Source organism: Candidatus Marimicrobium litorale (assembly GCF_026262645.1).
Classification (GTDB): domain Bacteria; phylum Pseudomonadota; class Gammaproteobacteria; order Pseudomonadales; family Halieaceae; genus Marimicrobium; species Marimicrobium litorale.
The window spans coordinates 3,511,621-3,569,291 of sequence record NZ_SHNO01000001.1; the positions used below are offsets into that span (position 1 = coordinate 3,511,621).

The window sequence follows — 57,671 nt, forward strand, 5'->3', positions numbered from 1 at the left end:
CGTTGACAATGTCGAAAAAGTTCGACCACGTGAGCACGCCAATATAAGCTCATTGGTTTGCAAAGTATAGCCGGAAGGCTCTGCGGCAGACCGCAGACCTTTATTTCCCGTCACCTTGACGTGGATAGGGTATTTTCTGCTACACAGCGCGCAAGGTAGCTGATTCGCTGCTATGGTGTCACATGGCTGGCTTGTGCGAGTGCGACAATTGACTGCTGTGTTTATAGGGTTGGTGAATCGGGTCAAGAAACGCTTCCTCATTCCTGATACCAGATAAACGATGGAACATCAGGCCAAAAAGTCGCTGGGCGGTTCTATTTCCCCGGATTTCTTTCGGCTTTCTTAGAGTACTTGGAGATATCAGTGAAAATCGCACACCCATCGCTACTCAAAAAATTTGGTCCATTTCTTTTTGCCATGCTCAGCGGAGTATTGGCAAGCTGCACAATCGTTGGGCCCGCTACTGTGCAGAGTGGCAGGCTCGCTTACAACGAGTCGATTGTCGAGACAAATAACCAACAGATGTTGCTTTTGGTTTTACGAGACCGCTATGGAGAACGCGGTAACCTGTTAGCGCTAAACAGTGTCACGGCAAACGTCAGTGTCACTACCCAGGTCAGTACCCAGCTCGGGTTCGGTGGTTCGAGCGATTATGCGGGCAACCTGGTGCCCTTTGGCGCGGGGGCGATTTATGAGGAAAATCCAACGATTTCCTACGCGCCGGTGGGTGGTGAAAAATATGCGAATCGATTGATGTCGCCGTTGCCGTTACGGGAGCTAATGTTGTTTGCGTCAAATCTGACTGACCCTGCGAGCATTTATATCACCTTCATCTCGAGAATTAATGATATTCAAAACCCAGGTTTTCTTCATAATTCCAATTCAGCCGATCCGCGCTTCAGTAAGTTAGTTGAGAATTTTGCTAATCTTCATAAAGCTCAGCGATTGCACTGGACAAAAAATTCGCAGAGCGGTAGCGACTATTCAATTGTGATTGATCACTATTGGCCGGATTATACGAACGACGTTAGTGACATATTAAAATTGCTTAATCTAACAGCACCCCAAAATTTTCCATCGCGCATCGAAGTACCTATTGCACTCGGTCCAGACAACTCTCTTGAAGGAGGTGTAAGTATTTCCACCCGATCTATTTACAACCTGCTCGAAATTTTGTCGGCAGCTATAGATGTTCCGAAACAGGATCAAGTAAGTGGTGCAGCTTTGAGCTATCCGCCAGCAGGATTGGTCGGCGAAAAACTTCGTGTGCGGCGAGCCAGTGTTGTTCCTGAGAATGTAGCTACAGCAGTTGAGTATCGAGATGCCTGGTATTACATTGACGATACCAATCAAGCCACCAAGCTATTTTTCCGGTTAGTGACAACATTGATGTCAGTTAGTATCGCTGACAGCACATCCAGTGGAGCAACTCCTCTTCTCACGGTGCCGGTAAGTAATTAGGAAATATTGAAAAGTAACTTGTCAGTATCGTTTTACAGCAAGTAGGAGAAATCTAAGAAGTTCTCCTGGCCCACGCCAGCAACGTCGCGCTCAAAAATGCACGTTTCCGGTGAGCCCCTGGATTTTTGTGTCGATCAAAACAGCGACGAACTGATCGATGGCCTCATTCATGGCGACGAACTTGACCGTGCTGATGTCGCTATTCCGCACAAAGTGGTTGAGGATTTAAAAGCAAAAACAGACAATATGCTGCTGATCGGCGGTGCAGGTCGCTGTTATAAGAGTCGTCGCCATGGCGGCTTCGTTTATGGCGAAACGCGGAGTCACAAGGCTCTTTGATAAATTGGAGGATTGCAGTGATCATCAAAAAGGTTTTTGTCTTGCTCGGTATCGCGGCGTTGTTGTCGTTTCCATCTTTATTAGCCAATGCACAGGAGCTGAAATCACCCGAAGCGATTGCCGCTCTGATGGAGACCGTAGAAACCCGCATCGTAGAGCTTGATCTAATTAACAGACAGATCGAAACTGCACCTGCAGTGGACCAAGATGCGCTGCTTTACCGTAGAAGCGAGCGTAGTTTCGAATTACTGTCTTTAATTGATCAGCTTGCTCAGTCGGTTATACAAATGCCGGAAGATGATGCGCTCAGGCAGAAAATCAGCGAGCGATTGCGAACAGAATTTCTAAGCGCAGGCGACAAACTTTTTGTACGACTGAATGAACTCGATGACCGCATCAAAAACGAGTCGGCGGTGTTGGATTCCTATAGTGGCAGCAAGCGCATTTCCGCTGAGTCCTTCGTTAATATGCTCCAGAGTATGCGACTGAAGTATTTTAGCGCAGCGGTAAATCTTGTGTTGAGTCGTGAGGCGCTGGGAATTCCTGCGGCGACTGTGCGCTCAGGACTCTTCAACGAAATGGCCTCTTACGGAGAGGCTTTGATAGGCCGGGTTGAGTTCACTGGTGCTGCAATAAAAGAAATAGCCAAGCGGCTTAAGCTGGACCCTTCGAACGCTGACCTGCAGTCCGGATTGACAGAAATGCAGCTTCAGCATGACCTGCAGGCTGAGCGATTGCGTGAGCTGGTGGTGTCTATGGAAAGGCTGGGAGCAGACACACGAAACTATCGATCTGTTTTGCTCAAGAACAGCAGCGGCGTTTCCGTAGGGATATTTGATAGTGAGGTTGTGGTGCAGATATTACGGGACGGCTGGCGTAAAACCCGAGAAGCAGTTGTGCAAAACTCGCCGGACATCGCTTTGAAGTTGCTGGTTTTTCTCATCGTGCTGCTTGTTTTCAGAGCGCTGAGTCGACTTATCCGTAAAGCTGTGAGCGCCGCACTTGAGCGTTCTTCGGCAGATCTTTCGAATTTGCTCAAGGATATTCTGATTTCCGCCTCAGGTGGCACGGTAATGATAGTCGGTGTTCTTATGGCATTGTCCCAGATCGGTATTTCGTTGGCACCCATGTTGGCTGGTCTGGGCGTAGCTGGATTCATAGTGGGTTTCGCCTTGCAGGATACCTTGGGTAACTTTGCGGCAGGGGCGATGATTTTGGTTTACCGGCCCTATGACGTTGATGATTTTGTCGAAGTGACCGGGGCGTCCGGATTAGTCAAAAAAATGACACTGGTTTCCACAACGATCACCACCTTCGATAATCAGACATTAGTGGTGCCCAACAGTAAAATTTGGGGTGACGTAATAAAAAATGTCACCGCACAAAAGCTGCGACGAGTAGACTTGGAGTTTGGTATTAGTTATAGCGACGATATCCTTAACGCCGAGCGGGTTTTGAGCGACATTGTCACCGAGCACGAGATGGTTCTCTCCACGCCGGAGCCTAACATCAGGCTTCATACCCTGGGCGATTCATCAGTCAATTTCATCGTTCGCCCCTGGGTTAAAACAGAGGATTATTGGTCGGTTTACTGGGATTTAACCCGAGAAGTCAAGGTGCGCTTTGATCGCGAGGGCATCTCGATTCCGTTCCCACAAAGAGATGTTCACCTGTATAACGAGGCTAGTGCTACCAGCGAATCTCAGTCTTAATCTCATGGTCAAACTGGTCCCTTGACTCTGTATCGTGTTGGTAAGCGGTGGACCGCCGGAAAAGCTTTGCTACGATTTCCCGGCGCACGCGCAGCTCAGTATCGCCTTGGACATAACTGTTGTTGCCGATACTGCGATGCAAACTGGCATCACATTGAACGTGTAATCGCGATGTATTGAAGCGTATAGTCAACAAGTGAACAACACTATTCAATGAGAGGAGGCACGAGCAATTGCTATAAGGAGCCTGTCCTGAGTCACTCCTTGACCTCCAGATAATCGAATTCAATAATACGGACCCCGCGTCGCACGGTTGCAATCCCCACAGCCTTTCTTTTAAAGCCGGAAAAATACCAATGCCAAAAAGCGGGTGACTGTGCGAGCGCTAATTTTTGGCTCGGTCAATGGTGCAGCTCGGAATAGCTTGGCTGATGACAACCTGAGTCAGTATCAGGCGCTTTCAAAGCCATCGAGCGAAGCCCACTGGTCCACCGGCAACAGCTCAATGTATGCGAATTTTCATTAATGAATTCGTCAGGTTTAATCTGGCGACGCTAATTCGTCAATAACACTGACAGACTCAACGTGGTGGCGTAACATGACAGGCGTTGCCCGGCAGGCCGCGAATACCATGCATACCCAAATCGATGCTGAATATCGCTCCTGCATCCGGCTCCTGTGTTAATCGTTCCTCATCGAGAAGCCTGCTGGTCGTTACAAAAAGTTGATCCAGATTTTCACCACCAAAAGCGCAGCTGGTGATGAAGCTGACAGGCAGATTAATGGTATGTAAGCGCTCAGCGCGTGGTGACAGGCAAATTATGCTGCCGCCTTGAGCGCATGCAACCCACAAATTGTTGTCGCAATCGACCGTCATTCCATCCGGCGCTCCCGTGCCGACACTGAATTTATAGAAAATTCTTTTATTCGTTATCGTTGCGTTAGCCAGATCATAATCGAAGGCGTATATGACACCTTCTGCAGTATCATTATGGTAAAGGGTTTTATCGTCAGTCGACCAAGCTGGACCATTTGTGATGCTGTAGTTTTCATCTTTACACGAAACGATGCGATCGTTATTCATTAGATATAGTGATCCTTTGCCTTTCGCAGAGTCACAATCCATTGTTCCAGCCCATAAACGACCATGAGCGTCACACTTGCCATCGTTAAATCGATTGTTCGATAAATCGCGTTCCGGGTTAGTGAGCACAGCAAGCGCCCGTGTAGCGGTGTCATAAAGTGCAAGCCCTGACTGCAAACCAACAACTAAATTGGGGCAATCATCGCTAGAAGTGTCGTGAACAGGAATAGCGAAGCCAATGGGTTCAGAAAATGGATACTGTTTCAGTTTTTTACTGTCCGCGCTATAGCAGTATAAAGTTGGGGTGAGTATGTCGACCCAGTACAGTCGTCGCTGCGGGTGATGCCAGAAAGGACCCTCCCCATGCAAGCATCTAGTATCGAGGACACGGTTAATGTCAAACGCCATATAATCACCTAAATTAACTGAAATCTTTTTGCTGAGCAGGAGTCGCCTGGTGTGTTCGCGTGCGCCCTTGTTCTATGCCATGCAGCATTGATGATAATCCATATTGGAATCAATAACTAAGACGAGTTTTATCCATTCCGGGGCGCGAGATTTTCGTTACAGGATGTAACCTGCACGCCAACAAAACCTGTGATCCCGGATGACTCGCAAAGCTGTTGACAAGTTAAGTTGGGAAAATATATAGACTCAGGCGACAAACGCTTGGAAAAAATTCAATATCTGACCAGATAGTATTTCGGGCTTGCGAAATTGGCTCCTCGTCGGAGGTAACAGCAGACCTGACCATCAAGGGACGTATGTTCTTCGCTTCAAGCACTGAATTTTTCAAAGCCCAGGCGGCGTCTCTTTCTTCGGCATTTGGTACCTCGGCAAGCACACCGCTATCCGGGGGACTTTAAAAAGTGTATCGTTCAACTACGTGCCATCTCTGCGCACACTCTTCAGCGACGTCAGTGAAGGTTTTTTGTCCGCAGCGAGTGTCATCTTTCTTTTTAGTTTTGTTCCAATCGCAACAACCGGTGTAACGATCAATCCGTAAAGTGTGCTGTAGCGTGCATCGGTATCAGGGTTTCCCGTTCCAAAGCGGACGCGTTCGGGATTGCTGGTGGTAACGTATAACGTGCCGAACATCCAGTCCCAGAGTGAAAGATTGGTGCCGTAGTTCATGTTGTGATGTTCAGGCAAATCACTGTGGTGAATTTGATGTTGGGCCGGGCTGTTGATGATGTGTTCGATGCGCGGGCCAAAAGATAACCAGACATGGCTATGGCGAAGGTTTGCCGCGAGGCTGTTAAAGATGATCGTTGTGTAAGTTATGCCGAACAGTGTGTATCGGCTGATTTCTCCTCCAGCGGCATACCAGAATACTCCTGCATACAGCCCTACGACGACTAAGGTCGCTGTTAGTTCGACGATCTTTTCAACGAAATGTATACGCTGCGCGGTGGCAGGAACCAGCACCGGCGCTGAGTGATGAACCTTATGGAACTCCCAGAGCCATTCATTGGTATGGAAAAATCGATGTATCCAGTAGTGTTTAAAACCCCGCACGAGAAACAGCCCCAGTCCGTAGAGTAGAGAAAGAAAAACGTTTTCCCCGAGATGAGGCCGCTCACCCCACAGATTGGTAAAGAAATCGATGTAGTCTCCTGACCCAAACACATAGGGGTCGATCAACGCCACTATCGGTAAAACCACCGCCACATTGAGAATAGCGAATAGGAAATAATAGGAATAGTCGAGCAGAGCGGAACGATGGAAATTGACTCGGTAGCCGCCGAGAAACTCCCAGAAAGAACTTGTCGACGTAAGGTCTCGGCCTCGACGGAAACGGTACAGCGCGTAGGCAACCAGAACGGAAATGAGCAGGAAAGGGATGCCAAAACGCCCATCATGATCAAAGACCCCAATAAACCTCCTAGTGAAGGGGGCGATCGCAAACTCGTTCAGGTGGCCGAGGAGAACATCCATTAGTTTCATTCTTTCATCAGGCGTATGAACTCATAAATCCACTGCCTTGCAGTCTTGCGATCTCAAACACCCCGCACTATTCGATGAGGCACGCATTTTCCTTAACACCGGGCGCTGATCAAGTATAAGCAATATCGGTGAGGGTTTGGAGAAAATGCTCTTGCGCTATGCAGAGCTTCCACCCGAAGACAGCGCGCAATCATCATAAATCAATACGCTTTGTGTAGTCTCGTGGCGACCTCTTCAGAGGTGGCGTAAAGAACCGCGAGAACGCGGCCGCATCAGTAAACTCCCACCACTCAATGGTGGCCAGTACAATCGGACCGGAATTCGGGGTACTGCGAGACAGGATCAATGCGGGCGAGATCAAGCAGGCGCTGGTAGCTGATACCGCTCTGTTTCAATCTGTTTTGCCGCTGACGCGTATACCGAACCTACACAGGGTTGGTTGCATGGGCGGGTGGTGCCAGTGAAAGACATTCAGGTGGTGTCCCACGCCGAACTTCTGAACGAGGCTCGAGCGACCGCACGAGAGCCCTGTGTGATGGAGCGAGGAATGCGGACGTTCAAGTCGAGAAGGCAGGCTCCGAGATTCGTCGCTGTTGATGCTGTCGCCAAGCCGCGATTTAACCGTGGCCGGTATCCGGACAGTGCTCAACATGATTGTGACGTGAGGGTGTGCGCGTTTGGCGAGTGGAACAGGGTAGTGCTTGATGCCCGGGAACCGAATTTGATTGGTCGCGTTAATTAACTTGCCAGGACGTCCAGAATGAATGCGTCCGCTGAAGTGAGGATAGGTAGTGCTGGAGGTGCAAGCGCTCGATTAATTCAAGCTCAGGGCTCTGTAACCTGTCAAAACGCAAGTTTCTGTCAATTTTCTTTACAGAACCGGGTCAGGAGTAGCGTCATTATCGGCGATTGCTTGGAGTCACTGGTTTGGCGTGAATCTTGCAGGTAATTACTGTGGGCATTCTTATCCTGGTGGCGAGCGCGATCTCGCACGTGCCAGAGACGACCTTACCCTGTGCAGTGTAGCGCCAAGACTCGACGGCGAGTCTCGGTGTTTGTGGTGAGATGTGTGGCCGGGCTCATTAGCGGGAAAAAGCCGTGTTTCCCGAGGCCAGACATAAGAGTTGATGCCAGCAATTCTCCGGGAATTGGCGACAGCGGCTCAATCGCCCATCAGCCTGCGATAAACAACGCTGGCACTGGGAGATAGTGGTTTTCGATGATTACTTTGGTGGCGCACAGAACCACGGCGATGGTGTGGGGTGAAACAGCAAGAGTGATGCTTTTGGATAACGAAACTAGAGGGCTCCAAGGTTAGTTATAATGGGAAAAAATAAAGACGTTGCTGTGCTATATATGATTCGGTTAGACAAAAATTCGACGCATCGCGCAGTAGCATTCCTCATGCTACTGATTACAGCATTTGTACTTTGTGCGCCGGTGAATGCGTCCACTATTGTGAACGATACGATCTGGAACGATACGAACGGGAGCTATATCAAAGCCAGCTATGGAGGGCACATTACTTTCATAGATGGCCTGTATTACTGGGTAGGGAATGATCCTGATCAAGCAGCAAATGGTGCGGATATTCATATCTACTCGTCAGAGACGCTGGGCAGTAGCGACTGGACGCACGTCGTAAAAGCCGTCGACGTGCCTGCAGGAACAGAGACAGCCGGTAAGAACTGCACTTTGCTTCGCAACCCAGCTACCGGTAAATACGTTATTGTTGCCAAGAACGGCTTGAAATTCTACGAGAGCTCGAATATCGCAGGCCCTTATTCACTCGCTCGGCATCTTTCTTCCGCCGAAGTTGGAGGTCGGGCCGATTTCAAGATAGGCGGCATGTCGACCTTTCAAGAGGGCGACGATGCCTACGTTATTACATCACGCAGAGATTTGGTCAGTACCGCAACGCCACCGCCTCGCTATATCGGTATTTATAAATTGACGCCGGATTTTCTGGATGTAGAAAGCGAAATACTATGGCTGGGGCCCATCGAAAAACGTGAGGCAATGTGGTTGTTTAAAAAAGAGGGGGTTTACTATATGACGGCCAGTCATGCCGCAGGCTGGAAGCCCTCGCATAGTTACTATCGAACGGCGTCCAGCTTGAGTGGCCCATGGTCCGCCGAAACTCAAATTGAAATGGATCCCGAGGCGATTTTGAATTCGCAGCGCTCGCATGGATCGCAGGCTCGCTGGATAATATCGGTGGGAGACGGCTGGCTATTTGGTGGTGATCGCTACCCTTACAGGCCCTCCGTAGGCACATCAGAATATGAGATGGAAAAAGGCAATATGATCTTTCTCCCGGTGACTTTTGACAGTAGTGGGCACCCCACCGTGGTATGGCAGGGCTCATTCGAAATTGACAACTGTCCGTCAGTACCCAATCCAGACCAATTGAATACCGATAATGCTACTGACGGTGGTGACGCTTGCGATGACGACGACGATAATGATGGTTGGGCCGACGTAGATGACAATTGCCCAGTAGTTGCCAATGCTCAGCAGGAGGATGTTGACGGCGATGGTGTCGGAGACGCGTGCGACAACTGCGTGATCATTGCCAATCCTAATCAGGAGGACGCGGACAATGACGGTGTTGGTGATCTTTGTCCTGTCACTGGTTGCTAGGGTGCCACACTTGATTGACCCTTAATTTAGGTAAAGGTGCAACATCCCATTTGTGATGCGGGCCCGGCAATATGAAACACGCATCTACTGAATCTAAGCTGAACCTGGTTGCGCATTCTGACTAGCTGTGCGCTTACTGAGTGCGAACTAGTGCGGGCTTACTCCCGGCTAATCCCGGTAGGGCATCTAATGCGTAAACAGCACGCGAGCCGCTGCCAGCTTTTGTTAAGCGGAGGCCCGACTACCAAAAATTGCGATGAGATCTTTGCCGCGAATACGCCGTTGGCGACCAGTCGCAGCTCGCCACTTACACGTGAGTCACAGCATGACTGCCAATAAGATTTATGGGCGATTTTGACCGGGAAGATTTTGGTTGCCAGACCACTCATGAAAAACGCGCCCAAATAAGAGATAGAGAAATCCGGGAATCAAGTAAAGCAATGATCTATTAAAGGTCACAAGATTCATGAGTTGAGCGGAGTAACCTGTGAATGTATAGATGAGTGCTAAAAAGACGCTCGCAAGCGCAAGTACTAGGGCCACATTTTTTTGTTGATACGTCTCTCGTAAGCCCCACCCCAGAAAAGCGATCAATATCAGCGGTGTGAGATAAAACAATAGATTCCAATTGAGCATGCCAAGTAACGTAGCTAGAAGCCTTTCTGTAATGTTAGTCAAGACAAATGCTTGATAGCCAAAAGTAGGTATTTTGATACCGTCACTGTCTAATTTAAACTGCCCTACTTGAGGAATATCAAAAGCGACTCCGACGGTAAAGGCCAGCACGAAAAACGTAATAACGAGCCCAACTACTGCTCGCTCTAACCAGCGAGGCGGCCGCAGGATCGACCTTGCCAATCCAAAAAGTACAAAAGCCGAAAAAAAAACCCCCGGCCGTTTAATCGTCACGGCAAAAATACACCAGAAAACGCAGAGCAAAGTCCAGCGTAACTCACCACTACTCTCTCGAGCTGACAGCGCAAAAAGAGACAAGCTAAATGCCGCTGCCATCCAGATATCGGCGTAACCTGCCAGCGCGGTATGAACATTAACATAAGGCATATTCACAAGCGCGTAAAACGCTATGCCTGCCATCAGTGGATCTACGCCATCTGATCTGAGGTGCCCGTAAAGCGCAAACCCCAATGCCAGTGGAGCCAGCAACCATGGCAGCAACACGAGACTGCTCTCCGACGACCCTGTTGCCAGCATCATCCACCAGTAAAGTAATGGCACAGTGTCTGGATAGGTGGAGGCCTGATAATTGCCCAGAGTGTAAACAACATCATCTGTAGTTTGCAGCCACTCGGGCGGGGGAACGTAGGAAGCCATCTCCCCGAGGCGGAACCAAACAACTGCTTTCGGCGCCCAGTTCATCCATGCGTCCCATGCATACATTGGCCGGGTGGTAAGCTCCATAAGTAAGGTAGAATACCGCACCGCTACCAAGGCAATCAGCAGCGATAGCACTATGAGCGCCAGTCTGCCCGGCCTTACACGGGAAGCGACGGTAGGCGCGATAGCAGGCCCGCGACTGAAGTAGAACAGTATCGCCGCCCCGCAAAGAGTAATAGCGATACTAATTGAGATAAAGCTGATGGGCATGTGTAGCGAATCGAAAAGACGTAACAATATTGTTACAAAGAAAATTCCAGCGAAAAAACCATGACCTACTGCGATGGCCCAGTGACAGGTCTTACTACTGTTCAACAGCCTCTTTAGCAACAATGCTCCCAGAAGCCATGGTACGGTGAGTGCTAGCAGCACACTTATGACCGTTATGGCGCCTGCCATTATTGGGTTTTCCTCACGATTGGCGACTGTCGAAGGCAAGCAGAACGGAGTACCAAAAAATAGCCCGCTGCATCGCGCTCGATCGAAAAACAATAACTGTGTTCACCATAGGATGCTCAGAAAAACCACACAATGATTGTAATATATGGTGGTATCTTTTGATATACACTTCGTAGGGATGTGTCCGCCCGAAACCTTGAGATTTTTGTTTGGGGCTCTCAACCATCCATCTGCTATTACCATGGCTATGAAGCGGTAGAATATTACAGTGACCAAACGTTTAAGACTCAAGTCAAACTCACGGTGGTCGCCTATTGCAGTCGTGCTGGGCGTAGTCGTCCTGGCTTTTTTTGCGAGTGCATTAATCTTTCCTTTCGTCTACATGGCTTCTCAAAATCCACGCATAAACATGGTATTTGCTGACAATGAGATAGAATTGAAGGGTAATCAGTTCAGTATACTTGCAGGCAAGGGTGTCTCGGGCGATAACGTTATAGAGTTAGCCGAGTTGGAAGATGGCATGGCGTTGTTGATGAGTCGTACCGACTTCGATGCAAACCGCTATTTATTAATCCATTACCGAATTCAAGATGGCAATACAGCGCCGAGAGCCGAAGTGGTCTGGCATCTGGAGGGAGGAGGGGATAAGCTTCAGCGAGTTCCAATTGACTTGAGTACGTCCGCTTCACACCACATCGATATGTCAGGTCACGAAGGGTGGACTGGGAAAATCGACGGAGTAGGTCTAGCGATTTATGGCACGCTGGGACAGCCCTTGATTCTTGAGCAGGTCACTATTGGCGAAATAACCTACGCGAAGGTTGTGCACAGGGTTCTTACTGACTGGCTGACGTTTAAACCGTGGCAAGGTGCTTCCATCAACAGTCTGCTGTGGCTTTATAAAGATCCGATAATTTCCCCTATTGTACTGGCGGCGTTATGGTCGTCGATCGCAATGCTTTGCTTACTCGTACTCCGAGCTGGTGGCGTACGAAGCGTACCTGCCGCTTACCTGACGTGCGTGCTGATTCCGTGGGTCGCCGTGGATATAGTTTGGCAGGCGCAGCTCACGAGGCAGGTCACGGAAACCTCCAGCAGCTTCGCCGGCCTGACAAACACCGCGAAGCACAAGATTGCTGCGCCTCTCGTATATGATTATGCTCAGCATCTGAAAGAGAAGGTATTACCATCGACGCCAAAGGAAAGAATCTTTCTGGTGCATAATTCAAAAGGACACAACTATTATCGGCTGCGTTTGCAGTATTTCCTCTTGCCGGCCAACATATACAACTTTGGTAGAAATATCCCGGATCCGAATGACGTGAATCCCGGAGACTATATAATACTGCTGCAGGATGTGAGTAATGCTCGCTATATTCCAAGCGAAAGAAAACTGCAACAGGGTACCCGCGTGCTCGGTGCCGTTGAAGTGGATAGGCATCATCTGGGCAAGACCTATCGTATATCTACCTCTCCAAAAGGAGGGGACGCCGACGCAAAAGCGCAATGAGCAGATGGGTGCCGTCCTTGAAAAAAGTTCGTATTCGGAATCAGAAAGACGCGGGTAATAATGGCGTTGATGACCTCTGTCCTGTTATTGGTTGCCGGGGGGGCACACGAGATTAATCCATAATTTAGGCAAACGCGAAGCATCATATTTGACGTGCCGCCCTGGCAACCTGAAATCTTTGGGTCAGCTGATCCAGTTACATCTGCCGAGGTGAAAAAACGCGTTTCATATACCGAGTGACCTGAGCTTATGTAGGTCGAAGTCGCTGATAAATTGCAAAGCTATGGATTTGCTTATCGCGAAACGCTGTCCGGGGTGACCTACATGACCAAGCAGTATGAGAATAATCGGGTCGAGCCATGATATTAGACGGCGCTAACAAGTTAATTTAATGTCATGCACTGGCGACAGACACCACGCTTAAGTTATCGGAATGCGTTATCAGGACTTACTGTTTGTCTTATCTCGCCGATTTGGTCATCCTCGCTCTCCACCTTTTTTGAGCAAAAGTAAGTTAACTTGTCAGTGTCCCGGCACGGGCTGCGTATTTTATCGTGATTTCGGGATAGTGCTGTTTGAAGAGTAGAGCAGGGTACCCTATGATATAAGTCAGGCTCATAGGGTTAACTTGCCAAGATCCTTCATAGAGAGAGCAATTGGCAGAGATTCTAGCAGTCTATGGAAATTTCGGAATGATCGATTGGTCATATTCAGAAATCTCTCCGCTGCGTCACGGGGTCCTTCTTCATGTCTCATACGCGCTAATGCAGGGTGTCGTTCTTATGCGCATAGCTGTGCAGTGGGTGTCGGGCCATGTTCTGGATACGTCGAGTAGCTAGTGGCGGCGGCTATTGAAATTCGACACTCTCGAGGATGTGTCGAAGTGTCCGCCTAATGACTTCGAAAATCGTTCCGCAACACCGATAAGCGACCAATTATTTTTCAAGAAAAACTCGCTTCAAAAATACGATCTTAACGGGAGTGACCGACATAAATCATATCTGCTTGTTCTCTCTTACCTCATCATAAGCAAATTTTCTAACTCTGCCCGCACTGTATCCACATCGCGGTTTTCGACATACCATTCAATCGTCTGCCGTACACCTTCTTCTAGCGAGACCTTTGGCGTCCATCCGCAGCGTTTTTGAGCGAAGCTTCCGTCGAGGGCTCTGTGTCTCACACCGACTGGTCTGTCGTTGAGATGTTTTAACCCTTCTTTTGGTCGCCAGCCAAAACATTTGAAGACCTCTTCGGTAATCTGATTGATAGTCACATAATCAGATGTCCCTACATTGACTGCTGATCCATCGGTAATGTTCTCTGCGGCGAGGATGATTCCGCTCACTATGTCGTCCACATAGGTAAATCCGCGCGACTGCTCACCATTCCCCCACACCTCAAAGGGTGACTGCTGAATAAACGCCTTCGCTATCAAGGCAATGATCGCATGGCTCTCGCTTTCTCTTGGTCCATACGCAGTTGATAACCGACAAGAGACCGCTCCAACCCCATATTGCTTGTTGTATGCCTTGAGCGATAACTCTCCCATAAGTTTCGCCCAGCCGTACTCCTCATCGGCAAACGCGCCTCCTCGAGTATTAAAATCGACCATCTCCTCGACTAATAATTGCCTCTCCTCTTGAATATCCGTTGGATAAACACAGGCGGAGCTGGTGAAAATAATTTGTTTTACGCCATTCTGAACGGCGGCATCGAACACGGTGTTATCTAACGCCATATTGCTAGCACAGCTAGCTGGGTGTGTCGAAATATACCCCCGGCCACCGTGGTCAGCTGCCAGGTGAAATAGAACTTCACCATCAGTACAAGACCGCAACGCAAAATCTCTCGATTTCAAGTCACCCTCAGAAAAATCAATTAGACTTCGCACCGTTGAGAGGTTTTCCATCTTGCCATTCGATAAGTCATCAATCACGGTGACTTTCGCACGTCGGCGAACCAATTCCTCGACCAGGTGACTCCCGATGAAACTAGCTCCACCGGTCACAATACATTTTACGCCTGTCCATTCTCTGTTCATGGTTATCAAACTTTAGCTGGTACACATGGGTCGACTATACCTAAAAAACGTCGCGTGAAATTGTGTACGACTTCGATCCTAGAAACCGCTTGGAGAAAATTCTATTAATCTATTTCACGCTTTCGTCTGCCTCGCCAGACGCGTCTTTCGTAAAGACCCTCGAAGCCGGCTGACCGTCTTTTCCTTGCTCCCCGTGTCACTGGAAACCAGCGCAACGTGGTGTGCGACAGTGCAACGCACGGGGTTTAATTTCTCCAAAGATATCCACGCCCCGCGTAAACACTAGGCATTTTTTGCAGTGTGTTGGACCGGGCCCGGCAAAGCGCTAGCTTAATCAATTCAAACCTATCAAGCCATACAGGGACACGAATTCTGGAGCATAAATTGCCTCGTCTATAGGGCGATGGCAGTGTGATATCTTCGATATAAAACTTAAAGAGATCGATGGAATCATAGGCCAAGGGCTCATTTGTTTGACTCGCTCCTTGTCCAGGAGCGATGTCGGGGCCAGATTTCCCCTGTTGCTTCGCTCTTGCCGGCAGTAGCAGCGCAAGCGATTCCTCTGCACTCCGTCAGACGGATGACTTCTGACTCATGATCAGCGCGTAAATTCCTGCGATTTTTTGTGCCAATGACCCTTGACTGCCCAATATAGCAACCAAATAACCGATGCGAATACGTATTCGGCGCCGACGGCGTAAGACATATTGCCTGCTTTCAAATTCCTCTCGTAACTCTTCGATGCGCGGAGGGTGTTCTATATTGAAATGATCGGTTATCGTCTTAAAAAACAATTTTTTGCTATTCTGGCGCAGGTACAGTTGGGCCAGTTTTGACAAGGAGGCAAACTTGTTCGCGCCGTGTATCCGATAAACGAAGCCCGGTACCGTCTCATAGAATTTATTGGCACCAAGAATCGAGGCGGCGCGCACTATAACGCCGTCTGCGGTAAAGCCTGTTTTTCTCGCTTCAACCTCTGGGATATGCAGGACTTTCGTAAGCCTGCTCGAAATATTGCTGGTGGCATCCATACTGTCCGGCATGGATATAATTCTTTTTGCCAGGTCCGCGTGTAGTGATATACCTGAGGTGGGTGTCCCGACAAACTCGTAAAACATCAGAGAAGCCCATTTAGTTTTCCCGATCGCACCTCGCGGAAACGTCATGCGGGCGAGGTAGTTTGCATTGCGCTGCGTGGTTTGCGGGTTACTGCCTCGCACGTCTGCTGCGGCCATCACAAACGAAATGTCACTATTTTCATTATAGATATCTCGTAAGCGCTGCAGGTAGCCCGGTAACAGCGCGTCATCGCTGTCCAGTAGTACCACAACATCAGCCTTTGCCGCATTTATGCCAACGCGCACCGCTTTCATTTGGCCCTGATTTTCTTGACGTATGATACGTACACCGGGCCTTGTCTCGTATAGCGCGAGAATATCGACGGAAGAATCCGTTGAGCCATCGTCTACTATCACCATTTCGTCGCCGTCGCCTAATTGGTGAAGTGCGCTATCGAGTGCGGCGGCAAGAAATTTGTCGTAATTGTAGTTATTTACGACAACTGAGAACGAGGGATATTTGCCAGTGGAGTCCATAATTTTAGTTGGGCCAACTCCAGTCTTCGCCTAAAAAATCATACAGGCGCCGATTGTAGGGTCGGAATAGTTCTGTCAGATAGTCGCGACAGCGCTCGTCCATAGGTTCAGTGTAGTTCCCCTTGTTTTTATGCACTGTTTGACCGAAGTCATGCCCGGGTAATCCTACGAAGAGACTGATTTTATTCAATATATCAGACGGATTTTCGGAAAAGTCCTGATGGTTAATAATCTTGATTTGGTCGCGCGGAAAGTATCGCAACCAATGCTCGATTTGATCGATGTACATGCCGCGCCGAGCGTAAGAGTAGCGTCGAAAATGTCGGTTAACTTTATTCGGGTCGCTCATGTTTAGCGCCGTGCCTTTTGCCAATCGCTTTTCTTCCGCCTGCAATGCTTCCCAAAAAGACAAGTTATCGCCGAAGAACGTGTTTCGCTGGTGGTGATAATGGGAGTAGGCTCGGTCAATCGGGTTGCGCAGAATCATCACAATGCGGGCCTTGGGAACCAACTTTGATGCATTTATTGCGTATGAGTTGCAGACCATTGCAGGAGTCGCCTCGCCGGTCACTGCTTGGTAACCCAGTGATTCACTGGCCTGGCGTAACTCGCTGTACGTCGGTAAGTGACTGCGGTACCAATTTTCCCCATGGCTCAGATTAACGCGGTTGGTGAAATAGTGAATTTCCTTGCGCTGCGGAGGTACAAACCCTGGGTGGTTGAGTAAGTGATGAAACAGCGAAGTGGTGCCACATTTCATGGCGCCTGCAATAATAAAATCCGGCAGCGCATGATGTGAGGCGTTACCTGAGGTAAAGCGCCGTAGAAAATTCGATGAGTTGCGCCAAGCCGAGCGCTTTAGATTTTTTAATTGACGGGATCGTAAGCCCTCATCCTGGCTCTTAGTCATGCCTGCTGTTACTCCTGAAACTTCCCAATATTGTTGTACTAATACCCGTGTAGTGTCCCGCCAGGTAGACAAGCCAGATTTGACTAAACAGCGTGCTGATTACTGATGCTGTTGCTGCTCCAACAGCTCCATATGACGGAACCAGTAAGGCCAGAGCGGTTATGTGGGTGATTGCAGCTGCTACCATTACGCCGGGCACACGATTTTGATGTCCAGTCATGATTAGAATGTCAGACACGGGCCCAGCGCTGACGCCGATAATACCACTCGCAACCAGTATTATCAGTACAAGGCTGCCCTCAGAAAAGCCGCGACCAAACATCTCTATCAGGGGGCCGGCAAATACAACTAAAAAGACACTTAAGCCCAGTGTAATCCAAAGGCTGCCATGGGCACTTTGCGTGGCTAGCAGTTGGAGTTGCCGCTCCTTGCCCGCTGCATGTGCCGCGGCGATTGACTGGGAGTTGACCATGCTCACAACCGTTTTTGGAATTGCAGCAAGGCTGGCCAGTCGTTCCGCAGCGAAATACGCGCCCGCAGCAGCTGGGCCGGCTAAAAACCCGACCAGTAGCACGTTTGAGTACCGCATAACCTGGCCGGAAATAGCCCCGATGAAAACTGGAATCGCGGTACCAAATATCTTACTCGAGTGGTATTCGTCGGAAATGGTCTTGTCGATTGTGCCTAATGGTTCAGTTTCCCTGGTGGCACCCGCGCGGTGCCATCGTGAGTAAATCGCTGCGTGTCCAAGCATGGTCAAGGTAAGACTGAGGGATACCATAAGCAATATATCCTGCCCCGTCACCGGGTCGGTGAAAAGCCACCACCCGCCGAGTACGAAAAGGCCGGTCAAACAAGGCCTAAGCACCTGAAGTGGCAGGAGCGCCAACACCAGCCACTGGCGGGCCCGCGATATGTCGCGCAGAAAAAAACTGAACGTCACCACTGGCGCGCAAAGCAGCGCAGTTGTGGCGACACTGCGGTAGATGTCGTTGTCGACGAGCTGGTCCCAGAACAGCCAGACAGGAATCGCGATGAGCACCGGCAGTGCGGCTGTACGCACCAACAATGACAAGCTCTTACGAATGATTTCACCTATAGCAGCTTGGTTGTGCTGGGCAGCTAGTGAAGCGACAAATCGACTCGCCACCATTGGGATGCCTACGCATGCCATGATGCCGACCATGAAAAGCAGCGACTGCCCCCATGCGTAAACGCCATATTCCGCAGGATCACCCAGGACGCGCGCAATGCACACTTGCAAAGCGAAAATGGATAGCAGACCAGTAATGCGAATAACGCCCGCAGTTGCGCCGCGTCGCAAAAAGCGCTTTGTTGAGTAGCGATATTTGCGCGGCAGCTTCTCTTCCTCACTCACGCGCTAGTGCTCTTTTAGTCGTGCGTTCTGCGCTTGACAAGGTCAGCAAAGTTGCGACCATTAGCGCCCAGGTGAAGCTGTTTGTTTTCAGGAGAAAGCTCTCGCCTAGGTTGCCCAGCAGTAAGCTGCCCAGAATGGCGCCGAACACAATCGTCTCCATTTGCGCGCCCTTGGTGAGCCCGCTACGTATGGCAAATAGAGCGGGGGAAAATACGCTGGCGCCAAAAATTACCGCGCCGATTAAACCCAGCTGTGCGGCAAGATCGACGAATCCATTGTGAGCATGAGTAGGGTGCCAGGGTTCTCGTTCCCATATGTAGTTAGAGGGCTCCTTGTTTCCCCTCCAGAAGCCGCCCACGCCATAGCCTAGAAGCGGACGCTCCTTCACTTTGTGCAAGACGTGCCCCCACAATTCTACTCGGCCGCGGCCTGTTTTGAATTTCAGGCTTTGTGGGCCGCGCAGGCTCGCGGCTTCGATAATGTTACATGCGCCGGAGCTGCCGCTGAGCTTTTTCTGTAAGCAGTTTGCCGGCTCGCTTATGAGGAAGGACGGTACAATCTTGTACACTGTTTGCGTTACCAAGCAGGCTCCGCTGATTAGGGCGAACAGGGTCACGCCGACCGCGAAGCCCCTGCGACCGTCGCGAAACAGGTAAAAAGCCAGGCACGAAAACACGATTAATCCGCAAATTAGAGATGTCTTGGAACCAGACATCACCACTAGAAGCAAGGCAAACCCGCAGCCGGCTATTAGAAGCGCCCGCTGATTAGGTTGCCAAATAGCCAGCGTCACAAATACAACACCCGCCAGTACACTGTAACGGCCTAGACGATTTTTATGCTGGAATACACCTCGCCATAAATCTTCGTGAGCACCTGTCATCAGGCCTGTCTCCGGATAGGCTAACGCGACAAAAAAACTGGCCATCAAAATAATTGCAAGTGCTGCTGCGAGAATCTGTAGTAGATTCAGTGCTGGAAAACGCAGATACAAATAAAGTCCCAATGAAGTACAGCCGAAGAGTCCTACGACCTTCTCCAAAGATGTCATTGGATCAAATGACCACAGTGGAGAAAACAGCGCAAGTACCAGCAGCGAAACCAGTATCTTCTGTCGCGATACCAATTGCAAAAATGCGTTCCAGTCGCGCATTAAAAGCACTGCGGTGATTCCGTAGAAGGCTAGATAAATGACAAGTTTCGCGGTTATGCCGCCTGGGGCGATCGCTTCCCCCTCCATAGGAACGACGGAAAAAATATTGTTAAGTGCTCGGCTGCACAAAAGTATACCAAACACGGCGAAGACGGATTCCCATAGCGGCACATGGGTTTCACCTGAAGCGGCAGTTCTATTATTCATGTGCGAGGTGTTCCGTTTTCCTGCCGTTGAAGTCGCCAGTGTCGGTAAATAGGTGCTATTAGCCACCATGGTTCAAATAGATAGCGGCGAGCCAGGCGGCGGGGGTCGTGCGCCAGCCGATAAAGCCAGCCCAGTCCCGCTGCGCTTAGCCATCGCGGGGGCTTTGCTTGCTCTCCTGTAAAGTAGTCCAGCGTCGCACCAGCCTGTACCACCCAACCAAATTCTAGTTGCTCGAAATTTTCGAGCAACCAGCGCTCTTGCAGGGGCATGCCCATACCGAGTAGTAGGATATCGGGAGAGTGCTTGTTGATGTTGTCGACCACAGCCGCATTATCTTTGATGTAGCCATGATGTAGATGCATGTCCAGATTCGGATACTCTCTCCTGATCCGTTCCAGCGATTTTTGCGCGACATGTTCGGTAGATCCGAGGTAGTAAATCCGCCACTTTTCTCTCTGCGCGGCCATCAAAAACTGTGGTAGATTATCCATGAGGGTAAATCGATGATTGAAACCAGCGTTCGATGAAAACAGCTCAAACAATCGGCGCACAGGCATACCGTCAATGAAGCAGTCATCGGCCCTGGCGTAGAACTCTGCCATATCGGGATTGTTGTGCCGAAGATAGATGGAGTGGAGATTGTGGCTGGCTGTAATACGCTTCCGTTGGGTTTTTTTCAGCTCTAGCCGCAAAAACGCTATCCACTGTTCAAAGGAACGCGGCGTTACGTTGGTGCCAAAAAACCTCTCTCCCGCTGCGGACAGCTTCACTTGCGCCACGCCGCCAGATTCCTGCCGGTTTGTAACTCCAGTGCACCAATATCGGCTCGGTAATAGTCCAGTAGGTACTGACGTGTTTTTTCATCCAGAGGTGGAAACTGCTTCAGATTTGCCCTATCTACGTGCCCGCGAATTTTCAAAGCGAAGCGGTAGGGCAAGATTGAGCGGGCAAAATTTTTCAAGCGATGCGATCGCATTAGCCCCTGCAGTAGCTGAGAACGAGGGTTGCCGGAGCGATTGTAACGGTGTTCGAAGGGGGGTTCGTGCTGGGCATCGATATTTAAGAAGACACAGACAGATTGCCAGAACGAGTGTGGGTCCTCGCGCATATCGTCGTAGAAAAGTACGTGAACTCTATCGCTTGTAAATTCGGCCTGATAGTTTTGCAGCGCCTCAGCGTACATTCCCATGCGATGGTAGCGCAGCAGAAACTCGACTTCACCGCGTGCGGATTCGATTTTCAAGGCCTCGGCTAATGTCTCGCAGGGTTCGATGTCAGCCGCTCTGGCATGGCACCAAGCTGAATAAGCGCGTTCAACGGGATTGCGAAAAATCACGATAATACGTGCATCGGGCGAGTAAGCGTGCAGCCTTTCGGCCATTCCAGGCGTGGGAAGATACCAGGTGCTGGCATCGGCACGGATGTGCTGTTTGTCTGTCGCGTCTGCGAACAGATCGAGATAGGCCTGGTGACTGCGTACCACGTAGTCATTTGCTGGGGCTGTTCGGCCATACCCGTCCGGAAACCAGTATCCCTTCTCACCAAAGGCGAGAAAGCCCGGCTCCTTGGGGAATGCCATGCAGACTTCCGGGTGCTGGCTTAGCCACCCGGCCAGCGCGCTGGTGCCGGCTTTCTGTGCGCCGACGAGAAACAGGTTGGGGCGTTTCTCAGTACGCATTCTTCCCACCCCATCCTCCAATCACCGTGCGGGCAATGATTTTAATATCCAGCCAGATAGACCAGTGTTCTATGTAGTACAGGTCGTATTTCACGCGCTGCTGCATTTTTTCCAATGTCTCGGTCTCGCCACGCAGTCCGTGTATTTGCGCCCAGCCGGTGATGCCGGGTTTAACCCTATGACGTTGCATGTAAGCGTCAATACGACGGATAAAGGCTTTGTTCAGCGCAACGGGGTGTGGACGCGGTCCGACCACCGACATGTCACCTTTCAATACGTTAACAAACTGCGGCAGTTCGTCGAGGCTGGTTCGCCTCAGGAATGCTCCGATGCGTGTAATTCGGGGGTCGTCTCGCTGAGCTTGGTTTGCATGATCAGGCGCAGGGACATCATCGTGCATGGTGCGGAATTTTAACACCCGTATAATTTTTCCGTCTCCGCCGTGACGCGGTTGACGAAAGAGTACGGGCCCTCGAGAATCCCGCTTGATTAAAAGCGCAATTAACGCCAGTACTGGCGCCAGTATCGCAAGCGCTGTGAGCGCGAATAGCTTGTCCAGCACAGCCTTGATAAGGGCGTTAGGCCCTGTTAAAGGTGAGGCATTTAGATCAATCACCACCATCCCGGCAACTTCTGATGGCACATGATTTATTAGTGCCAGCATCGACAGGTCGGGGATGTATCGCACTGTGAGACAGCTACTCTGCAACAGGTCTATCACCTCCCGCTGTTGCTTTGAGGTCTGATTGTCCATAGCTATCCATACTTCATCCGCTGCAGGTTGCGGTTGTGAGACCAGCACTTCCATCTCCTCCGGTGACATGGCCGGCACACCATAATCGATATTATCTCCGGGGGCTGTCAGCGAGTTGTATGACACCTGGCCGATGAACTCCCATTGCTGTATATCCTGGGCGGCCCTCGCTTTGTCGATGATGGAGCCTACAAAATCGCCCTCGCCAACGAGCAGGACCCTCACGTTGACGAGGTTACCGCGTGAAAAAAAGGAGCTAAGATTAGCGGCGCACCAGCGCAATGAAAACAGGATGATGATTGAGTAGATCAACCAGTAGCCCATCCACAAGCGCGAAAACTCTGAGGTTGACTTGGTCAAGGTTCCAATGAACATAAGGATTACGGCGACAGCCATCAGGCCGGGAATGAGGTTGCCTGTATGGCGCCAGTGCAGTCTGCCTCTCCAAGAGCGATATGCGCCGGTTACGGGTAATAATATCAGTACTAATCCGGCACCTAGAATCACAACAGACAGGTAGTCTAGAGGCATGTCCCATTTGGACCAGCGCGTAAAATAGGCCAGCCAGCCAGCCAACGCTATCAGAAGTCCATCAGCTAAAGCCGCGAAAGAGCTGGTCGAGGATGATGTGTTGTTGGTACTAAACGTCATGGCATAGCGAGGAACGGCGGCGGGGTATTACATAGTATAAACACAGGGTGCGCGCCTGGCTCGTCGAATGCGCTGTTGGCAATTTCCTCGCAAATTTCTGCATTATTCGCTGCCAAGGTTAGCCTTGCCTCCTTGTTGACATTGACATAGTGAAATTTGGAATCTGGCGGCCTGTTATTTTAGCAAGGCAGCGGCAGAACAGAATTGTATCACCTATCAATTCAAGCGGTGTTGATTTAACTGTTCAAGATCGAAAATCCGATCTACGCATTCAGGTGTGGGCACTGACAGATGCGGACAATTTAGCGTCGCCAGCTGCTGAAATCGGCTGATGAAACCCTATAAACACTACCGATTGGCGCGAAATATCATCGCTTGCGTTATCTGGCGCAATTATAGAGCCAATCCAAATCACCGTGATAAAGAGGAAGTTTGGGCTGAGCGCGGCGTTATGATCAGTCGATAAGCCATTAGCCTATTCAGCGTTCAGTGTGGTGGCCTCTGCTCACCAAGGCTGAGGCTATGGCGGTATCGAGGGATGCGGAGGTTCAGGTTCGTGCCGTCCGGGGGTATGTTCCGCTGCGCACAGCAAATAGAGGATGTAATCTTCCCGCCCCTAGCAAGTATGCTCTGCATAGGGGCGGCGATAGTGCTCGATTGCCTTGCTTTAGCGTTGTCAGTTACCACAGATTTATTGCATGTTCATGCAGATTGCTGTTTTCGTATTCGACGAACAAGCGCTTTTTCCAGCCGCGGAAGCAATCGTCTCTTGGCAGTTGGTGGTAGATACAAAGCTGAAAAACCGCTTGAATCTGCCCACTTTACATTTAAGAGGGCTTGATTAAACTGCTCGAATTCATTTTTCAAATCTGAGGCCAATTCTGGCCAATCGGCGCGTTCGGCGAGAGTGAGGATTTTCGCCTGCATACCCAGTTTGGCTATCTGATCTGCCTTCGTATTACGCTCGGCGATCATGCCGTTATCAAGGAAATCTTCCCGCTCGTTTGCCAATCTAATGCGAATGGTTGTTTTTTGTTCGACTGGCAGTCGGTGCCAATCCTCCACATAGGTATGTATGTGGTGCGCCTTCCAGTCTAGTCGCGCATAGAGATAGACCAGCTTTTCCGCCTGCTCACCGATGTGATCGGTTAAGAATTGGCGTTGCCTGCGCGAGCCTTTTTGCCCTGAATGAAAACCGAAGTCTCCCTGTGTGTAAGCGGCGTGCATCAGTCCAGCCAAAATCATATCCACGGGACAGTGGTGCGAAGCAAGTATGCTTGCTGTACCTATAAGATGGCAAATAAAGGGCTTTCCGGAGCCACGGTGCAGGCCCGAGAACATTGGAATTGCAGTTTGATAAGCGCGCTCAACGCGAGCGATATCCGACTCGAGATAGCTCAGAGCCCGCATTTGACGAACTAATTGTAAATTTGTCTGCGCGTAGTCAAATGTCATACATTAACGCGGGACTTGAGCGCGGAGAAGGCCACGCTCACGTAGCATTGTGCTAACCCATCGCCTACCGACCACTGGCAGGTTTTTTCTTAGCCACGATTTCTGAGATTGGCTGAATAGTTGGCGATGTTTTGCTGTCCATCGCGCCATTCGTTGAAGCGATTCGTCGTCTGGTCTCAGTACCCATTTTTTGCGCATTTCTTCAAGTGAGCGGTTGGACCACTCCTCACTCCATCGCAGTTCGAAAAATTTTCGATCCATGTCATCAAAGGCCGTCGCGGTGTCATAACGTACGATTGAACGCGGCTCAAAGTAAACATCGCCACCAGCTAAACGGATGTCGCGAGCTAAATCGAGATGCTCACCAAGCGATAAGAGGTTGTTGTTCAGAAATTCACGTTGCTCAAAGGCGCTTGTGCGCAATAAAACGCAGTGAAACTCGAAGGCGCCAACTGGCTCACGCTTTAGCTTCTTTCGAATGCTACGCAGTGGTGACATCATGTAGCGGTGACGTTGCGCCACTTTGACACTCCCGTCTTCCAGTTCTATTTCTGTAAAGTCGCCTCCGGCCATATGAATGACGCGAAGCGCCGCGATGCCTTCAAGAATAATGGGTCCCACTGCCCATGCGCCCGTTGCTTCGGCACAGTCGATCAGTGGTGGAAGCCACCCTTTATCTACATATAAATCGTTGTCGGCAAACACAACGTAAGGCGTATTGGCAATAGAAAGCGCGCGATTTCGAGCGCGATTTGGAGGCAGATATTCATCAATTCTTATGTAGTCGAAACCGTACTCTGCACACGTAGCGGCGATAGATTGCCCAATATGGGCGGGAGAATTGGCATCGATGTAGACGAGATGATAAGGAAATTCGGTGTTGGCTATGATATTGCGCAGCGAGGAGAGGGCAGTGCTGAATCGCTCGCGTGGAGTGATACAGATTGTTACCTTGATGTCGTCTGCCTGCTTCATAGCTGTCCAGTTTTTGCGGAGGCGGCGGCCAAACATCAAGGTATCAAATTCTGTATAAGCGTGCACTCAAATTGGACATGAGGGCTTCTAGTTTAATGGGTGTGCTAGGGTGCTTGTAAGAAGAAAATGAGAATACAGGAGTGGGCACGTTCATGGTGCACTTGCAGATGAATGGCTTTATAGCCGACAACCTTTACCAATACGTAATCGCCAGGCTTATCGCCGAAGAGCTGGGGTTCCAGCTGGAAGTCAGTCATTCCAAGGGAAAAGGGGGCGTTAATGCGCAGGAGCTGGATGAGTTGCTTTCCCATTGTACAGACGCACCGCTCAGTATCGTCGGTGACCGCTATGCAGAGCCAGTGGACTATGCCGCCCACGAATCCAACACTGCATTTGATGGCTTTCACCTTGATTTAGCCGCTATTTTCGCTGACAAATCGCCCCGACGACTGGAAATTCGTGGCTATTTTCAAAACTATACGCTGCTGCGCCCGTACAAAGCGAGGATACGCCGCTGGTTCGATATGCCGGTATTCAGCGGCCATTACGAGATTCAGCCAGGTGATCTTTTGGCCCACATACGCTGGGGCGATATGGTGGTTTTTGATCTGGCTATGAGCCTCAGTTTTTACTCAGATCTGCTGCAGCGATTGGAATTTGAGCGTTTGTTTGTTTGCGGATGCGGTATTAGTGAGGAAGTGCGGGAGGCGCTGGAGCCATTTTCTCCTATCTATGTTCAGGGCACGCCGGCGGAAGATTTTCGTTTCATGCTTGGCTTCAATCGCATCATACAGTCGAACAGTGGCTTCGCCTGGTGGGCTGGCTTTCTGTCCTCGGCGAGCGAAATTTACTGTCCGCTCATGGGTCAAAACGAACGCACGGACCATTCCGCAGCGACCCTGCGTGATCTGCGGGTGGACGACGAAGACCGCTACCACTACGTCGAGGATGTTCCATATCTGGAAAGAGACTACACACTCAGGGATGTTCTGGCCTCGCGGGACCAACTGCGCAAGAAACGCATAGCGAGCTCGATTCGACAATTGGCGGCACAAGCACTTAGGAAACTGCTTTTTCTACGATGATCCCCGTACCCGACGGGACTGCCAAGTGCCGCCATTTTTGCGCAAAACACGAATACTCAAAGGGTATAACGTAGGCTACTAACGCTCAGTGGGCTTCGTGGCTCCAGCCTATGACCTTGAGTTATTTTGTCAGTCCCCACCAGGGTAATCACTTCGCTCACTGTATGTATTGATATGCTTCAGCAGCAACCGACTTACCGCTTCCGGAGCGATATCTGTAACCCAGTGATTCACGCCTTCCAGGATTTCGAACTCATAGGGGCCGTCAACAAAATTTGCCGTTAACATAGCACCGTCAGGGCCCAGTGCCGCATCTTCGTCACTCCAGATAAACATGGTGGGCAAGTCTATCTGGCTAACAACCAACGACGATCCAAAAGTCAGGGCACGATACCAATTCAGAGCTGCCGACAACGCGTCAGGCGTGCCCAAAGCTGCCAGATAGACCGCTATATCCTCCTCATCAACCCCGCTGTAAATTGCACGCAGCAATTGCGCATCGTTTGCCAGCAGCAAGTCCTGTGAATTCGGGGTCTGGAAGAATTCAATATAGCTGGAGCGTTGCGCCTGATCCGAGTTGTTGTCCAGCAACGCCTGGGCGAAGGCCAGCGGGTGAGGTACGGATATGGGGTTTAAACTGATCAGCCTTTCGGGATGGTTGCCCCCAACCGCCCAGGTTACGTTCGCCCCCCAGTCGTGACCTACGAGATGAAAACGCTCAAAACCCAGTTGATCCGCCATTGCAATCACGTCTTCCACCAGGTACTGCACGCTGTACTGCTCGATCGTGGCTGGCCTGGCACGGGGCGAGTAGCCTCGCTGGTCCGGTGCCACGGCATAGTAGCCCGCGGCTCCAAGGGCGCGCACCTGGTGTTCAAACTGGTGGGATGTCGAAGGAAAGCCATGCAGTAGCATTACGGGCTCGCCAGTGGCAGGGCCCGCGGCTATTGCGTCAAACACAAGCTCGTCGACCGTGATCTCAATCTGGCGAATCTCTCCCCATAACGCCGGAGCCAGACCGGATTCGTCGCCATCATTGGTGTCGGAGCATGCCGTGAGGAATGTTGCGACCGCCACCAGCACCGGTAATGTGCGGCGCATGTAGTACTGCATAGACAGGCCGACTTTACGAATTGTTGCCATAACTCCCCGCTCTCATCATCTCTTGCTGGAACAAATATCTGGTGTGGGGCCAAGTATAGGTAAGATAAAAGAGATAATGGAAAGAAAACCACTCGCGCCAATAGGCTATTTGCCGCAATGATGTGGCTAAATCATCCTTAATCAGCTCAAAATCGCGCCCGTATCGGTTCTTCCACAGATCTTTTACATGCAGGCCTGAGTAGAAGCATACAGAAACTTGTACCATCCATTGTTCAATGGCGTCCCTGCTGGTTGCGCTGTGAACTCGCGGACTCCCCTCCGGCGAAATGAGGCAATGTCTCGCGTGGCACACTGGTTGAGGGTGCCTTACGCCGATCCACAAACGAGACTCTCTAGAACGGAATGTCATCATCCTCAAAATCAGAGGGTGTCGGAAAAGACGGCTCCTCTGCCGGAGGTGCCGTTTCATCGCCCCCGGTGACTACTTTCCAGCCTTGGAGATTGTTGTAATACCTGCCATTGTATTCGCGGCCACGGATGTCAAAGCTCACGGTGATTTCCTGCTCTGGCTCGAGGGCGTCCAACAAGGCAGCCTTATCCTGGACGAATTCCAGATTAATTTCTTGGGGGTACTTACCGTCTTCCACGATGACTACCATCTCACGTTTGGTGAAACCGCTGTCGAAGGTCTTGGGTTCCTGAATGAGCTTGATCTTACCCGTTAGCTCATAGGCCATGGGATTCTCCCTTGATAAATGATTCACGCCGTTCAAGAATGGACGATGGGAGGCGTTTCGTGCACCCCTCCACTTCTATTGTTGAACCTCTGCCAATAGTCGGATGCTCTCTTGCGTAGAAAGCCTATAAAAATAAACAATGTGTTGGGTGCAGAAAAACACCAGTGACAGCGACCGCCCGTCTTCGACCGCTGAATATAAGTTGAGAGTATACAGGCCTGTGAGGGCAGGTCGTTGAAAAAGTGTGGCGAATTTATTCAGCCGAGTCGGGGAGAGGAGCCAAGTTCGAATGTGTGCCGAAAGCGATCTGTGATGTTGGGGGAGGGTGAGTGCACGAAGTCGTGGAATTCCAGGCGATTGCACAGATCGAACTACCGCACTCCCGAAGTGTCGGACGAGGGCCGAACGATCGCTCGAGGCGACCACAGTGAGGGTGTGGGAGATGCGAAGGTTCAAATCTATCAGGCAGGCTCAGAGATTCGTGACTGCCCATGCTGCATTTCAGAATCTATTCAATCTCAGCTGACACCCCGTCATTGCGCGACATTATCGGAACCTCAGCATCAGTGCGCTCTGCGATTGGAGTGGGGTGGAGGCCTGATCTCTCGAGGTTGAAATCCCATCGAAACAGACACTTAACAGGTCAGTATTTAATTACCTATTACAAAAAATAGGACTGTGGCCGTATCTCTGGTAGCGAGCGCCTTCCCAAACCCAACACTGGAAGGTTAGGTATCATCCCCTGTACTATCTACTGCCCACGTATTATCGGTAAGACAATAAATGCAGAAAAACAGTGCGCCTATTACAGAGTTCACCATCGACATCTCCGACGCTGAGATCGATGACCTAAAGCGCCGACTCGCTTTCACGCGCTGGCCCGATCAAATACCGGGAACCGATTGGCGCTACGGTGCAAAGACTGAATACATCCGGTCTCTTTGTGACTATTGGCGCAACGAATACGATTGGCGCAAACACGAGACACGACTCAATCGTTTTCCTCAGTTTAGGACGGAAATTGCGGGAACCGATATTCATTTCGTGCATGTTGAGTCAAAACATGCAGACGCGACGCCGCTGCTAATTAGCCATGGTTGGCCGGGGACCTTTGTAGAGTTTCTGCACGTCATTGACCCGCTCGTGAACCCCGAGGCGCATGGTGGAACCGCCGATAATGCGTTCCATGTTGTCTGCCCGTCACTGCCGGGTTACGGTTTTTCCGGCACCACAACGACAGAACAGATAGATACGCTGGCGATTGGCGAAGCATTTGCCCAACTCATGGCGCGCTTGGGGTACTCAAAGTACATAGCACAGGGTGGCGACTGGGGTGCGCTTATCACGTCCAATATCGGTTGTATCGATGCGGAGCACCTTTACGGCATCCATCTCAATATGCCTTTTGGGTTCCCCACGACCGCCGATCCCAACGAGGGCTTATCTGCTTCGGAGATTGCTGATCTGGCAACCATGGCACACTTTGAGCAGATGGAAACCGGCTATCAGAAAATTCAGGGAACCAAGCCACAAACTCTGGGCGTAGGCCTCAATGATTCACCGGCCGGGCTCTGCGCCTGGATTACAGAAAAATTTCATAGCTGGATGGATTGCGATGGCGATATCGAGTCGGTTCTCGATAAGGATGATCTGCTCACCAATATTTCCATTTATTGGTTCACGCAAAGCATTTGCTCTTCAACGCGACTGTACTACGAGGTAACACAGAACCCCAGACTGAAGTTTCTTGAAGCCCCCGTCGCTGTACCCACCGGAGTGGCGCGCTTTCCCAAGGAGTTAATGTTGTTCCCGCGGCTGTGGTGCGACAACGTTTACAGCGATATCGTGCAGTGGAACACGTTCGAAAAGGGTGGGCATTTCGCGGCGCTGGAACGCCCCGCGGAATTTGTAGACGAGATTCGCACCTTCGCCGCCAACGTTGTGCGCTGACGATAATCAGGCAAATCGTACTGCCAAGTTAAACCGATGAATTGGCTAGAATCGGCAAATGAACGATACTAACAAGCTAACGTGACGTCATGGGCCTATGGGTTGGAGCTACAAAAACAACGTTCAGGCAACCATAACTTCGTTATCGGCACCGAATTTTGGCTCACTCCACTAAATTATTTGTTCGAGGTCATCACTTTTCGAGCAAAAATAAGTTAACGTGGCCGGTTCACCGTATAGCGCCATCAGGGCCAGATCGGCAATGCGTTTAGATCATTGCGGCGGCTGGCACGGCGTTTATGTTTACCGGGTGTTTTGTTACTGATCGTGTTGATTGTGATGCATTGTCACGCAGTAGAACGCTTACGCTACAGGCTGGGGTTGGAACAGCTCGGCGCGCCACAGGCATTTACCACACAAGCCGCACCACACTGGGGGTCTTGCACCGACGGCGCCTGGTCGGGGTTGGCTATGCCGCGACAGTTGTCCACGTAGTCGGGAATACCATCGTCGTCGGCATCACCGAAATGTTGTGGCGGGTTGGTTGCCAGCACAGCGGTGATGAAGTTGTCTACCCTGTTGTTAACGGGGTTTTCTCTATTGGTTTCAACGTGATCGCCGGTGGAAGAGAGATCAAAAATATGAGGACTGTCGGGTTGGTTAGCAATCGCATCACGCAAGTCATCATACTGCCAGGCGCAATTACTCAACCCCGCGGCTGCGGCCTGCGGAATTGCCTCTAGTATGCCATTGCGGTAGCCCCCGCAAGCCGGATCCTTCTCGCCGATAATGTACATGCTCGGTACCTCGACGAAGCCGCCCTCGATGACCGCCTCAGGGTAGATGCCCAGGCCCAAGTAGTCATAACCGATTTTAGCCATGCCATCGTTCTCAAGGTCGGCCCCCTCATTAAACACATAACCCGGTACGCCGACCAAGGCATTAAACACGTCGAATATCCTGGGGGGAGTAAATGCCCACGAGTCGGCCACAATCGCCGTCAGGTAGGCGCCTTCTTCTGCATAGCCTTGGGACATGGAAAACACGCCAAGCGAACCGGCACTGGTGCCATGCGCGAAGGCATGTGTTGTCGGGTAATTGGCGACGGTATAGTCCAGGGCAGCCATGGTAGCCTGCAAGCCGTTTACCTGTCTCTCTCCGCCATTCGGGTTCGGGTTGTTGGGGTAGGGCGTGCCCCTTCCGGAATAATTATCGTGGTCACACATGGATACCAGCAGCACTCGGTATCCCTCCTGTATCCGCCGTGTGAGCGTGGAATCCATCACCTCGCCGTTGCGCATCGTATTGTACACAAGGTGGTTATCAATCAGGTCATCAAAGGATTCCTCATTATTAAAGGTATTCTGGGTCTGGGTCTTAACCGCTTGGTAAACCTGATTTTCGTCAAACCAACCGTAGCCGCCGCCGTGCAGATAAGCCCACAGTGGCGCTTCGGCACCGGGGTTATTGGCGGGCTCCATCACGAAGAACGTGTAGTTGCCTGACAGGCCGCAGGTGTAGGCCTCGTTGCGATAGAAGTTGAGCTCCCAGGAAGCATTGCTATTCAAACTGACTGTTCTGGTTTCCACCAGTGTGATCTGGTCGGCGGTGCGGTCCACTTGTGCATAAAGTGGTGAGGCGTTAAGTGCAACACCGAGTAAGAGTGAAAGAGCTGAGAGTTTCTTTACGATTCCGTACATGTTTTTGGTCCTTTCGTAATGTGCGTAGGCATTTTTGCTGTTGCGGGCTAGTAATGGAGGAGCCGTAACTACAGTAAGATTCGCCTTCACAAGCGGTTCGACCAGCACTACAGCCAACCGAACCGTAGACAATGGTAGTCTGCACCAAAGATAAAGTATAATTCTTTATTATCATTTCCGATAACTAAATATTATCAGGCAGAATTGCTATGGTCAGCCTAAAACAGCTCGTTCACCTCACCGCTGTCGCCGAGCATGGCAACATGCACAAGGCAGCGGATGTCCTTGGCCTCACCCAGCCTGCATTGACCCGGAGTCTGAATACCCTGGAGAACCTGTTGGATGTGAAACTATTTGACCGTCACAGCGGGGGCATGCAAGCAACCCCCTTCTGTCTCGAAATCATCGAGCAATGTCAGCAGGTCGTCATTGATGTCGAGGATATTCAGCGCGCCGCTCGCCTGCATCAGAATATCGAGGTCGGGGAACTAAACATCGGAGTCGGCGGAGGCGTCAGGGAGTTGGTTTTGCGAACTTCGCTCCCGGAGTTTGTATCTCGACACCCCAAGATCCGGATTAAGATTAGCGAGGGGAAACACGAAGACCTCGTCAGTGAACTTAAGAAGCGCAATCTCGATTTCCTTCTCATCGGGGTCAGCAGTTTCGAACAAACCAGAGAGATCCATAAAGAAGTCATCACCGTTCTCCCTCTGTCGGTGATGGCTCGCAAAGGGCACCCACTGCAGTCACAAAAAAAGCTCAGTTTTGAGCAGATTGTCCAGTATCCAATAGCAGCGCCTGCACAGGTTGGCCCATCGCACGACCTATTGAGTTCATCGAAAAAGGCTTCCCCCGAGGCAGCAGGGCCACAGATTATTTGTAGCGATTTTCCAACACTTATCAGTGTGCTGATGTGCTCCGATTCCCTGCTCGTTTCTGGGCCGTATAATTGTGAGGATGAACTTCGACAAGGCACGCTTGTAGAACTCGATTTCTCGCACCCAGCCTTGAACACTGAACTTGGAATTATTGAAATAAGCAAGCGCTCGCGCTCGCCGGCGGCTCAGAATTTTATAGATATTCTCGCCAAGGGCATCGCCAAGTAAACTCGCCTGAACTTTGATGATCGGGCGATTAGTATTTACGAACACCACCGACTCACAGCCGGCAGGTACTGGTAAAAGCACTTCAAAAATATATCGCAGCGAGGCGCCAATATCGCTTAGGCCAGTGACGGTTCCTTTTCTGATTGAAACGCTATCCTGACTCTATTGCGGCCCGCAGTTTTTGCGGCATACAAAGCGTCATCGGCGCTTTTGAGGGTAGCCATTGCGGTCTGGCCGTTAGCGCTGAGTGCGAGTCCGAGGCTTACGGTAATGGGAATAGTATCGTTCGCGGTGCCGTCTTCAATCCCCTGACACAGTGCGTCACTGACGGCTTTTGCGTCGGTACTGGAAATACTCTCCAGGATGACTAAAAACTCCTCACCGCCCCATCGTGCGATAAAGTCGTTGGGGCGCAGTTTACCGATTAAAAGACTTACAACTCGCCTTAAAACTCTGTCCCCTTCATTATGTCCGTGGGTGTCGTTCACTTGCTTAAAATGATCTAGGTCAAGCATGATGATGGCATATTTGCGTGGGCCAGCATCTAGCTGCTGAAACCGCGCGTCACAGGCTCGCCGATTAGCGAGTCCGGTCAATTGGTCTGTATTACTCTCTAGAGTCAGCTGCTGCTCTCGCTGTGCTGAAAGCTCGAGCGCGTATCTCTCATTGACCCAGCGCTTGAGTAACCAAGCGAATAACGCGTAAACACACAGGATAAGCGGCGCAATACGCCAGTCGTTTAAATACAGCGGCGCGAGGACTTCCCTGCTAGTGCCAAAAAAACTAATGGTGCCCAGGGCCACGCCTACCAGTATGCCAATGAATACTGCTTTCCCTGAAAACATGAGTGTCGTGATGACAATCAATACGGGTGTGTAGAGCAACACAATAAGAATACCAATCATTGCTTCGCGTGGTGGTGCGATTAGCCATGAATAGCTCCACCGGGCAATGAGTGACGCTAGAATCAACAATGCAATAACCCCTCGCTTATTCACGGAGAGGTGTGGCCACGTGAGGAGAACTGCGCTGAGAAATACCAGCCATCCGGAGGCAAATTGTAAGGAAATGTTTGTTCCAAAACCAACTAAACCAGATATAACGACTACTGCGGCCAAGAAGCAGGCAGTGGCGATAATGGTCAGGAGCATTCGAGATGCTGAATCTTGATCAATAGTTCGCGCACTCGAGGGCGACCCCAACTGCGAACTGATGCTCCTATTGTTCGGCGTATTCAAGTCCAGTGGCCTCTTCCAGCTGCGTGTGTCTTGCAGTCTTTTTATATCGTTATCAAAGCTTGATGGAGATGGAGCCCATCAGGGGTTTCTGACAAGTTAACTTAGAATTATGGGCTGACTCGCCACATAAAGGGTTTTGTTCATCAGAATGCGTCATCAGCACCCACTTTTGGCTCGATTTCGCTGAATCATTCACCGTCGCTTGCCACTTGACGAGCGAAGATTTTAATTTTTCATTAGCGTACAAGCGTCAGCGATGTCCTCAAGATAGCACTTCTTGCGCTGTTTGGCCTTACCGCCACTTTAATTTGAGTCACCAAGATATTACGAGGGGGTTGTATGACGGCCCAAGCTAAATAATGATGGGATCGATATTTTTGCATTGCGTGGCCATGCGCCGACCACATTGTTAGCTTGATCGGCGGTTTTTCGAGAAAATTACGAGTTAGCTCAGGCATATCATTTAAAAAATCTAATCTCAACCTGCTGTTTTTGTCCTATACTGAAAACTCCCGCAAGATATGTAACAGGACAATATCATGGACAACAATCTGGCAAAAACATTGGGCGCTGCAGCGGTTGCCGTCGCAATTACCGGTTGCGCCTCTATCGCAAATCAATCGGCGATGGATACAGAGAGACGACTCTCCGCAGCGGGCTTTCAAATGAAGCTTGCCGACACACCAGAAAAGATGGCCCGTCTTAAAACGATGACTGAACGAAAAATTGTGCCCACGACAATGGATGGAAGGACCGTTTTTGTTTACGCAGATGCGACTAGCTGCAAGTGCGTCTACGTCGGCTCAGAGGCAAATTATCAAGCGTATCAGCGCCTTTCGATACAACAGAACATGGTAAATGAGCAGCGAGCCACGGCGGAAGCGGCGCAGGCAAGCGAAATGAACTGGAATGCCTGGGGTGCTTGGCCTCGGCCCATGTGGTATTAATCCGGGTCTCCGTTTGGATTGGCTAATGGGCGCTGCCAGGTTAACCGCAGTAACTTGATAGAATCGCTGGATGAGCGACAACGACAACTTAGCTTTTCAGCACTAATTTGTCAGTACTGCTACACCCTAGTCTGCCGGTGATCGCAGCCGTAAACTGACTCTTACCTAAACAGTCTGTGGTGTACATCTGTCACTGCGCGTTAATTTGGTAAGTCACAGGTAGCAGCGCGTAGGCAACTCGCGATACCGTTTTCATTGACACCATCGCATGAAATGATTGATCCAGAGAGTCTTAGTAAACATCCTTTGGGGTATTCGCAGTTGCCCTCTGTCATACTTGATGGAATGAGAGGGGGGGTGCACTGAGACGCGTTTTCGCAGATATTTCCCCCGATTTTGGATGAGTCTGACGGTTGCACAGTCGTGCAAAACTGCTGTTTAGTACTCTTGAAATTAAATGCCTGCGCAAATGTAGTAGTACTTTCTGTAAACGCACCGTTCGAATATTCAAAAATATAGGCGGCGTTACGCGGCGGTGTTTCCCAATATATGGGTTCATAGTCCCAATTATAATCGAAAAATTGATCTTTATACTTCTGAGGTATGCGCGATGGCGCGTCAAGGATCGCGGTGCCGAGCGTGTAAAGGCCCTGGCTCGTCCAGAATATTGCAGACGATTCGCCTGCCGCAGCATCTTTTTTCAGCTTACGTCGAAGGAGTGTCGCGATATCGGATGTCGGGTTTGGGCCCTGACGCCCAAAATCGCCCTTGCCTTTCCCCGCCCCGAGGTATTCATCGAGCTGAGCAGGATTATTCTGGCAGTTCTGTGAAGGCTGATCGGGCGTGCCACAAAGATAAATGATCGGGTCAGTAGATGCCCTCGTAAGAGCCTCTTTATTATCGGGCCTCGGAATCGGCGGAAAGCTTTCTTTTATACTACAAATTGATACATCTACGTCCAGGATCAAGGGGGGGTGCGCCTGCTTTTGCGAATCTGCCGTTCCCAACTGAGCCAGGGGGCGTGCCGTACAGAAAGCGTTTGTAGCGCCATTGAGCTCGTTTTGACCCGTTAATGATGGGCTGGATGCATAGACGCGCGTTAGAGGGCAGTGGCCGGATGTTGCAGCAAAATCTGCCACCATGTCAGGGTAAAGCTGCGCATGTCTCTGACCAATCCAGGTGAGTAAACCCCACGGTGGACCAACGTCCTCGAGACCGCCATGATCCTCAGCATGGCGGAAGACGTACACGACGGGCGTACAGGCGGTTGACTGCTGAGCCTGCACCTCTGCAGGGTATCCGAGCAGCATGCCCGCCAAAAATACTACCCCAAGAACAGCTTTTTCTAACACAAACATCCCGTCTCCCTGTGACAGCGCCCATGAGTATTATTGAGTGAAATCGATGCGAAAAATCGTGCCGTATCCATATTCGCCGCCGCCAGTGGTCGTGCCATACGCAAATCCATCTTCGCCAACAAGAAGGCTGGAATTGGGCAGTCTTCCATCATTCTCTGAGGCTGTGAAGGAATACAAAACACCACCAACGCCCTCCGGGCTAATTTTGTAAAGAGAGCCATTGGCGTAGTCGCCGCCAAGATAGGTCACGCCATAAATGCTGCCATCGTCAAGGAAGCGAAGGCGGGACGCAGGCACTTGGCCATCGCTTTGCCCGTCAGCGCCAAAAGAGTAAAAGACGCTTTCCGATCGATCTGCACCGATCTTGAAGACAGAGCCTTTGCCATATTTTCCACCAGCCTCCGTTGTGCCATAAAAACTCCCATCATCCCTGCTCCGGACCTTCGTGTTCGGAAAGGCGCCATCCGCTTCGTTGCCGAAGGAATGAATCACCGTATAATCACCGTCCGTCGTAATTCGAAAAAACGTACCACGACCGTATTCACCGCCCAGGTAAGTGGTTCCGTAGAAATGATTATCGGGTGATCGCGACAGGCCCGCAGTGGGGTTCAGACCGCCCGCTGGATTCTCGCCAAAAGAGTGCAACACAGACTCCTCTCCTGACGCCGATATCGTGTACACCGTCCCTTTGCCATGTATTCCGCCGTTGGTCGTAGTGCCATAGAATTGGGGAGACGGATTCGGGCAATTACGCGTGTCGATCGTGTGTCCCTGGGGTAATTCGCCATCGAAGCCGCCGCCGAAGGAATGCAGCACCGTAACGGAGCCGTCCTGGGTGAATCTGAGGAAGGTACCTGCATCGTGAGCACCTCCTTTTGTAGTGGTCGCGTAAAAAAGACCGTCACAGGCGAGCGTAAGCCCGGAGGCCGGGTTTGCGCCGTCAGCTTCTCCTCCTGCAAAATCATGAATTACATCGCTACTGTCGCTGGCGGGATCGTAACGGTAGATGGTTCCCATACCGTAGCGTCCCCCGTAGGTTGTCACACCGAACGTGCGTCCGTCTGAGCCGTAGTCCAAGCCAGAATCAGGGTAGCCGCCATCCTCGCCGCCTTTGAATGCAGTGATTGTTGACAGCGGCGAAATATCGCAAGTGATTGTAATGTTCGTGACATCTTCTGTGCCAATAACGCCTGCGGAATTGGTCACTGTGCACACTTGTCCGGGCGGGGGGGCCACAATCGAAATTTGATAATTGGCGCCGCTTTCAAATACCTCAGCATTTCGAGCAGAACCAGTAAATTTAAATGTTCCGTCGGCAACACTCAGGATCTTGGTGGTCTCTGTTGGCGCACCCACAAAGGAAAACCCGTTAAAAATCACTTTGACTGGCGCTTGTGCGTCGGAAATAGTGCCCCCGACAGAGTAGTAAAGTGGCTCTGGATTGTCTGAGGAGCTATCGCTGCAGCCAGCGACAAGGAGGCAGAGGAAAAACGGGCATACGCACGATAAACTGCGCAATGTCATACCGGCCTTGTGCGCCGAAAATGCCGACCTCGAGGCAAGGCGGTTTCGATCGAAGGTCAGACGCATTGGATCGGTAATTGTTTCAACCATGTATTGCCCTGCCTCCGCTTTATTAATTTACTGTGATGCCTTCATTAATCTAACCCTTTCTGAACGGTAGCGATACAGCTATGGCGTTTAAGCTGAACTAAACCTAAGTTTAATCTCGTCATCGCTGGTGAAGAAGTAACCCGGCCAGATTGCTGTGATAAATATTATGAATAATTAACTACTATATAGCTCTGAACCACCATGAAACCGACAGAGCGTGCTGGCAAGTTAAACGCGAAAAATTGATAGAATCGCCCCATGAACACTTATAAACGTTTAGTTTTCCACCCGATATCATTAGTAATGCTGCCGAGCTCTGCTACAGATGCAGCCCGAGCCACTGAGATATCGAAGACCTGCTCGCAGAGCGGGGTATCATCGTTACACGCTAATCCATCTGCCTCTGGAGCATCAAGTTCGGAGCAATCTATACCCTTTTTTTGAAAAGAAAGCGCCGGGACCATGGTAATACGCTCCACACCGATGAGGTCTTCGCCGGTGTGCCGTACCATTTAGATCGACGGCAAGCGATATCACCTATGGCGAGCAGTGGATTAAGATGGTGGAGTGATTGTTGTATATCTCCAATGCAGGCGGGATGGGGTTGCAGCGAAGCGACTTCTCAGGTGTTTACTGCGATCTCATGGAGTCGAGCCCGGGAAGATCGTGACGGACAAGTTACATCGCTATGGAGTCCGCCACCGAGAACTAATACCCCGGGTGATCCAAGCATTAGGTATTGGAACAATCAGATTAAGCAGTCTCATGAGGCGACCAGGCTAAGGAAGGGGCGGAAGCGGTGGTTCAAGTGGATGAGGCAGGCTCAGCGGTTCGTCATTGCCTGCGCCGCTGCCCACAACCTGTTCAATCTTGGCAGCCACCCGGGCAGGGCTCAGCACTAGCGTGATCTAAGGTGTCGTGCGTGTTAGGAGTGGAATAGACTGGTTGCCTGATTGGAGAATGGAGATTGCAGTCCTCTGCATAAGTGAATCCGTCAGTACCTATCAACGCCAGGCTGTCGCTTGTCAGTCGGTGTGTGATGCGGCAGACTTATGTTTTCCACGTCATGAAGCGGTGTTGCCTGATGGACGATGTGAGCGAATTTTTAACATTAGTTTATGTCTTATCAGTGAACGCAATGCGATAGAAATATGAGGATTAAGTGAGTGAAAAAAATTATATATGCGGGACTGCTGACAATCATCGCTGCCATCGTATCAGGTTGTTCAGATAAGGCAGGCGTCGATGTCATCAGGGTCGCGGTATCGCCGGCGTCCCCGCCCATGTTGTTTGAAAAGAACGGTGAATATCAAGGCGTTGACCTGGAGATTTTTCAAGGTTACGCAGACTCCAGAGGACTGACCATGCAGATCACGTCGTACGATTGGCAGGGAATGCTGGGTGCGGTTTCCAGTGGTCAGGCCGATGTCGCATTCTCTGGCATTTCGATTACCGCCAAGCGTGAGAAAGCGATGGATTTCTCGACTCCCTACTATGACAATGCGTGGCATCTTGTCAGTCTTGAAAGTCGTGATATCACGATCAGCGACCTGTCTGAATTGAAGCAGTACTCTATTGGTTACCCTCGCGGTATGGCCTACGAAGGATTGATCAGAACCGAACTCGAACCCAAAGGCTACTATTCAGTCAGCATGGTCAAGCTCTATCCCTCCTATAATGAAGTTGTGACAGATCTGGAAAACGGTAATCTCGATATTGCATTTATCGAAGAGCCGGTTCTGAATAACTATATTTATAAAATTAAGACACCAATCGAGAGTGACTATGTATTTACCGGCTTCGATCAGTTGGGTTTCGCCTTTGCCAAGGACTCTGCTCTCCGGAATGACTTCAACACATATCTCGATGAGCTCGGTCCGGAAAAAATTCAAGCGATTATTGACAAGTGGATGAAGTAAGCACGGATGGATTTTGCGCAGATACTGTCCGTGCTTGGGCAAGGGGTCGCCTATACAGTTCTGGTAACACTGGCATGTAATCTGACAGCAGTCCTGATCGGTCTTGTAACGGTTGGCCTGCGAAAGTTTGAATCAACCCTCCTTAATCTAGTACTTGATATTTTTACCTATGTGTTTCGCGCAATACCGATGCTGGTATTGCTTTTCATTGTCTATTTCGGACTGTCTGAATTCGGTTTCAGAGTCTCACCGATGATCGCTATGATGCTGAGCCTTGGAGTGATTGCCGGGGCTTATATTGCTGAGGTTTTTCGAGGCGCACTACATTCCATTGACAGCAATGAGGTGCTTGCTGCACACGCATCTGGCATGAACAGGTTGCAAGTATTTATTTATATTGAGATGCCGCAGATGTTGAGACTGGCGATGCCAGGCATGGTCAATGAATTTACAACAGTGCTTAAATATTCCCCCTTTGCCTACACCGTCGGCATCCCTGAGATAACAAAGCAGGCAATGGCGCTTGTGGGAACAACCAATCAGGGTATCGAGATTTATCTTGCTGCCGGTATTCTTTATTTTATTATTTATCGTATCTTGCTCGCCGGACTTGAAGCGATCGAGAGGTACTTTCGCATACCAGGCATGGCGCCGTCATGAGGGCTTGGCCGCGCATTAATGAGCGGACTTCAGCGTGAGGAGCATCTATGTCTGTCATTAGAATCCGTGACCTGGTCAAGCAGTATGATGGTCTGAGAGCCCTGGACGGGGTTGATCTTGATCTCGCAGAAGGCGAAATCAAGGTCATCATGGGTCCATCAGGCTGCGGTAAATCGACGTTGTTGCGATGCCTGAATCGGTTGGTTGAGCCGACCTCTGGCAGTATCCATTTTCTTGGCGAAGATATTACATCTTCCGATGTTGATGTCAGGCAACTGCGACAACAAATCGGCTTTGTTTTTCAACAGTTTGCCTTGTACCGACATCTCTCGGTGCTCGATAACGTAACGCTGGCGCTGCGTAAACTGCAAGGCATGAGTCGTGCAGAAGCGGATGTAAAGGCGATGGCAGAGTTGGCCGGCCTTGGAATGACGTCTCATAGCCATAAATACCCTTCGCAGATATCGGGTGGCCAGAAGCAACGTGTCGCTATTGCGCGGGCGCTGGCGATGAATCCTGCTGTTATTGTTTTTGACGAGCCGACATCAGCACTTGATCCAATCATGTCTCGAGAAGTTGGTGCGTTGATTCAGACACTGAATACCGACAATGTTACCATTTTGTGTGTTACGCACGATCTTGAGCTTGGTCAGTACCTGTCTAACGAGGTGACTTTTCTTGACCAGGGCCGGGTTGTCGCTGAAGCCAGTTTTGAATATTTATCGAATGGTCATTCGGATGCCAGGGTCCGAGACTTTTTCGGCAGGAAGGCCTGAATCTGATGTCGGACTGGAAAGTTTTTTCTGATGATTTGATTGAGCAACTGCCGTTAATCATGAGCGGCCTTGAGAACACTCTCTTGCTTGCAACAAGCATCAGTATCACAGGGTTTGTGTTTGGTATTTTGGTATTCTACCTGACGTTGAGCCAGAATAGTCTTGTCAGACTCTTCATGCGCGGCTACATTTCATTTTTCATTGGCATGCCACTGATCGTCCTATTGTTTCTTATGTATTACGGTATGCCGACAATTGGCGTCAGATGGTCCCCTCTGACGGTGGCCCTGATCGGCTTCACACTTAATATTGGCGCCTACAACGCCGCCTACCTGAAAACTGCCTACAATGGTCTGGAGCAATCGGAGCTTGACGCGGCTCAGGCACAAGGCTTCAGTCAATTTCAAACATTTCGGCTGATCATACTGCCGCAGGTGCTGCGATTGTCTGTTCCGGCGATGACAAACCAGGTGATCAGAAATATCAAGGACACGTCTGTCGCATTCCTGATCCAGTACACAGAATTTTTTGCGCGTATTCAGGAACTGGCTTCAACCAATTTTCAGTTCTTCAAGGCATATACACTGGCTGGTGTGGTCTACCTGGCGATGGTCTCGGTCGTCGTGCTTTGTTCGATGTGGCTTGAGCGGCGTCTCGCCATTCCCGGCACACATCGCCCGACACGTAAGGCCAACTCTCGCTACTGATAAGTTACGTTATTTTGGTGCAAAAACTGGGTGTCGCAAGCTAGGTTACCATCCCAATAGAGCGAAATTTGGGGCCTTGGGACATATGTTTAATCAATCTATGCAGACTTGTGTAGTGTCAGTTCATGACCCAGAGTTACCTTGTCATTACCAATTTGGTGAATTCGGGAAGGCACTTGATTCGGGCTGAACATTACCGTGATCTCAGGGTAAGTGCGTTCGCTGAATAGAGTAGGGCAGTAGCCTGATCGTCAGAGGCTGAATATCTTCGGGTCCAGCGACTTGATTTTTCAGTAACGTGTCAGGTTTTAAATTGCTTTGAAAAGCAGCACCGAAAAGAGACTGTCTTCGTCTACCCAGCTATCTGCCATTTGCCAGCCACATTGCCCTATCAGTTTTTTAAGGACATCGATCTCGAACTTTCGTGAGTTTTCAGTATGAACAGTTTCACCCTGCCGGAAATCGAATGTTTTCCCTGATATTTCAACAGATTGGTCTCGCTCGCTCACCAGATGCATCTCGATTCTTGCGTCATGGTCGTTCCATCTTGCTTCATGGTTGAAAGAAGCGACATCAAAGTTTGCGTCTAACTCTCCGTTAATGCGTCTTAACAAATTGAGATTGAATTCAGATGTGATGCCGGCAGAATCGTCGTACGCCGGAATCAGAATATTGGGGTCCTTTTTTAAATCTGCACCCAGAACAAATTGTGCACCTGCGCCTAAGTCCTCACGCGCGCGCTGCATGAAGCCTGTAATTTCTGAGCTCTCCAGATTGCCGATGGTAGACCCGGGAAAGAAACCGACTCGCGCACCTTCGGCTGATTTTTCAGGTAAATCGACGGTCGACAAAAAGTCAGCGACAACGGGTTCAATATCCAGGTTTGGGTAGTCTTTCTGCAATGATGCGGCACTGGTTTGCAAAAATTCTGCAGAGATATCAACGGGTATATAAGTACTGACTTCTTCAAGCGCATCGATGAGTATCCGGGTTTTGACCGAGGCGCCAGCGCCATACTCGACCACTGTTGCGTGAGGGCCGACATGATCTGCGATTTCAACCGCGTATTGCGACAAAATGCCGGTTTCCGTGCGGGTCGGGTAATATTCCGGCAGCACGGTAATTTCCTCAAAAAGTTCTGAGCCCCTTTCGTCATACAACCATCGGCAAGGAATGGTTTTCTGAACTTGAGAAAGTCCATCAATGACGTCGTCTTCGAACGTATTCTGGGAACCATTGGCCGTTTCAAGCATTATTTAGCCTCGCCGCGTCGATCAATCTAAAACCAACGCCTTATAGCGTGAATGTGTATGACTGTTAAATTGCAGAAGTGATAGTGGCTGCAATCGCACAATGTGCGGTGCGTAGTTTACAGAAAAATTGAGCGGTAAGACGATTACACGAAAATAAAGAGCATGCCGGTCTGTTTTTGACGGGATTCAACTCAATTCACGCTCTGTACCGATAGCTTACGAATTGACAAGTCCACGGTTGCTTGCCGCCGGTTGCGAGTCTTTTACTACTCAATGGCCACTCGATTGCCCTTTGGGTTCAGCTGAGCGCAGGCTTTCTCGCGAAACGATAGAACAACACGCTTGCAACCAGTCCGAGAAATGCGAAGCAGGTCATCAGAAGATAAAAGTCTTGATGGCCCTGCAAACCGGGCGATCTATCCAAAATCCAGCCGGACATGGGACCCATAAAAATATCCGGCGTAAATCCAATGACAGAAACCAGCCCTGTCGCGGTACCAGTCTCGACTCCTGAGACCTTACCCTCTTCGAACATCGCAAAATAGATGCCGCGCAGGCCAAATACAGCAGCACTCGTGACAATCACATTCGCGAACAGTATCCAAATCTGAGACACATCAGGGGCGTCGAAGGAGAGAAATCCAAAGCAAATTATCATTAGCGTAAAACATAGAGCTGTTGCTCGAGACGGCAAGATACGGTCCGCCAGAAGGCCCGCACCAACGGCCGCGACCGGACGAATCCAAACGCTATAGGCAGTCAATTCAGCAGCTTCAACTTCATTCAACCCATAAGCTGTATAGGCAAATAGAGAATAATTGTCGATACCCTTATATCCAACATAGGCCGCTACAATAATGAGTGACTGTAACCAAACTGTTGGCAATCTCATGACATCAATCGTTCGTCTTACCAGACCAGATCTGTGGGCATTGAAATTTGAGTTTGAGTTTACGAGGTCGACGGTAGGTTCGGGTACCAACAGCCAAACCAAAGGCACTGCCAAAAATGTGAATGCGGTATAGCAATAGATTACATTCTGAAGCGCCATAATCCGTTCAGCGTCACTCGCGAGCGCCACATCGGAGGGAAAAAAACTACGAAAGACTAAAACCGCAGCGACCCCGACCAATGCCGCAAATAACCCACGGCCACCATCTAGTATCCCAAATGCGCGACCTTGCGCTGAGACGGCACCCCATTCGCGGGTCGCTCGGATCAGTGCACCCCAAAATAACAGGATGGTGGTAAAGCCCCAAAAGCCAAACAGTAAGTGCAGGCTCTGATACGATGGAATCTGCGCAAAATAAAATCCGCCAAGCCCAGTCGCAACCAAAGAGGCGGCCAAAAGTTTACGGGCGGAATACATATCGGCGAGTTGCCCTCCTGGGAAATAGGCCAGCATTGCAATAACGCCATACGAGGCTTGCACAAGCCCCAACTGCATATTACTGAACTCAAAAACCTCTAAAAATGTAGGACGAAAGAATCGGGTCACGTGAAATGGCAGGGAGAATATGGCCTCACCCGCGATAATAAGGGCTGTCATTGTCATCAAATGCGGAAAATCCGCATAGTTGATACCGAGCATTTGTTTTTCAGACCGACTCATAAAATTCTCTTTTGCAGATCAATCAGCGCGTAGATGGCATACAGGATTGTATGCACTGTTGATGATATCTCCTGGTTCGATTGCCGGCATAAATTTTTGAAATTCACCGGAAATCATGGTCGGATTTGAGACAAGACGTGCTCCGTCTTCGAAATAGGTTGTCGCTAATGCCATACGGGATTCGTTAGTCCTATTTGCCCCGGCGGTATGAAACGATAAGGTATGATGAAAGCTGATCTCGCCCAACTCAAAGCCACTATCATCAATACGAATATCTCTATCCGCGAAAATTTGGCTCAACTGCCTGTCATAGCTTGAGTCAAACTTGTTAAAAGACAGGTCTTTAACGAGTTTGTATGTTTCTATTCCCGCGGCAAATGCAAGCGGGCCCATTTCCCGTGGGATAGGCTGCAACGGAATCCAGGCGGTACAGACATTTTGGCTGTCGATTGGAAAGTGATGGTAATCATAATGCCAGGGTGTGCGCCCACAGCCGGGTTCTTTTGATAACGCATTGTCGTGATAAAGACGTACCGCTTGTACACCCAGGAGTTCGCTCGCAATTTGCGCGATGCGTTTGCTCAAAACGAAATGCCGCACGAGTTCGTCGTGAAGCCACATCATTTCATCACTTCGAAAAGCCAAGTCAGTTTCGACACCCAATGCATTAATTAAAATGCTATTAATGCGTTGTCTAAGAAGCGTTAGATGTTCAGCGTTGATGACGTTTTTAAGTTTGATGTAACCATTCGCGGCAAATTGATCGATAGAATCCGAAGACAACTGGTAAGGCACTGAAAGATCAGCCTCTAGCTGCGCGAGTATTGATTGGTCAACTTCAATCGGTGCTTGCTCAGTGGGGGTCGCTACTTGAACCGCAGGACTATTTTGATCATGCTCGTTCTCTGCGAGCGTCATGTACCAATTCCACCATTGCTGGTTGTCTTGATCCCACTGCGATGCGACGTCTTCGCTTTTTTTGTGGGCCTTGGACAAATAGTCAGAGGACTCAGGTTTGCGCTGCGATTTAGAAGGTTCTGTCACTTGTCTTGCATCCAAAAATTGAAAGAAGATAAATCATCTCCAAACACGACAACGTCAACAGATTGCTGAAAACGATAGGCACCCTGGCGTTTGGCGCTCGTCAAATATTGCCCCAAAGACCCACTTTTCATCATTCGATCCAACGATATGGAATCATCAAAAGCGCAACGCTGTAGGTAGGATTCGAGTGCTTGGTGATCCTTTTCGTCAATAACGGTTTTATAATCAAGCGTGCGCCGTTGCCTTTCAAATCCAACATTGTTAGCAGCGTCATAGACATCTTCGGCGGTACTGAAACGCGTGCCATTGCCACCGTGGATGCTGTCTAAGAAATGCTCATAGAACCAGCTATAGTGGCCACTGCGATTCGACTGAGCCACGACGCCGATACCGCCGGGCCTTATGGCACCTCTCAAAATAGCCATGCATTCGCTCATCTCCTCGGCCGGCACGCAATAAAGTGCGTGGGTTGCCCAGCAGAGATCATAAGTCTCTGGATTTGGCTGCCAGTCCTGCAGCCTGCAGCAATAGTGGTCGCGTTCTACAAAAGGTGGCTTGAGTACGGCTGCCGCTTCCTCGATTGCAAAAATACTGGGATCCAAAAGGTCGTACAGCACTTGAGTCGATTTGCTTTCAGCACTCATCAACTCAGACAGTGTTGTATGCTCCAATAGTGCCCCCGGGAACTTACCGCTGCCGCAGGCCAAATCTGCCAATTGGAGAGCGCCTGTTTGCTGTGACAACGATGTCAGCAAAGCAGGCCAGTCGATCAAGTCGGCCAAATGCCTGTAATCGACTGTCGCATAGGTATAAAAGTTGTCCATACCGTCACGACCGTCGGCGCTCCAGTGAGCACAACTCCGATCAAAGGTGTCGGCATCTGTGGCGGCAGGAAGGGATCGACTCATGTTTTGGCTCCAATTCATGTGATCTTCTGTGTGATTCGCAATGTGACTCTCAGTATCGTTGTCAGACGATGCTCTCTGCTCAAAAGGAAGCAGGCCATCAATAACCCAGTAAAATTTTCGGAAACTCTGTTAGTGTACGCCATCGGTCGTGCAAGCGAGCGTATCTTTGCGCAAAAGCGTTCACTTTAGGGGTTTATTGGTTCATCTATGAGTTTATATACGGCACATCAAAGCAAGATGATCGGGTCGATTGACCGCGCGGTAACAGGTCTAGGGGAGATACACCCTTTAAACAATAGTTATTACGCGCAATGTCTCGAAATATTTGAAGCCAATAGCGATCAACGACCTGGGCTCTTAGGTTGGTTCGAAGCTAACGTTGTCTCCAAAATGTCGCAAGACGCCAATACTATTTTGAGTGTTGGCTGTGGCACAGGTGCTTTCGACGAGCGAATTTTAGGGTATGCGCGGGCACGGATGAACCAGGTTAGGTATCTCGGCATTGAGCCAAATGAAATTTCCGCCGCTGAGTTCTTACAAGCAATGGGGTCTCAGAGATGCGATCAAGTCGACGTTTCTGTTCTCGTGCAAAGGTTTGGCGAGCAAACCTTTGAAAACGAATTCGACCTGATTCTCTTTGTGCAATCCATCTACTATTTGGAAGACCGCAACGATGCCATCGATGCCGCAATGCGAGCACTAAAACCCGGCGGAGAATTGATTATCGTGATAGCCCCTGACGAAGAGCTGAACACCATTGCCAATCTTATGTGGCAACGCCAGATGGAACAGAAAAGTTGGTTTAGCGATAACGTACGGGCCCACTTCGATGCGCGCGGATTAGACTATGAGGAAACCCGCGTTAATGCCAATCTGAACGTGAACGAATGTTTCGGAGAATCGACCGAAGAAGGGCGAAACATTGTGGACTTCATCGTGCAAACCCGGGCAGATCAACTGCCGACAGGGTTGCGCAACGACATTTCCGAATTCTTAATGTCAATTAGCGAAGAGCAAGGCACGACGACATGTCTGCCACATCCGGTCGATATTTTTCGATGCAAGAAAGGCTAGGCATGTTTTTTAAGGCATATCTGCCGCTTCGATCTCAGTCACAGGGGTATTGAAGACGGTCTCACGGAGCGACATATCACGGTCAGTACCCCCCCCTAGCTGATCCCATGGTCCGACCGGTGTCCTGCCCAGGGGTTGCCGCCCGATTGGCAGAGAGGGACACAGGTGTTGGACTCTGATACATTTGAAGTAGCGAGCCAGGTAGTATGAGGGATTCTTTTGTCATTTATAGTGTGATCGTTGTGCTGTTTTCATTAATGGCCTCAAGGGCCTGCCGCAGTGCCAGCGCTATGGATTACGTATTAGCTACCACGCAGGGTGTTGGTCTTTTGTTGCTGATGAGCAATTATCGTCAGATCGCGCTGTATCTCTTGTTGACCACTGCAGTAGCCTATTGGGTCAGTCAAATATTGACGGGGGCACGACCGATCAGTCGCCTACTGCCTATAGCGGGGGCCGGAGCGCTCGTCTTTGCTTTGATGATTCCAGCAGGGTGATTCAACTGTCGGGATGATTGGCGCGCCCGGAGAGATTCGAACGCCCGATGCACTGGTTTGAAGCCAGTTACCCTACCCAGCTGAGCTACGAGCGCGAGGAGTGCTGACTCTATGTCCGCCGACATTAGTCTATGGATCAGTATCCATTGCCGGAAGCTCTAATCAACATAAAAGCTAGAAAAAAAAATATGGTGGGCCAAGAAGGATTTGAATGGCAGCGACGGATCGTCTTCGACCTGCCAATTATGAGGAGCTGGGAGAGTGGTGAGTCTTCTCAGTAAGTTGAATAATCGTAACGACCTTTGTCTAAAGCGCAGGTTACCGGCAACGAAACTGCACCTATGCCGACCCGAGTTGGGTCGGTTGCTGAGCCTGGTTTCAGAGGGTGTAGGTATTCTTGCGTCAGACCCAATCCAGAACCTCACCGAAGGCCTACTGACCCTCACCAAGGGTAAAAAGTTCATGACCCTTGTCATCCTGTTGCCTGGCAATAGCGTATCGTATCCGTTTGTTCGCCCGCAAATTGTTGTTCTCGCTATACTCGCTTTGGCCGACCCACAGCCCACGGAATAAGTTTATCGCCAACAGGCACTCTTGACCGGACCTCAGCCATCAAGTAATGAGGCCAAAATAGGCATAGTCTCCTCCATTATTCTGGTCTCGTTAAAAGGTTTTCTGACTCCGTCGGATATAAAGCGGATTAAGCAAAGGCGATTAGAAGCGCACTGAGCAATAAGCTCAATATCGAACAAGACAGCCACTACTGAGAACTCGCTGCGGTCGTAGAGTCATAGATGCTGAACCGCCCTTAAATTGACTGTTGCAATAATCGGACAACAGTATATAAAAGCGGATACTGATGAGTGATTAATCGAAGAATAGTGGCAGGGTATCTTATGAAAAAATTTCTAGGCAGTATCGTGGCGTTATCCATTGCCTTTGCGCCGTTAGCAAACGCATGCACGGCGATTAACCTGAAAGCTAGAGACGGCACGGTAATCGCTGGTCGCACAATGGAGTGGGCTGTTGATATGGAATGGACGCTAACGTCTCAACCGCAAGGTAGCCCTGTATTGATTAGCGCGCCTGAGTTTCTCGACTTGCCATCAAAAACCCTGTCTAGCAAGCATGCGTTTGTCGGTATTTATCCAGCGGTTCTAAAGGGATCTCCAGCGATTCTCGAGGGGCAAAATGAAGCTGGGCTAGGTCTCAGTGGGAATTTTTTACCCGGCTTTACTGAATATCAAAAAATAACCTCTCAAGACGAGGAGTATGTCTCGATTATAAACTTTGGAAGCTTGGTTCTTGGCATGTATAGCACTGTAAAAGAACTAAGAGCAGCATTGCCAAACTATAAAGTTTGGTACAACCCCAGTGAAGTCGAAGGTTCGCCGACACCACCATGGTTGCATTTTGTTTTGACCGACCGCAGCGGCGACAGCATCATCGTAGAGTTTGTTCAAGGCCAAATGGTAATCCACGACAACGTCGCGAACGTGCTGACAAATGCCCCAACGTACGACTGGCATATTAATAATGTTCGCAACTACCTGTCGCTGACAGATACGGCAACAACTTCTATCGTTGTGGAGGGGACTAATGTTACGGAAATTGGTCAGGGCGGAGGATTAATTGGGCTGTCAGCCGACTACACCCCGCCCAGTCGTTTTGTGCGAGCGACCTATCTAACCTATTTCGCCTATCAGCCTGACGGCAGCCGCGATGCCGTGCAATTGATGGCGCATTTGCTGAACAACGTAGACATACCGAAAGGGGTATCCAGAACGACCATTGATAAGCAGGTTGTCTCTGATTATACGCAGTGGATTAATCTAAAGGATCTTGAAAATAATCGCATGAAGATAGCGAGCTATTCGAATCGTACGAATTACATAGAGATAGATTTAAATCAGGTATTCAAATCTGGTAGATCAATGGTGTGGGTTGTAGACGAATTGCCATATCCTGATAATGATCTCACCGCGCAGCTATTAGAATAGAGTCTATAGATTGCCACGCTAGCCGAAATATCAGCAGGATAATCGCTACGTCAAATGGCATAAACAGTACTGACGACTTAACTTGCAAGCACCCATCCCCAAAAAGACCGACAGCGCGTCCGGTGTGAGTTCTATTTAAAAAAAGCCACCTGAGAGTGGCTTTTTTTATCGGTGTCCCTGTTAAAGGCTTATTCGATCGCGAGTACCACTTGATTAATGGTGCCGGTAAAGCGCGTTTCTTTCGGACCTACACCAATGTCATCCGCCACCGGTGTCTGGTTATCGAGGCCCACATCTGCTGTCTAGTCCGCCGAAAAGATCAGCAGCTGAGTTCGGCCAATTCTGCCGGAGGCCACCTTCACGTTCGAGCTTTTGGCCAAAAGCCTCGCCGCCAGCCGGGGCCAGTGCTGGAGGTGATTTTGCGCCTTTGGATATCATCTATTTATGGTGAAAACTGGGTTACTAAACGAGCATCTACGCTATATCGTAAAGCAGACAGTGCTAACCACACCACCTCTGCAAAAGAGTTCGATCTTTAGTATCGATGGTGCAAAAAGTATCACTAGGATAAACGCTACTTTTGCTATCAATGCATTAGGAACAACGGACTGCCGACAACCATTTATCGCGGCCGCGGCTATCAACTATTGTCATACATGAATCTGATCCCCATAAGCACTGCGCATGCTGCTGTTAGCAATCTATTTAATTTGACGAGGTACCTGGCAAGGACTCAGAACTATCGTGTTCTAAGGCTAAGTGCGTATGCAGAGTGGAGCGGGGCGGTAGCCTGAGATCAGGTGGCTGAATTTTGTCGGTCTTTGCGAGTTAATTTTTCGATACCAAGAAATGCACTCACACCGCCCCCTTTGCATCTCTCAACGCGTTCTCGACTCTATTTTGGTGCTGGCCCCGGGCTGAGAATCTCTGTTGCGGCGATCACCCAGCAAACCCGCATGGATAGTGATTTTGTCAAAGCCCCGTGATCCACTATACTGCGTGTCGTGAACAAAAATTCGCATCCGCACCGCGCCGTCGGCTAACGCCTGCTGCTTACCGGTTCAGGATGACCAGTAGCCCACCAACGTACGGCAGAATCATGAAAACGATCTTCACTCTTCTACTGATGACCCTCGTTACCGCTTGCTCTCACCCGCTGGAAATTGTTGGGGAAGGGGATATTAGTTCCTCTACAGGGACTAATGATTGCTTATTGGAAAACCAACCGTGTGCCAATTATGTCGCCGGGGATTACAATCTTACCTATTTGGCACTGCCTCATGCGGGCTGGGTGTTTTCTGGCTGGGAAGGTTGCGGTGCACAATTCCCGACATGCGCGATTAACGTGCCGGGGGCAACGGTGGATCAGCGCTGGGGCCAGACAATGCCGCCATTGCGCGCGGTTTTTGTGCAAGACGGCAGCTCTCCCGGGATGACGATCTCCTCGAGTTGGTCGGCTGTTGATGAGACGCTGACCGTTGAAGTCAGCTTCGCCTCCATAACCCCCACTACTGTGCAGCTCTACCCTAAAGGGCTCGCAGATGGGTGGGTCGAAACAGACAACTCGCCACCCTTTTCTTTCTCCCTCGATACATCTGCGTTTGAACCGGGCGACTACGAGATGCTTGTCCTTGCCGATGATGACACCAATGCCATCAGCGAAATCGAATTAGTCACCGTCAATGGCTGCAACGGTTACTCCCATTTGTGCAGTCGCAGATACGATCAAGTTCGCTACGCCACCACGCACAACGCAATGTCCAATTCAACCAACGGCTGGCTGGGCCCCAACCAGAATTGGGATGTTCCGGCTCAGTTGGAGGCCGGTGTTCGTGCCCTGATGCTGGATACCTACCGCGCTGGCGATCTCAATACGCTCAGCCAGGAGATACAGGTGCCTGGTGTAGACCCCAATACGGCCTATTTGTGCCACGTATTATGCTCCATCGGCAATCAGCTTCTGGTCGATGGATTGAGCGAAATCCGCGAATTTCTTGAGGTAAACCCAGGCGCGGTGGTCACTCTGATCCTCGAGTCTTACCTCAACCATGCACTTACGGCCGATGCCTTCAATGCGGCCAATCTCACACCTTACGCCTATCAACACGCCGGCGGCGCTTGGCCCACACTGGGACAGATGATCGACGCAGGCACCCGCCTTGTCGTGCTGCAGGACATTTCGGTTAATCCATCCTACCCGTGGCTGATGAATGTCTGGGACAATGCTTTCGAAACTCAGTTTTCCGCGTCCGCTCCGGGAGACTTCTCCTGCACCGAAAATCGTGGTTCGACTGCCAACGACCTGTTTATTTTCAATCATTTCCTCACTAACGTCTTTGGCTCTCCGACGCTCGCCGAACAGGTTAACTTCAGCCCGCTACTACTTAATCGCATCAACGAATGTGAAGCATTTCACGCCACTACAGCCAATTTCGTGACTGTAGACTTTGTTGATATCGGTGACACACTGTCTACGATTGACGCACTCAACGAGATAGGTAGTTTTTAAAGGCGCTGGGGGAGCGTCCAAGTAATCGATCTCAAGACACGCAAAGAGAAGGGTGTTGAAAAGTGAAATGCGCCCAAGCTGTTAGATCGGCGCATGACTGCGTGTAAGCGTCACTGATTCTGGGGAGGCGCCCGCACCTGATATCATCTTCTACGCAGTCTGGGTCTGCTACCGTTTCAACCTCAGTCACCGCGATATCGAGGGTCTGTTCCACAATGAGGCCCCACTGTCAGCCGTGAAGCTATCCGTCCAGGGTGTATCAAGTGTGGCGCACTATACGCTCGAAGATTGAAGCGGAAGCACCGGGGATATGGCGGTCTTGGCCTTCGCGACGCGTGCCAGTCCGGGATCAGGGCTTTCCCGTGGACGGATGGTGCGAAGCATAAGGGTGTGTGACCCTGTTGCGCGCCGAAGGCGATGCGACAAGACACGGGCGGAGACGACATGACCCCATTCTCGGCGATGACACCTGAAGGAGGCGACTCAATTTCTTGCCAATACCGCAATTAGATTGTTTATACTTCGAAGCAAGCAGTGTGAGACCTCTGGCTGCTATTCATACGCGAAGAGCAAAGGATCCCCGCAGATGTTTCTTGTCCATAGCACCCACGAGGAGGCCCCTTTGCTGGCCCAAGCCGTTGTGACCGCTTGCAAAGGTCCCGACGGGTGGGAAACCCCTCTGCAACCGAGACTGCTACACGTCCTCTTCGAGCGACTGGTTGGGCTCGACGTCGATTTCGAGAAGCTGCAGGGCACGACAATGGATGCAGCTGCTTCCGGACTCGCTTCCCAAGAGCAACGGGTCGAACTGATCGAGTTGATGGTCATGGCCGAAATATTGGCCTCGCCGCTTCCGATGTGGCTCGAGCAGAACATCGAAGATTGGGCCGCTTCTCTTGGTGTTGAGAGCGCTAGCCTGGAATTGGCGCGCGATCTGGCGACCCATGCAAGCCATTCAGCACTCCAAGACTTCTACCGATGCAACTGGATTGGTGAGTTAGACCGACAAAATCCGCGCTTCCAGGAGTTGTTTTCGCGTTATGGCGATCAGGCCTTTACCTTCACGATGGAAGAAGAGCCGGAGACGATCGAAAAATGGTCGAAGCTGGAATTCTGTCCGGCAGGGAGTATTGGTCGACATGTCTGGGATTTCTACCGGGCAAGAGACTTCAAGCTGCCAGGAAGCGTTGGGTCTGCCAATGAAGCGTTGGCTCGCCACGACTGGATTCATGTCCTCGGTGATTTCGACACGACGCCCATGGGCGAAATGGAAGTCACCGCCTTTCAGGCTGCGGCGAGCAATCTGCCGGGCGCAACCTTGGGCTTCATCGGCGCCGTGAGCATTTTCGAGACGGGCATGCTCCAAAGCTTGGTGGCGCCGGGTCATATCCACAACCTCGATCAGCCAGGTGGGCCCGAACGCATCGCTGATGCGATCAGTCGAGGCAAGGCCCTTCTCTACGACGTATTCCAGGACATCGACTTTTTCGCCCGCGCGAACCAGCCTCTCCATGAAATACGTATCGAGCTGGGCGTTCGCGACAAAGTGACTCCGAACTGAACCTCACGATCTGGCGTGGCGGACGGGCCGATCAAACCGCGCGGAACAATTCTGTGGGGCGACTCAGGTCGGAGAGCGACGAATGAGGAGATGGCCTCCTCTACCTATCGGCCGGTGGCGTGGTTACCTCGCACAGGGACAATCTGTAGCCCTGCTCGAAGAGCAGAAGGAAAGAACGGAATTTGTAATCTCTAGGCCGAAAATGCGTGTGTTACTTGATCTTGGCAAGCTTTAACAGCTCCGAACTTACCGTCACCTGGTTTTTTTGCATAGTGTCGAGATCTATTTCAAAGCGTAGCTTACGGTTGGTAATGAAAAAGGTAATCGCAGCATCTTGTTGTGATATTTGGTCTGATGCAAGCACTACAATGTTGCCTTTCATCTTTAAATCTTCCTCTGCAAGCGGTTGGTGCAGATAGGTGTAGTCGCAGTGGTTCGCCTCCGATAATCGTTGAATCTTTAACTCAGGTTTACTGCCTTTAGCACGCCTATTGTCCACTAAAGCGCTAAAAAATTCTTCAAATGGCGCCTCGTCCTGCAGGCATATATAGAGAAGTGCAGCGGGGGAATTTTGAGAGTCATTTGGCCAGTTAATAAACTCTATGAAATTGAGAAAATAGGCCGCTTTTAATTTATTCTCTTTGCTGAGAGTGTCTTGATTTGATGCAGCATATGCAGGGCGGGACGACACAAACAGCACAAAAAAAAGCACGGCTACTGCGGCACAACTAATTCGGCAGATCCATGACATTGCTTTCTAAAAAGGCCGTGAAATTTTTACTGAGCTACGCCAGTCTTCACGGGTCTGAGGGCCATTGAGGTTTTGGTAAATAGGCTTTCCTACTTCGACCGCCAGCCGGTAGTTGTCAGAAACCCGCCATGAAATACCAGCCCGAGCGCCAATTTTTGTCCCTCCGAATAAATCCGGGTCAGTGATGGGTGCTGGATAGGGGAAGGGTGGTTCAGTCTGCAGCGACTCATCGGCACCGTGGATCGAGTCACTGTAGTTAATGTTTAGACCAATGTAAGGCTGTAAGATTTCGGAAAAATGAAAATTATAGCGACCCGTCAGCGAGTAGCTATTGCCTAGTCGGTAGTCGTTGTCGTTGGTTCCACTTCGGATAAGTGCCGCGAGCGTAATGGTAATGTCATGCTCGCCTTTGTTGTGGTAGCTTATTTCAATTGGGAAATCATATGTCCCTGAGCCTAACTGCATTGTGTAAGGAAGCTGCTGATCTCCGGGCGCCCTTGGCGTGTCTCCCTCCTCATCGATCGAACCTGTCGGGATACTGAGCCCAGCGGTCAACCACCAGTTCGCACGTTCCGTGTCAGATAGTTTGTAACTGGCCGATACGACAGCGTCTCCAACGCCCGAACTGTCAATTTCGAAGGTCGCGTAATTAGGAACAATACTGATGTGATCTGTGTTTTGCTCAATATAGGGAACGGTAATATGGCCACGCCAGCGGTCGTCAAAAGCATAACCAACGGAAATTATATATGCTGTCTGGGTAATTTTGCCTGGAACCACCGGAAAATTTTTGTCTGTTCTAGGCTCACCACTATTGGGCCCGCTCCACAGAACCTCGTCTTCGCTAACTCGGTTGTCGCCATCAAGAAAGTCTTCAAACTCCGCCGAACTGCGTTGAAAACTAAAACTCCATGGAGATTTATCTTGACCAGATGAAAAGGGATCATCTATTGACTGTTCGAGCAGTTCGACCAGGCTCATTTCGGCAAACTCGGAAGGCGTGCTCTGGGAAAGCCCGTAACTGCTGCACATCATGCCGACTACAGTGAAGGTCCAGCGTAGGGGAGCGATCCTGCTCGTAGCCATATGATTACTCCTAACTAGCGGGAATCTTTGAGCTTATATACGTAATCAGAAATCCGTTAATGCCGATGAGTCCAGAAAATACGAATGGATTTGACCCGAATATCAAGACGATACAGTAATCTCGGCTCTATTTAGCCACGTAGTTTTACTTACTTTCGCGCATCTCCCTATTAAGTACTTATACCTATTAGGGAGACCTTGTAACTGGTGTAACGTATACCTGCGCACAATGGTTTTTGGGCATTAGGTTTGGCATGAGAAGAGGGCGTTGTCTGAAGGTAAGAAATGCGGTGCTTTGGAAAGCGCCATAAATGATCTGCTTCGGTGGATGGGCTGCTAGCCGGTTAGTGAATGTCGAAGGCGAAGTTGACCTACTCCGAGAAAGTCAGAGTTCATGGATGATGAAGCGATAGACAGTGGCCTCCAGAGTTTTGTTTGAAATAAATGTCGACTCGATAGCAGAGAAAGACTCTGTAAATATCGACACGGCCGTCTATCTTTACTAGCCAGGAACATTCGATTGAGAACGATACATTGCGTTGAGATAGTAGGGCCCTGGTAGATAGTTGCATAAATAGATCAAATAACAGTGTAAGGGTGTTTCTATGAAAGAGCTCAGCATCAACACTTGGTCAATAAATAAAAAACGCCTGTGCAGGCGCACGCACAAGCCAGCCATTTTTGTGACGTTTTGATTCTGTGCTGACACAGTGTCAGTGAGAAATTCCTCACGTTTTAGCAACCACGCTATTCCCGCAAATGGCGTTATTTCTGGTGGGACACTGTGATGATGTGTCCGCTGAAATATTCCATAACAAGGTCAAATGAAGATTAATCTAAAGTTGTCTCATAAGATTAGCCTTCTTTCTATGGCTGTCACGATGCTGGTGGTTTTCGCTTCCATTGGTATCGACGAATATATCGATCACGCCGATGCTGTTGAGGAATCTAAAGAGCATATTCAAACATTAGTTGACGTTACCGCATTCAGTATTGCGGCACCAGCGATGTTTAGCGACGCTGCCGCCGCGGCTAAAGTGTTAGAAGCTCTGCGTGTCAACCCGGCTGTTATCTCCGCGCGTATAAACACTTCCGAAGAAAAGCCTCTAGCAGAATACCGGCGTAGCGTGAGTGCTGACACAGTAGAAATAGAACACTTCATGACTCCGGTTCGCTGGGAGGGGCAAG

The 57,671-nt window shown here is 50.2% G+C and carries 47 protein-coding genes and 4 pseudogenes (1 of these 51 running past the window's edge); 26 read left to right on the forward strand and 25 right to left on the reverse strand.

What is annotated here, in order from left to right; translation table 11 throughout:
• Window positions 1-363: 363 nt before the first annotated feature.
• From EYC82_RS15710 to EYC82_RS15720, 3 genes are all read left to right on the forward strand, one after another.
• Complete coding sequence (locus tag EYC82_RS15710; protein ID WP_279250492.1) at window positions 364-1,461, forward strand: hypothetical protein; 1,098 nt, start codon at window positions 364-366, stop codon at window positions 1,459-1,461.
• A 96-nt stretch (window positions 1,462-1,557) separates the two neighbouring features.
• Complete coding sequence (locus tag EYC82_RS15715) at window positions 1,558-1,800, forward strand: hypothetical protein (protein ID WP_279250493.1); 243 nt, start codon at window positions 1,558-1,560, stop codon at window positions 1,798-1,800.
• Window positions 1,801-1,817: 17 nt separating this feature from the next.
• Window positions 1,818-3,512 (forward strand): mechanosensitive ion channel family protein, encoded by a 1,695-nt coding sequence (locus EYC82_RS15720; protein ID WP_279250494.1) that lies wholly within the window; start codon window positions 1,818-1,820, stop codon window positions 3,510-3,512.
• A 580-nt stretch (window positions 3,513-4,092) separates the two neighbouring features.
• Here the strand turns inward: EYC82_RS15720 and EYC82_RS15725 are convergent.
• The gene (locus tag EYC82_RS15725; protein ID WP_279250495.1) at window positions 4,093-5,004 is read right to left on the reverse strand and encodes an SMP-30/gluconolactonase/LRE family protein; all 912 of its coding nucleotides are present in this window, start codon (window positions 5,002-5,004) and stop codon (window positions 4,093-4,095) included.
• 474 nt (window positions 5,005-5,478) lie between these two features.
• A complete protein-coding gene (locus EYC82_RS15730; protein ID WP_279250496.1) occupies window positions 5,479-6,543 on the reverse strand; it encodes a sterol desaturase family protein in 1,065 nt (354 codons plus the stop codon).
• 460 nt (window positions 6,544-7,003) lie between these two features.
• Between EYC82_RS15730 and EYC82_RS15735 the strand changes: the two genes are divergently transcribed.
• A complete protein-coding gene (locus tag EYC82_RS15735; RefSeq protein ID WP_279250497.1) occupies window positions 7,004-7,285 on the forward strand; it encodes a hypothetical protein in 282 nt (93 codons plus the stop codon).
• A gap of 662 nt (window positions 7,286-7,947) precedes the next feature.
• A complete protein-coding gene (locus EYC82_RS15740) occupies window positions 7,948-9,186 on the forward strand; it encodes a thrombospondin type 3 repeat-containing protein (RefSeq protein WP_279250498.1) in 1,239 nt (412 codons plus the stop codon).
• 342 nt (window positions 9,187-9,528) lie between these two features.
• Here the strand turns inward: EYC82_RS15740 and EYC82_RS15745 are convergent, their stop codons facing one another.
• Window positions 9,529-10,980: a hypothetical protein gene (locus EYC82_RS15745; protein WP_279250499.1), complete on the reverse strand. Its 1,452-nt coding sequence runs from the start codon at window positions 10,978-10,980 to the stop codon at window positions 9,529-9,531.
• Window positions 10,981-11,248: 268 nt separating this feature from the next.
• Between EYC82_RS15745 and EYC82_RS15750 the strand changes: the two genes are divergently transcribed.
• Window positions 11,249-12,490, forward strand: coding sequence for a hypothetical protein (locus EYC82_RS15750; RefSeq protein ID WP_279250500.1), 1,242 nt, complete (start codon window positions 11,249-11,251; stop codon window positions 12,488-12,490).
• A 1,015-nt stretch (window positions 12,491-13,505) separates the two neighbouring features.
• Here the strand turns inward: EYC82_RS15750 and EYC82_RS15755 are convergent.
• From EYC82_RS15755 to EYC82_RS15800, 10 genes are all read right to left on the reverse strand, one after another.
• On the reverse strand, window positions 13,506-14,531 hold the full coding sequence (locus EYC82_RS15755; protein WP_279250501.1) for an NAD-dependent epimerase/dehydratase family protein: 1,026 nt from the start codon (window positions 14,529-14,531) through the stop codon (window positions 13,506-13,508).
• Window positions 14,532-15,103: 572 nt separating this feature from the next.
• Window positions 15,104-16,126, reverse strand: coding sequence for a glycosyltransferase family 2 protein (locus EYC82_RS15760; RefSeq protein ID WP_279250502.1), 1,023 nt, complete (start codon window positions 16,124-16,126; stop codon window positions 15,104-15,106).
• A gap of 4 nt (window positions 16,127-16,130) precedes the next feature.
• Window positions 16,131-17,036: a sulfotransferase domain-containing protein gene (locus EYC82_RS15765; protein ID WP_279250503.1), complete on the reverse strand. Its 906-nt coding sequence runs from the start codon at window positions 17,034-17,036 to the stop codon at window positions 16,131-16,133.
• Window positions 17,029-18,414, reverse strand: a complete 1,386-nt coding sequence (locus tag EYC82_RS15770) for a lipopolysaccharide biosynthesis protein (RefSeq protein WP_279250504.1) — start codon at window positions 18,412-18,414, stop codon at window positions 17,029-17,031. Before EYC82_RS15770 ends, EYC82_RS15765 begins: the two co-directional genes overlap by 8 nt.
• Window positions 18,407-19,774 carry an O-antigen ligase family protein gene (locus EYC82_RS15775; protein ID WP_279250505.1) on the reverse strand — a complete coding sequence of 456 codons (1,368 nt, stop codon included), beginning with the start codon at window positions 19,772-19,774 and terminating at the stop codon, window positions 18,407-18,409. The genes EYC82_RS15770 and EYC82_RS15775 overlap by 8 nt, the downstream gene beginning before the upstream one ends.
• On the reverse strand, window positions 19,771-20,553 hold the full coding sequence (locus EYC82_RS15780; RefSeq protein WP_279250506.1) for a WecB/TagA/CpsF family glycosyltransferase: 783 nt from the start codon (window positions 20,551-20,553) through the stop codon (window positions 19,771-19,773). The genes EYC82_RS15775 and EYC82_RS15780 overlap by 4 nt, the downstream gene beginning before the upstream one ends.
• Window positions 20,541-21,452 carry a sulfotransferase family protein gene (locus EYC82_RS15785; RefSeq protein ID WP_279250507.1) on the reverse strand — a complete coding sequence of 304 codons (912 nt, stop codon included), beginning with the start codon at window positions 21,450-21,452 and terminating at the stop codon, window positions 20,541-20,543. Before EYC82_RS15785 ends, EYC82_RS15780 begins: the two co-directional genes overlap by 13 nt.
• Window positions 21,442-22,857 (reverse strand): undecaprenyl-phosphate glucose phosphotransferase, encoded by a 1,416-nt coding sequence (locus tag EYC82_RS15790; RefSeq protein WP_279250508.1) that lies wholly within the window; start codon window positions 22,855-22,857, stop codon window positions 21,442-21,444. Before EYC82_RS15790 ends, EYC82_RS15785 begins: the two co-directional genes overlap by 11 nt.
• A 702-nt stretch (window positions 22,858-23,559) precedes the next feature.
• Window positions 23,560-24,312, reverse strand: a complete 753-nt coding sequence (locus EYC82_RS15795) for a DUF6817 domain-containing protein (protein ID WP_279250509.1) — start codon at window positions 24,310-24,312, stop codon at window positions 23,560-23,562.
• Window positions 24,313-24,315: 3 nt separating this feature from the next.
• Window positions 24,316-25,287: a glycosyltransferase family 2 protein gene (locus EYC82_RS15800; protein WP_279250510.1), complete on the reverse strand. Its 972-nt coding sequence runs from the start codon at window positions 25,285-25,287 to the stop codon at window positions 24,316-24,318.
• A 152-nt stretch (window positions 25,288-25,439) separates the two neighbouring features.
• On the opposite strand from EYC82_RS15800, the gene EYC82_RS15805 reads away from it, so the two are divergent.
• Window positions 25,440-26,372, forward strand: coding sequence for an O-fucosyltransferase family protein (locus EYC82_RS15805; RefSeq protein ID WP_279250511.1), 933 nt, complete (start codon window positions 25,440-25,442; stop codon window positions 26,370-26,372).
• Window positions 26,373-26,501: 129 nt separating this feature from the next.
• On the opposite strand, the gene EYC82_RS15810 is transcribed toward EYC82_RS15805, so the two are convergent.
• Both EYC82_RS15810 and EYC82_RS15815 read right to left on the reverse strand, forming a co-directional pair.
• The gene (locus tag EYC82_RS15810) at window positions 26,502-27,515 is read right to left on the reverse strand and encodes an alpha/beta fold hydrolase (RefSeq protein ID WP_279250512.1); all 1,014 of its coding nucleotides are present in this window, start codon (window positions 27,513-27,515) and stop codon (window positions 26,502-26,504) included.
• A 353-nt stretch (window positions 27,516-27,868) separates the two neighbouring features.
• Entirely contained in the window at window positions 27,869-28,213 is a 345-nt protein-coding gene (locus EYC82_RS15815) for a DUF3127 domain-containing protein (protein ID WP_279250513.1), read from the reverse strand.
• A 397-nt stretch (window positions 28,214-28,610) separates the two neighbouring features.
• On the opposite strand from EYC82_RS15815, the pseudogene EYC82_RS18175 reads away from it, so the two are divergent.
• Window positions 28,611-28,814: pseudogene (locus tag EYC82_RS18175) on the forward strand (IS6 family transposase); the annotation flags it as partial.
• Window positions 28,815-28,996: 182 nt separating this feature from the next.
• Window positions 28,997-30,163, forward strand: a complete 1,167-nt coding sequence (locus EYC82_RS15820; protein WP_279250514.1) for an epoxide hydrolase family protein — start codon at window positions 28,997-28,999, stop codon at window positions 30,161-30,163.
• A gap of 368 nt (window positions 30,164-30,531) precedes the next feature.
• Here EYC82_RS15820 and EYC82_RS15825 read toward each other — a convergent pair whose 3' ends face one another.
• Window positions 30,532-31,863, reverse strand: a complete 1,332-nt coding sequence (locus tag EYC82_RS15825) for a thrombospondin type 3 repeat-containing protein (RefSeq protein WP_279250515.1) — start codon at window positions 31,861-31,863, stop codon at window positions 30,532-30,534.
• A 209-nt stretch (window positions 31,864-32,072) separates the two neighbouring features.
• On the opposite strand from EYC82_RS15825, the gene EYC82_RS15830 reads away from it, so the two are divergent.
• The gene (locus EYC82_RS15830; protein ID WP_279250516.1) at window positions 32,073-32,969 is read left to right on the forward strand and encodes a LysR family transcriptional regulator; all 897 of its coding nucleotides are present in this window, start codon (window positions 32,073-32,075) and stop codon (window positions 32,967-32,969) included.
• Window positions 32,970-33,085: 116 nt separating this feature from the next.
• Here the strand turns inward: EYC82_RS15830 and EYC82_RS15835 are convergent, their stop codons facing one another.
• The gene (locus EYC82_RS15835) at window positions 33,086-33,967 is read right to left on the reverse strand and encodes a GGDEF domain-containing protein (RefSeq protein WP_279250517.1); all 882 of its coding nucleotides are present in this window, start codon (window positions 33,965-33,967) and stop codon (window positions 33,086-33,088) included.
• Between the two features lie 779 nt (window positions 33,968-34,746).
• On the opposite strand from EYC82_RS15835, the gene EYC82_RS15840 reads away from it, so the two are divergent.
• Entirely contained in the window at window positions 34,747-35,154 is a 408-nt protein-coding gene (locus EYC82_RS15840) for a hypothetical protein (RefSeq protein WP_279250518.1), read from the forward strand.
• 200 nt (window positions 35,155-35,354) lie between these two features.
• Here the strand turns inward: EYC82_RS15840 and EYC82_RS15845 are convergent, their stop codons facing one another.
• Window positions 35,355-36,122: a hypothetical protein gene (locus tag EYC82_RS15845; protein WP_279250519.1), complete on the reverse strand. Its 768-nt coding sequence runs from the start codon at window positions 36,120-36,122 to the stop codon at window positions 35,355-35,357.
• A 420-nt stretch (window positions 36,123-36,542) separates the two neighbouring features.
• Window positions 36,543-38,126 (reverse strand): choice-of-anchor tandem repeat GloVer-containing protein, encoded by a 1,584-nt coding sequence (locus EYC82_RS15850; RefSeq protein WP_279250520.1) that lies wholly within the window; start codon window positions 38,124-38,126, stop codon window positions 36,543-36,545.
• Window positions 38,127-38,384: 258 nt separating this feature from the next.
• Between EYC82_RS15850 and EYC82_RS18180 the strand changes: the two are divergent.
• The 5 genes and pseudogenes from EYC82_RS18180 (at window position 38,385) to EYC82_RS15875 (ending at window position 42,188) form a co-directional block, all read left to right on the forward strand.
• Window positions 38,385-39,028 (forward strand): annotated as a pseudogene (locus EYC82_RS18180) (IS6 family transposase).
• Window positions 39,029-39,292: 264 nt separating this feature from the next.
• Window positions 39,293-40,045, forward strand: coding sequence for a transporter substrate-binding domain-containing protein (locus EYC82_RS15860; RefSeq protein ID WP_279250522.1), 753 nt, complete (start codon window positions 39,293-39,295; stop codon window positions 40,043-40,045).
• Between the two features lie 6 nt (window positions 40,046-40,051).
• A complete protein-coding gene (locus tag EYC82_RS15865) occupies window positions 40,052-40,705 on the forward strand; it encodes an amino acid ABC transporter permease (RefSeq protein WP_279250523.1) in 654 nt (217 codons plus the stop codon).
• A 47-nt stretch (window positions 40,706-40,752) separates the two neighbouring features.
• Window positions 40,753-41,481: an amino acid ABC transporter ATP-binding protein gene (locus tag EYC82_RS15870; protein ID WP_279250524.1), complete on the forward strand. Its 729-nt coding sequence runs from the start codon at window positions 40,753-40,755 to the stop codon at window positions 41,479-41,481.
• A gap of 5 nt (window positions 41,482-41,486) precedes the next feature.
• Window positions 41,487-42,188: an amino acid ABC transporter permease gene (locus EYC82_RS15875; protein WP_279250525.1), complete on the forward strand. Its 702-nt coding sequence runs from the start codon at window positions 41,487-41,489 to the stop codon at window positions 42,186-42,188.
• A gap of 308 nt (window positions 42,189-42,496) precedes the next feature.
• On the opposite strand, the gene egtD is transcribed toward EYC82_RS15875, so the two are convergent.
• The 4 genes from egtD to EYC82_RS15895 all read right to left on the reverse strand — a co-directional run bounded on the left by egtD (window position 42,497) and on the right by EYC82_RS15895 (window position 47,005).
• A complete protein-coding gene (egtD, locus tag EYC82_RS15880) occupies window positions 42,497-43,441 on the reverse strand; it encodes an L-histidine N(alpha)-methyltransferase (RefSeq protein WP_279250526.1) in 945 nt (314 codons plus the stop codon).
• A gap of 298 nt (window positions 43,442-43,739) precedes the next feature.
• Entirely contained in the window at window positions 43,740-45,053 is a 1,314-nt protein-coding gene (locus tag EYC82_RS15885; RefSeq protein ID WP_279250527.1) for an MFS transporter, read from the reverse strand.
• A gap of 18 nt (window positions 45,054-45,071) precedes the next feature.
• Window positions 45,072-46,097 carry a phytanoyl-CoA dioxygenase family protein gene (locus tag EYC82_RS15890; RefSeq protein WP_279250528.1) on the reverse strand — a complete coding sequence of 342 codons (1,026 nt, stop codon included), beginning with the start codon at window positions 46,095-46,097 and terminating at the stop codon, window positions 45,072-45,074.
• Window positions 46,094-47,005, reverse strand: a complete 912-nt coding sequence (locus EYC82_RS15895; protein WP_279250529.1) for a class I SAM-dependent methyltransferase — start codon at window positions 47,003-47,005, stop codon at window positions 46,094-46,096. Before EYC82_RS15895 ends, EYC82_RS15890 begins: the two co-directional genes overlap by 4 nt.
• A 207-nt stretch (window positions 47,006-47,212) precedes the next feature.
• Here EYC82_RS15895 and EYC82_RS15900 point away from each other — a divergent pair, with 207 nt between their 5' ends.
• From EYC82_RS15900 to EYC82_RS15930, 9 genes and pseudogenes are all read left to right on the forward strand, one after another.
• Window positions 47,213-48,079 (forward strand): class I SAM-dependent methyltransferase, encoded by an 867-nt coding sequence (locus EYC82_RS15900; protein WP_279250530.1) that lies wholly within the window; start codon window positions 47,213-47,215, stop codon window positions 48,077-48,079.
• Window positions 48,080-48,285: 206 nt separating this feature from the next.
• Window positions 48,286-48,576: a hypothetical protein gene (locus EYC82_RS15905; RefSeq protein ID WP_279250531.1), complete on the forward strand. Its 291-nt coding sequence runs from the start codon at window positions 48,286-48,288 to the stop codon at window positions 48,574-48,576.
• 264 nt (window positions 48,577-48,840) lie between these two features.
• Window positions 48,841-49,149 (forward strand): hypothetical protein, encoded by a 309-nt coding sequence (locus EYC82_RS15910; RefSeq protein WP_279250532.1) that lies wholly within the window; start codon window positions 48,841-48,843, stop codon window positions 49,147-49,149.
• Window positions 49,150-49,472: 323 nt separating this feature from the next.
• On the forward strand, window positions 49,473-50,576 hold the full coding sequence (locus EYC82_RS15915; RefSeq protein WP_279250533.1) for a linear amide C-N hydrolase: 1,104 nt from the start codon (window positions 49,473-49,475) through the stop codon (window positions 50,574-50,576).
• Between the two features lie 155 nt (window positions 50,577-50,731).
• A complete protein-coding gene (locus EYC82_RS15920) occupies window positions 50,732-51,115 on the forward strand; it encodes a hypothetical protein (RefSeq protein ID WP_279250534.1) in 384 nt (127 codons plus the stop codon).
• Between the two features lie 141 nt (window positions 51,116-51,256).
• Window positions 51,257-51,370, forward strand: a pseudogene (locus EYC82_RS18185) (IS6 family transposase); the annotation flags it as partial.
• 305 nt (window positions 51,371-51,675) lie between these two features.
• Window positions 51,676-53,085: a phosphoinositide-specific phospholipase C-related protein gene (locus EYC82_RS15925; RefSeq protein WP_279250535.1), complete on the forward strand. Its 1,410-nt coding sequence runs from the start codon at window positions 51,676-51,678 to the stop codon at window positions 53,083-53,085.
• Between the two features lie 97 nt (window positions 53,086-53,182).
• Window positions 53,183-53,400, forward strand: a pseudogene (locus EYC82_RS18190) (IS6 family transposase); the annotation flags it as partial.
• A 307-nt stretch (window positions 53,401-53,707) separates the two neighbouring features.
• The gene (locus EYC82_RS15930) at window positions 53,708-54,646 is read left to right on the forward strand and encodes a hypothetical protein (RefSeq protein WP_279250536.1); all 939 of its coding nucleotides are present in this window, start codon (window positions 53,708-53,710) and stop codon (window positions 54,644-54,646) included.
• A gap of 211 nt (window positions 54,647-54,857) precedes the next feature.
• Here EYC82_RS15930 and EYC82_RS15935 read toward each other — a convergent pair whose 3' ends face one another.
• Complete coding sequence (locus tag EYC82_RS15935) at window positions 54,858-55,397, reverse strand: YfiR family protein (protein ID WP_279250537.1); 540 nt, start codon at window positions 55,395-55,397, stop codon at window positions 54,858-54,860.
• Between the two features lie 6 nt (window positions 55,398-55,403).
• Complete coding sequence (locus EYC82_RS15940) at window positions 55,404-56,378, reverse strand: transporter family protein (protein WP_279250538.1); 975 nt, start codon at window positions 56,376-56,378, stop codon at window positions 55,404-55,406.
• Window positions 56,379-57,307: 929 nt separating this feature from the next.
• On the opposite strand from EYC82_RS15940, the gene EYC82_RS15945 reads away from it, so the two are divergent.
• Window positions 57,308-57,671, forward strand: the 5' end (the start) of a protein-coding gene (locus tag EYC82_RS15945; protein WP_279250539.1) for a PAS domain S-box protein. 2,276 nt of this gene lie beyond the right edge of the window; 364 of the gene's 2,640 nt are visible here — the first part of the coding sequence; the start codon lies at window positions 57,308-57,310; its stop codon lies off the right edge, out of view.

Excerpts from the sequence above, each read along its gene's own strand:
- EYC82_RS15745 (WP_279250499.1), bottom strand. The coding sequence starts at position 10,980 with ATGGCAGGCGCCATAACGGTCATAAGTGTGCTGCTAGCACTCACCGTA.
- EYC82_RS15865 (WP_279250523.1), top strand. The coding sequence starts at position 40,052 with ATGGATTTTGCGCAGATACTGTCCGTGCTTGGGCAAGGGGTCGCCTAT.
- EYC82_RS15935 (WP_279250537.1), bottom strand. The coding sequence starts at position 55,397 with ATGTCATGGATCTGCCGAATTAGTTGTGCCGCAGTAGCCGTGCTTTTT.
- EYC82_RS15830 (WP_279250516.1), top strand. The coding sequence starts at position 32,073 with ATGGTCAGCCTAAAACAGCTCGTTCACCTCACCGCTGTCGCCGAGCAT.
- EYC82_RS15790 (WP_279250508.1), bottom strand. The coding sequence starts at position 22,857 with ATGACGTTTAGTACCAACAACACATCATCCTCGACCAGCTCTTTCGCG.
- EYC82_RS15925 (WP_279250535.1), top strand. The coding sequence starts at position 51,676 with ATGAAAACGATCTTCACTCTTCTACTGATGACCCTCGTTACCGCTTGC.
- EYC82_RS15895 (WP_279250529.1), bottom strand. The coding sequence starts at position 47,005 with ATGAGTCGATCCCTTCCTGCCGCCACAGATGCCGACACCTTTGATCGG.
- EYC82_RS15715 (WP_279250493.1), top strand. The coding sequence starts at position 1,558 with ATGCACGTTTCCGGTGAGCCCCTGGATTTTTGTGTCGATCAAAACAGC.
- EYC82_RS15730 (WP_279250496.1), bottom strand. The coding sequence starts at position 6,543 with ATGAAACTAATGGATGTTCTCCTCGGCCACCTGAACGAGTTTGCGATC.
- EYC82_RS15940 (WP_279250538.1), bottom strand. The coding sequence starts at position 56,378 with ATGAGCCTGGTCGAACTGCTCGAACAGTCAATAGATGATCCCTTTTCA.
- EYC82_RS15905 (WP_279250531.1), top strand. The coding sequence starts at position 48,286 with ATGAGGGATTCTTTTGTCATTTATAGTGTGATCGTTGTGCTGTTTTCA.
- EYC82_RS15870 (WP_279250524.1), top strand. The coding sequence starts at position 40,753 with ATGTCTGTCATTAGAATCCGTGACCTGGTCAAGCAGTATGATGGTCTG.
- EYC82_RS15810 (WP_279250512.1), bottom strand. The coding sequence starts at position 27,515 with ATGGCAACAATTCGTAAAGTCGGCCTGTCTATGCAGTACTACATGCGC.
- EYC82_RS15800 (WP_279250510.1), bottom strand. The coding sequence starts at position 25,287 with ATGAAGCAGGCAGACGACATCAAGGTAACAATCTGTATCACTCCACGC.
- EYC82_RS15725 (WP_279250495.1), bottom strand. The coding sequence starts at position 5,004 with ATGGCGTTTGACATTAACCGTGTCCTCGATACTAGATGCTTGCATGGG.
- EYC82_RS15850 (WP_279250520.1), bottom strand. The coding sequence starts at position 38,126 with ATGGTTGAAACAATTACCGATCCAATGCGTCTGACCTTCGATCGAAAC.
- EYC82_RS15885 (WP_279250527.1), bottom strand. The coding sequence starts at position 45,053 with ATGAGTCGGTCTGAAAAACAAATGCTCGGTATCAACTATGCGGATTTT.
- EYC82_RS15915 (WP_279250533.1), top strand. The coding sequence starts at position 49,473 with ATGAAAAAATTTCTAGGCAGTATCGTGGCGTTATCCATTGCCTTTGCG.
- EYC82_RS15900 (WP_279250530.1), top strand. The coding sequence starts at position 47,213 with ATGAGTTTATATACGGCACATCAAAGCAAGATGATCGGGTCGATTGAC.
- EYC82_RS15820 (WP_279250514.1), top strand. The coding sequence starts at position 28,997 with ATGCAGAAAAACAGTGCGCCTATTACAGAGTTCACCATCGACATCTCC.
- EYC82_RS15825 (WP_279250515.1), bottom strand. The coding sequence starts at position 31,863 with ATGTACGGAATCGTAAAGAAACTCTCAGCTCTTTCACTCTTACTCGGT.
- EYC82_RS15755 (WP_279250501.1), bottom strand. The coding sequence starts at position 14,531 with ATGAACAGAGAATGGACAGGCGTAAAATGTATTGTGACCGGTGGAGCT.
- EYC82_RS15740 (WP_279250498.1), top strand. The coding sequence starts at position 7,948 with ATGCTACTGATTACAGCATTTGTACTTTGTGCGCCGGTGAATGCGTCC.
- EYC82_RS15805 (WP_279250511.1), top strand. The coding sequence starts at position 25,440 with ATGGTGCACTTGCAGATGAATGGCTTTATAGCCGACAACCTTTACCAA.
- EYC82_RS15840 (WP_279250518.1), top strand. The coding sequence starts at position 34,747 with ATGGACAACAATCTGGCAAAAACATTGGGCGCTGCAGCGGTTGCCGTC.
- egtD (WP_279250526.1), bottom strand. The coding sequence starts at position 43,441 with ATGCTTGAAACGGCCAATGGTTCCCAGAATACGTTCGAAGACGACGTC.
- EYC82_RS15775 (WP_279250505.1), bottom strand. The coding sequence starts at position 19,774 with ATGAATAATAGAACTGCCGCTTCAGGTGAAACCCATGTGCCGCTATGG.
- EYC82_RS15785 (WP_279250507.1), bottom strand. The coding sequence starts at position 21,452 with ATGCGTACTGAGAAACGCCCCAACCTGTTTCTCGTCGGCGCACAGAAA.
- EYC82_RS15875 (WP_279250525.1), top strand. The coding sequence starts at position 41,487 with ATGTCGGACTGGAAAGTTTTTTCTGATGATTTGATTGAGCAACTGCCG.
- EYC82_RS15765 (WP_279250503.1), bottom strand. The coding sequence starts at position 17,036 with ATGACTAAGAGCCAGGATGAGGGCTTACGATCCCGTCAATTAAAAAAT.
- EYC82_RS15795 (WP_279250509.1), bottom strand. The coding sequence starts at position 24,312 with ATGACATTTGACTACGCGCAGACAAATTTACAATTAGTTCGTCAAATG.
- EYC82_RS15815 (WP_279250513.1), bottom strand. The coding sequence starts at position 28,213 with ATGGCCTATGAGCTAACGGGTAAGATCAAGCTCATTCAGGAACCCAAG.
- EYC82_RS15760 (WP_279250502.1), bottom strand. The coding sequence starts at position 16,126 with ATGGACTCCACTGGCAAATATCCCTCGTTCTCAGTTGTCGTAAATAAC.